Origin of the sequence: Micromonospora sp. WMMD1102, from assembly GCF_029626265.1 — a bacterium.
Lineage (GTDB): Bacteria > Actinomycetota > Actinomycetes > Mycobacteriales > Micromonosporaceae > Plantactinospora.
This window is the reverse complement of the sequence record NZ_JARUBN010000001.1, coordinates 2,699,809-2,755,687: the sequence shown is the minus strand read 5'-3', so window position 1 is coordinate 2,755,687 and position 55,879 is coordinate 2,699,809. Positions and strand designations below refer to the sequence as shown.

The following is a 55,879-nucleotide window of genomic DNA, read 5'->3' as shown; positions in this document are numbered from 1 at the left end:
GCCCGCCGAGGGCGCCAGCGACCGGGCCGAAGCGCTGTTCAGCTTCGAGAGCCTGGCGGCCTACGAGCGCTACCGGGCCCATTTCGGCGTCGACCCCGAGTTCGTCGCGGCCGACCGGATCCGCGAGGACTCCGGCTGTGTCATCCGGTACGAGCGGACCTTCATGCGTCCGCTCCTGCCGACGGACTGACGGGCACCTCCCGGGCGGCTCCCCCGCGTCGTGGAGCCGACCGGGTCGACGGGAAGTAGGGGGAACGGGGATGTCCGACGACAACGGCCTGCTGCGGCCACCGGAGGAGCAGGCGTACCGGATGCTGCTGCGGCTCTCCGCGGCCGGGCCCGCCGACCTCGCCGGGCAGGCCGGGATGCCGCTGGAGGAGGCCGCCGGGCTGCTGGACGGCCTGCGGGACAAGGGACTCGCGGTGGCCCGTCCCGGGCCGGAACGGATCTTCGAACCGTTGCCGCCGGACGTCGCCCTCGGCAACACCCTGCTGCGCCGGCAGGAGTCGCTGGAGACCGCCCGGCAGGCGGTCGCCGCGCTGACCGAGGAGTACCGGAGCAGCGTCCGGCGCCGCAACGCCGACCATCTGGTGGAGGTGGTGGTCGGTACGGCCGCGTTGCGGGACCGGCTGCGTGACCTCCAGGAGTCGGCCCGGGTGGAAATCCTCTGGTTCTGCCGGGCCAACCCGCTCGCCATGTCCGGCGCGGAGAACGCCGAGGAGTCCGGGGCGCTGGCCCGTGGGGTGCGGTACCGGGCGATCTACGAGCGGGCGCTGCTGGAGACGCCCGGCGAGCTGGAGAGCATCGCCGAGAGCGTACGCGCCGGGGAGGACGCCCGGTCCCTGCCGAGGTTGCCGGTCCGGATCGCCATCGCCGACCGGTCGACCGCGATCTGCCCGCTGGTGCCGGACGACGAGCGCGACGTCGGCGAGCCGACCGCCGCGCTGATCCGGCGCAGTGAATTGCTCGACGCCCTGCTGGCCCTCTTCGAGAGCCACTGGGACCGGGCCACCCCGATCCGCTGGGACGCCGAGCGGGGTGGTCTCGCCGGGGCGCCGCCCGACGACGCGCTGGACGACGGTGAGCGGTTCCTGCTCTCGCTCTTCGTGGCCGGCTTCCCCGACAAGTCGATCGCCTCGCAGCTCGGCGTCAGTCGCCGGACCGTCCAGCGCCGGCTGGAACGGCTGATGGCGCTGGCCGGGGTGGACACCCGTACCGGGCTGGCGTTCCAGGCCGCCCGCCGGGGCTGGCTCTGACCGGCGGGACGACAGACACCACCCGGCTCCGGGCGGGACGACCGGATCGCCGTCCCTCCCGGAGCCGATCAGCACAGACTGTGCCGCCCGGAACCCGGTCAGCGCAGGCCGTACGCCCGGATCACGGTCTGGGTGACCGCGTTGCCGGACCGGTCGGTGGCCCCGACCCGCAGCGACACCGTGCCCTCGCCGGCCGGAACGCTGGCCCGGTAGGCGTTGCCGTGCCCGGTGACCGGGACCCGCCGCCAGCTGGCACCCTCGTCGAAGGAGACCTCGACGGTCAGGCTGGTGCCCCGGGCAGCGGGGTGCCCGTCCTGGTGCCGGAGGGTCAGCCCCACGGTGTGCCGCCGACCGGCGGCCCGGCCGGTCAGGTCCACCGGCACCGCGTAGTCGAGCTGCAACAGCGGCAGCGGCCGCGCCCCGTCGCCGGCGGACCGACCGGAACGGAACTGCCACACCGTCTCGGTACGGGTGCCCCAGCTCCACTCCGCACCGTCGCGCTCGGTGGTCAGGGCCAGCCGGTAACCGGCCTCCGGCCCGGTGGTGGGTACGTCCCGCCGGGCGTCCGGCAGCTCGGCCAGCAGCTTCCCGTCCCGCCACAGCGTCCCGGACACCCGGGTCGCCTCGCCGATCGTGTGGTGGCCCTCGGCGTCGACGAACTCCGGCACCCGCAGCGCCAGGGTGTCACCGGTCCGGCTGGAGACCAGCTCGGGTACCCCGCGCGGCGAGTTGGGACGGACCACCGGGGCGATCCAGGTCTGCTCGGCCCTACCGGCGCGGTAGCTGGTGGGCGGTTCGGTCATCCCGGTTTGGAGGGCGCCGAAATCGTTCCAGGGCCACTCGTGGCTGACCCGGTGCTGCCAGAGCGCGTCGCCGGTGGTCACCCACTCCTCGCGCTCCTTGGGAGTGGCCACGAACCGGGACGTGTCGTTCCATGCATAGGTCTGCCAGGGGCGCCATCCGAACCTCTGCTCCTTTGCCCAGGGGAATCCGCCGTTGTCGGCGTACCGAGTGGTGATCCTTGTCGAGTTGTTCGCGGTAACCCGGTAGACGATCCGGTCCGGGATCCGGTTCCGTTCGACGTGCTGCACGTCGTAGAGGTAGGGGCTGGAGGTGGTGAGGGTCAGCTCGACCGTCGCCGCCTTCCGGTGGGCCCGGGCGATCAGCCGCTGGCCGTCGTCGTGTGCCACGGCCAGCATCGGGATCGGTTCCCGGTCCCCGGTGGGCCGCCAGACCGTCCAGGCCGACCAGTCCGCCGGGCGCACCATCAGGGTCACCGCCGCGCCCGCCTCGGCCGCCGCCGCGGTCACCTCGCTCTCGCTCGGCGCGTCCTCCCCGGCCGGTTCGTCTGAGGACTCGACCAGCACCGCCGCGCCGCGCACCTTCGCCGCCGCCAGCTCCTCCGGGCTGCCCCGGCCGGCGTGCACGAGCCGGAACCGGCGGGTCCCGTCGTACGCCGGGGACTGGCCGGTCAGGTTGACGTCGAGCGGGCCGGGAACCCCGGGTACCTCGGTGCGCACCATCGGCGCGACGAGCTGCCACCGGGAGGAGAACTCGTACGCCCCGGCGCTCGGCTTGCGGGTCGGGGTGACGTTCACCTGCTGCACCGTACTGAAGTGCATGGTGCCGTGGCTGATCTGCCGGCCGGTGCCGGTGACCCGGTGCACGTAGTAGCTCAGTACCGCCTGCTGCTCGGCCGGGCGCGGCGTCTCGATCCGGATCGGGGTGCCCCGGCGGGCGTCGAGGAGTACCTCGATGTCCCGGTCGACCCGCAGTTCGGGATCGGTGATCAGGGTGGCCTGCTCGTCGAGTACGCCGCCGTCCTCGATCAGGGCGTGCAGCAGGTAGGGCCCCTCGGCCACCTCGATGGTCCGGGTCAGGCCCGGCCAGAGGAAGTTGAGGTTGTCCCAGCGGTAGCTGTCGCCCATCACCGCGAGCACCGGCACCGCAACCGGCTGGCCGGCCCGGCCGACCGCGCGGAAGCTGACCGTGTGCCGGGGCCCGTCCAGGCTGACGCCGACCGCCGTACTGGCGTGCACCCCGTCCGGGCCGGTCGCGACGATCTGTCCGCCGAAGAGCCCCCGGTCGAGTTTGGCCAGGTCGAGGGTGACGGGGACCTGCACCGAACCTCCGGCGGGCACGGTGACGGTTCCGGAGCCGGTGGTGACGGCGTCCGTCTCCGGCATCCCGCTGGCTACGTTGACCAGTTCGACGGCGAGGGTGAGGGTGACCGGGGTCGGCCCGTCGTTCGTGTAGCTGACACTCCTGCCGACCGGCACCGCCGCCGCACCGGCGCGGGCGGTCGCGGTGCCGTCCGGGTCGGTGTGCAGGCCGAAGTCGACCTGGCCGGTGGCGTGCAGCCGCTGGCCGACGGCGCGCGCCACGTCCACCCGGCCGGTGCCCTGCTCGAACACCGACAGTTCCGGGTTGCTCCGGGCGGTGCTGACCAGTGCGTCCTTCAGCCGGGCCGCCGACCAGTCCGGGTGGGCCTGGGCCAGCAGTGCCGCCGCGCCGGCCACGTGCGGCGTCGCCATCGAGGTGCCGGAGGCGGCGGTGTAGTGGTCGTCGACCGGCCGGCCCATGCCGGTACCGGCGGCGCGGGCGGCGACGATGTCCACCCCAGGGGCGGTGATGTCCGGCTTGAGTCCCTCGTCACCGAGTCGGGGACCCCGGCTGGAGAAGTCGGCCAGCGACTCGTCCCGGTCGACCGCACCGACGGTCAGCGCGGACCGGGCCGCACCGGGGGTACCGACGCTGTAGTTCGCGCCCTCGTTGCCGGCGGCGACCACGAAGAGGGTGCCGGTGTCGGCGGTGATCCGGTCCACCGCCTCGCTGAGCGGGTCGGTGCCGTCGGTCGGCCCGCCGCCGAGGCTCAGGTTGACCACTGCCGCGCCCTGCTCGGCGGCCCACTCCATTCCGGCGATGATCCAGGAGTCGTAGCCGCTGCCGTCGTCACCGAGCACCTTGCCGGCCAGCAGGCTCGCACCCGGGGCCACCCCCTTGCGAGTGCCGGCGGATCCGGCGCCGGTGCCGGCGACGGTCGCCGCGACGTGCGTACCGTGTCCGTGGTGGTCGGTGGCGTCCGGGCTGCCGCTGAAGTCCCGGGCCTGCGTCACCCTGCCGGCCAGGTCCGGATGGGTCTGGTCGACGCCGGTGTCCAGCACCGCCACCGTGACCCCGGCACCGTCCAGGCCGGCCTGCCAGGCGGCCGGGGCGCCGATCTGGGCGACGCTGAGGTCCAGCACCGGCCGGACCCGGCCGTCCAGCCAGATCTGCCGGAGCCCGCCGCCGAGGGTGGTGGCGGCGGAGCGCGCCGGGCCGGCCTTCCCGGTCTGCCCGACGGTTTGCCAGAATCCGGCCAGCGAGTCCTTCCCGGCGGCCAGGGCCGCGCCGCCGATGCTGGTCAGCGGCCGGGTGGCGGTGGTACCGGCCAGGGCGCGGGCGCCGGCGGCCGGGTCCTGGTAGCGGACGATCAGCGGCAGGCTGGCCGAGGCGTTGTCGGCGTACCCGTCGGCGATCAGCTCCTCGACGTCGAACAGGTCTGGGTCCAGGGCGCCGGCCGAGACGTACGGCACGACGTCGCTGGGCAGTACCCGCAGTCCGCCGTCGGACTCGACGGTGTGGAAGGTGATCCGCTCCCGTCCGGCGGCCGGGCGGACCGTGGCCGCGTACCGGCCGGCGCCGGCCGGCGATACCTCGACGACGTCACCGGTGATCAGGGTGACCCGCGCCCCGGCGGTGGCCGCGCCTGCCCGGTCCGGCGACCCGGCGCCGGGCGGTACGACGGGCCGGGGCGCGGCGGCGGCCGGTGGCCCCACGGCGGTGAGCGCGAGTACGGCGGCCAGCCCGGCAGCGGTACGGCGCAGCGGAGGTGACATGACGGTTGCTCCTCGACTTCGGCGTGGACGCCGGCAACGGCGCCAGTCGGAGTCTGTGGCCGGAGCATTTCGTCGGTCATCAACCTGTGCTGCCGCAGAGGCGACATGGCACCAAGTGGACACCGGGCCACGATGGCTCTCCCACACCGAGCAGGCCCGAACAGTACATCATCTGATGTACTGTGATCCGGTGCAGACGTTGACGCACGGACAGGTGCTGGCCCGGTTCGGTCACGCGCTGTCGGACCCGACCCGGGCGCGACTGCTGCTGGCCCTGCGCGACGGTCCGGGCTACCCGGCCGAACTGGCCGAACTGCTCGGCACCACCCGGCAGAACCTGTCGAACCATCTCGCCTGCCTGCGCGGCTGCGGCCTGGTGGTCGCCGCGCCCGAGGGTCGCCGGACCCGTTACGAGCTGGCCGACGCCCGGCTGGCGCACGCCCTGGGCGACCTGCTGGGCCTGGTGCTGGCGGTGGACCCGGCCGCCTGCCCGGACGCCGCCGCGAAGGGGTGCTGCTGATGACGGCGCCGATCGGGCTCCGGCCGCCCGGCCCGACACCGGACCGGCGCGCCGCGCTCGTCCGCCGGGTACGGCTGCTGGTCGCCGCCACGATCACCTACAACGTCGTGGAGGCGGCGGTGGCGATCACCGCCGGTACGCTCGCCTCGTCGACCGCGCTGAAGGCCGGCGCGACGACGCACTCACCGTCGCCCGGACGGATCCGAGTCCTCCCCGGATCCGTTCCCGGTTTCCAGGTTGTCCCCCGGCGTACCGCCGACCCGGCGTACCTCCCGCTCCGCCTCGTCGTGCGGCAGTCCGGCCGTGCCGAGCAGGTCGGTGGCGATGGCGCGGATCTGCGCGACGACCACGTTGCCGGAAAAGCCCAGCCCCTGCCGGTAGGCGGCACTCGCCTGCTCCACGGCCCGGCACACCATCGCGGTGCACGTCTTGGGGATGACACCCCGGCGCAGGTCCCGCTGCACCACCTTCGCGGCCTCGGCCAGGCTGCAGATGGACTCGACGAGTTCCCTCGGCGCCGGTTCGTCGTCGCGCAGCAGGGTCACCGCCCGCCTGGTCAGCACCCGGGCGTTGCGCACGGCGCGTTCGATGTACTCGGCCGCCTTCATGTAGTGCTGTAGGGCGGCACGCGCCCGCCAACGCACCGGGGCGATGGTGGCGGCCTCCCGCCCCTCCGGCAGCACCTGGTAGAACTCCTCGAGCTTGTCCTCGCCCCGGGTCAGCGTGGCAAGCGCCTCCTGTAGCGGGTCCTGATCACGCTCGGCGAGGCCGCGCGCGGTCACCGTCAACCCCTCGACGAGTACGTCCAGGGCCGGGCGGGCCACCCGGGACACCACGGTCACCGGGTTCACCGGCAGCACCAGGGCCATCACCGCCAACGCCACCGCACCGCCGATCAGGGCGTCGATGATGCGGGTGAAGTAGATCCCCTCGCTCGGCGGGCGCAGGGTCGCCACCAGTACCGACGAGGTGGCGGCCTGGGAGACCACTCCGGCCGACCCGCCGGCCAGGATCGTCACGCTCATCGCCAGCGCGGCGCCGACCCCGATCTGCCAGGCGCCCGTCCCGATCACGTAGATCAGCCCGTCGCCGACGGCGATGCCGGCGATGACTCCGAGCACCAGTTCCACCGCCCGGCGCAGGCGCTGACCCGTCGATATCCCCAGTGTGATCATGGCCGCGATCGGAGCGAAGACCGGCTGCGGGTTGCCGAGTACCCCGGCGGCCAGGAACCAGGCCAGCGCCGCGGCCACAGCGCTCTGGGCCACCACCACCTCGACGGCTCGGAACTGACGCCACCGTTCGACCAGCAGTTCGCGGGCCTTCCCCAGACGCCGACGCGGACCGGTCACCGCCACCGCCTCGGGAATCTGCCGGACATCACGATGCCACGATAGGGAGGATCCCCGGATACAGGAGCCAATCCGACAATTGCGGCACGACTCGACCCCGCCGCCCGCCGAGGGCTTGAAGTGGTGTCCGGCGGGAATGCTGCCCGGGTAGGGCGGACGATCATGGGAGCGGCGGCTGGCGCGGTTACCGGACAGACCTCTCCGAACCCGACCAATCACGGCGCGACCAATCACGAGAGACGGATCATGGAACGGATCGTCACACCGTACGGGCGGCATTCGACCGCCGCCGAGGTCGTCGCCGGGACCGACCTGTCCGGGCGGCGGGCCGTCGTGACCGGAGGGGCCTCCGGGATCGGGCTGGAGACGGCCCGGGCGCTGGCCGGTGCGGGGGCGCAGGTGACCGTGACCGCCCAGGACGGCAACGCCGACGAGGCGGCGTACGACATCGCGACGTCCACCGGAAATCCCGAGGTACGGGGCGCCGCGCTCGAACTGACCGACGTCTCGTCCATCCGCGCCTTCGTCGACGCCTGGGCAGGACCGCTGCACATCCTGGTCAACAACGCCGGAGTGATGGCGGTGCCCGAACTGCGCCGGACCCCGGAAGGCTGGGAGGTGCAGTTCGCCGTCAACCACCTCGGCCACTACCTGCTCGCGGTCGGGCTGCGCGACGCACTGACCCGGGCCGGCGGCGCCCGGATCGTCTCGGTCAGTTCGAGCGCCCACCACCTCTCCCCCGTCGTCTTCGAGGACATCCACTATCTGCACCGCGAGTACCATCCCCGGCTGGCGTACGCCCAGGCGAAGACCGCGGTGGCGCTCTTCGCGGTCGGCGCCGCCAGCCGTTGGGCCGACCGGGCGATCACCGCCAACGCCGTCAACCCCGGCGCGATCGCCACCGGCCTCCAGCAGTACATCGGCGGTGATCTCGGCGTACCGGCCGATCTCCAGAAGAGCCCGCAGCAGGGTGCGGCCACCTCCGTGCTGGTGGCCACCTCGCCGTTGCTGGACGGTGTCACCGGCCGCTACTTCAACGACTGCGCGGAGGCGACTCCGGTCACCGTGCTGCCGACGGACGACGCCGACCTCGCCTCGTCGGTCTCGTACCACGCGGTCGACCCGGAGCAGGCCGACCGGCTGTGGCGGGCCTGCGCCGAGATGGTCGGCTGACGGTCCGTCGGCGCCAGGTCCTCCATCGGCCGGGTCACCGCACCGGCGTACCGGCGCGGTCAGCCGGACCGCCCGCCGGGCCGTCCGACACGCGTCACGGGCGGCTCCCGACGACGCCGCAAGGGGGTGGCACCGGCTGGCGCCACCCCCCGTCACGGAACCGCTGTCACCTGGCGGTACAGCTCAGCGTGGGTGCGGTGTTCGTGCCGTTCCAGGAACCGTTGAAGCCGAAACTGGTCGAGGCGTTCGCGCTCAACGAGCCGTTGTGCCCGACGTTCGTGGCGGTGACCGACGACCCGCTGGAGGTCACTGTCGCGTTCCACGAACTGGTGATGCTCTGGCCGTTGGGCCAGGTCCAGTTCACCGTCCATCCGGAGATGGCTGCGTTGCCGGCCCGGACCGTGACCTGGGCGCCGAAGCCCCCGGACCACTCGCTCGTCTTGGCGAACGTCGCGGTGCAGCCACCGTTGCCAGCCGGCGGGGTGGTCGGCGGGGTGGTCGGCGGCATCGTCGGCGGGTTGGTGGGCGGGTTCGTCGGCGGGTTCGTCGGCTCGCCGCCACCGCCGAAGATCACGTCGCTGCACAGGTAGTACGGCTGGTCGAGGTGGCTCGCCTGCCAGATCGTGTAGACGACGTGCCGCCCGGTCCGGTTGCCCGCGTTCACCTGGGCCTCGTACAGCCCGGTGGTCGGGTAGCTGCCGGTCCGCAGCACCAGGTCCAGGCTGCCCCAGGTGAGCGCCTGCCTGGTGGGGTCGAAGCCCTGCTTGGTGATGTAGATCAGCATGTAGTCGGCGCCGTGCCGGGCTCCGTCGGTGAGCGTCAGCGTGAAGTTGTTCGGCATCGGCTTCGCGACCCACGCACCGACCGTGTCCAGCGAGGCGTACAGCCCGTTCTGGGTACGTCCGCCGCTACACAGCTGCCCGTCCGGGACGGCGGCCTGGTGGTTGCCGCCGACGTTCTCCCGGTACAGGCCGTTCCAGTTCCACATGGTGTTCGGGTTGGCCTGCCAGGCCTGCGCACACATCGGGTCGGTCTGCGCCATGTCGGGGTTGAGGTGGTCGTCTCCCCAGCGCTCCCAGCAGCCGTAGTTCCGGGACGGCGGGTTGGTGACCGAACCGTGCGCCGCGGCCGGGCCGGGTTGGTGGATGACGAACATCGTGAACCCGCTGACGAGCAGGGCGACCACGCCGAGGATCAGGTGGCGGGCTCTTCGTGAGGCTTTCATCTGTGCTCCAGCATTCCGCCGACGCCTGTGCCGCTCGACGGGATGCCCTGGCCCGGCGAGGAACACGCGCCGACCAACAATGAAGAATCTTGAGAGCGCAGGCATGTCGACTGCGCTGCCCGCGATGGTGGGTGGCTCCCGGCGGTGATCCTACGGGATGCATCCAGGGATGTGAATCCGCTGCTGGTCCGGCGTCAGCGGTACCCAGGGCACGGGTCTCCGCTCGTCACCGGCCGCCGTCCGCCGATCGACCTGTGCGACGGGCCGCGCCGAAGGGAGGATCCCGGGCCGGCCCAGGAGTTGGTCTGATCAGCTGGACGGACAGGTCGGTGGTGCGGACGGCACCAGGGCTGCCAGGATCACCGGCATGCGCATCACCCGTCGTACCCTGGTCGGCGCCGGCCTCGCCGCCGCCACCGCGACCCTCACCGGCTGCGACGAGCCCGGCACCGCCAGTCGGGACGTGGCCTGGGGCGGTAACGGTGGTCAGCCACCCACGACGGGCACCGGCGGAGTCGCCGGCCCGGCACCCACCGGCACGGCGACCCCGGCCGACGTCCCGGGGGTCGCGTCCGAACCGGAACCGGTGCCCGGCAACCGACTCGGCCACGCGGCGGAGGTGACCGCCCTGCTCAAGCGCCACCTTCCCGCCACCGCGAGCACCTTCCAGCACAGTGGCTTCCCCGGCGCCGTCGCCATCGTCCGGTACAGGGGTGTCAGCACCGTGCAGACCGCGGTCGGCGAGGCACTGCGGTACGGTGCCGGGCCGAAACTCCTCCCGGCGGGTCAACGGGTTGCGATGCGCCCCGACTCGATCTTCGACCTGGCCTCGGTCACCAAGGTCTACACCGCGATCCTGCTGCTCCAGCAGGTCGAGAAGGGCCGGGTGGAGCTGGCCGCGCCGGTCCGCGACTATCTGCCCGCGTTCGGCGGCACCGGCAAGGGGCGGGTCACCGTCGAGATGCTGCTGACCCACACCAGCGGTCTGCCGGTCGGCGCCAAGGTCACCGGTCTGCCCGACAACACCGCCCGGTGGAACGCCGTACTGAGCACCCCGCTGGTCAGCGGCGCCACCCCTGGCGATACGTTCCGATACTCCAGCGTCGGCCTGATGGTCGCTGGCAAGATCGTGGAGAAGGTCACCGGTCAGCGTCTCGACCAGGCGCTCAAGACCAACCTGACCAGCCCACTCGGCCTGCGCTCCACCGGCTTCAACCCCAACACCTGGCTCTCGGCCAGCGCCAGGGCGACCCGACTGGTTGCCACCGACGCCCGATCCTCCCGGGGGCTGCTGCGCGGTGTCGTACACGACGACGTCGCCAACCACCTCGGCGGGATCGCCGGACACGCCGGGATCTTCGCCTCCGCCGCCGACCTCGCCGTCATCGGCCAACTCCTGCTGGACGGCGGCACCTACCGGGGCACCCGCATCCTCTCCGCCGAGACCGTGGCCCGGATGCGGACGAACCACAACGCCGGCAAACCCGCCGTCGACCCGGACCGGCCGAACCGCACCTCGGCGCACGGTCTCGGCGTCGTCCTCGACCAGCCCTGGTTCATGGGCAGGCTCTCCTCGCCCCGCGCCTTCGGACACACCGGCTTCGCCGGACCCTCCCTGCTGGTGGACCCGGGCCGCAGACTCGTGCTCGCCCTGCTCACCAACCGGGCCCATCCCAACTGGAGCTGGGCGAACCCCGACCCGGTACGGGCAGCCGTGGCAGACCTACTCACCTCCGTCAGGTGATCGACGCGTGCCGACTAGGCTCGCCCCATGTCACCCCCGCCGCCCCCTGACGACCGCCCGGTGCGCAAGCTGGTGTGGGCCTCGGACGAGCTGCTCGCCCGGATCGGACAACAGGTCCAGCCGCGGACCAGTCTGCCGAGGAGGGTTGCGCAGGCAGCGACAACCGCCGTCCTCTTCAGCTGGCCGCCGGCCTTCGTCGTCTTCGCGGTCAGCACGGTTGCCGCGCCGTCGCTGACAAACGGGGCCAGCGTCGGCAGGGCGGCCTTCTGGGCGCTCCAGTTCGCGATCCTGGTCGCGGTCACGGCGGCGGTCACAACCCTGGTCCGGCGCTCCGAGACAGCCGAGGCGGCCCCGCCCGGCCCTACGGCCTCGGAGACGCCGGAGACGCCGAATCGCGATGTCTCCAGAGTCTCGCCGCGCATCGCCCTGTACGTGCTGGTCACCGCTGTCTGCGCGTCGTCGGTGCTCGCCCTGCACGGCCTGTCCGTCAGCCAGACCGCCATCCTGACCATCGGGCTCGTCGTCGTGCTGCACCTGCTGCCCGCGGTCGTCGCCAGGTTGCTACGACGCTCCCGCAGCCGCCGTCGGGCGCAGTCGTCTCCTTAGGACCCTCGGCCCGGAGAGGTGACGGCAGTGGTGGCGGCGCCGACAGGCCCGCCCCCGGCCGGGTGCCGGAGGCGGGCTCGGGATCGCCGGCCGGTCGTTGCCGGTCGGAGAAAGAGTCAGCTGCCGTCCAGTGCGACGGCGATGTCACCGACCGGCAGCGGGAACTCGCCCACCGCGCTCGCCGCCCCGGTGAGCAGGTCGACGGTGTAGAACGTGGCCGAGCCGTCGGTGAGCATCAGGACGGCGAAGGCCGACAGTGCGGTCGTCTTGCCGTTGGTCAGCTTGCTGAAGATGTCGAAGCCCGCGTTGGAGCCGGCGTCCGGGCCGAGCCTGCCGGTCGGGACCAGCAGGCCGTCGTTGGCCGGCGACTGGATGACAACCTGGTCCGAGACCGTGTTGAGGTCGAACAGGGTGGTCCCGGTGTCCGAGTTCAGGTCGTTGTTCGTGTACGCGGCAGCGGTCACCCCGGTCGCCGCCGTGGTCGACGGCGAGTTGGTGAGCGGCTCGTCCACGATCGTGGTGCCCGCGCCCGAGCCGTTGTCGATGTTGTGCCGCAGGTTCTGTCCGGTGTCGCTGATCACCCGGAGCCGGTTCGCCGCCGGGTTGAAGTCGACCCCGAACACCGAACCCTGCAACGGAACGCTGAGCTGCGAGACCTTCTTGAGTACGGCGCCCGGGATCGAGATCGTGTACACGCCGCCGTGGTTGCCGACCCCGTAGAGCAGCCCGTCCTGCACCCGGAAGTCGATGCCGATCAGCGCGGTGTCGACGCTGAGTCCGGTGACGGCCCTGACCCAGTCGTTCACCGTCGGGTCGTCGGTGGTGAACGTGAGCAGAGAACGACCGTTGGCCGTGATCCCGTATGCCCGCAGCCCGTCAGCCGAATCGGCCGCCGAACTGCTGCCGCCGACCCCGACCAGCACGGCCGCCGTGGTGGCCGCCAGGGCCATCGCCGCCGCGATTCCTCTTCTGGTCCTCGTCTCCATCGCCTGTCCTCCCCAGTTCGCCTCGTCCGGCCGGACCGCCCGACCGGACGCAGGTGGCGGATCCCCCACCGAACCCCGCCACCGGAACCACCCGTCGCGCCGCGCTACCCCGCGGCCGGCGGGCCGGATGCCGCAGGCCCACCTGCCTGTGGCCGCCGGCCCCGACGAATCGAAGCTATTGAGGCGGACTGGGCGCAGACTGGACGCCAACTGGAGCGGAGCGTGCTCGCCGAGCGCGGATCCGAGCCGGGCGGGTCACTCCCAGCGGCTACCTAGATTGGGCTCAGACGATCCGAAGTTCCTGGCGTTGTTCGCCAGCAGGTCAGGGCCCGGTGGGATCGGCAAGGCGGCGCGCGGCGGCGACGACGTCGGCCCGGCGCTGTGCGATCTCGTCCGGGTGTTCGGCCGATGTGCCGGTGATCATGCGCGCGACCTGCGGCATCACCGTCCAGTAGGCGGCGATCGCGAGCAGGATGAAGTGGAGTACGTCCGGGGCGAATGTCGACGTCACGCGACCGGAGTCCTGTCCCGCTTCGATGACGGCTGACCTGCGCTGGTAGGTGTCCCGCCGCTGTGCCTCGTCGGGAACCTCGTCGGCGTGCGACAACGCTTCCCACATGAGGAGGCGGACGAACTGCGGGTGCTCGCGGCTGTAGTCGTAGAGCCGCCCGGCGAATTCACCGATGGCGTCGAGATCCGTCGCGTCGAGTGGCACGGCCCCCGCGGTCGTGGCGAACTGCTCCCGGAGCACCACGGCGAACAGTTGGGACTTGCTGCCGTAGTAGTTGTAGACGCGCTCCTTGTTGACGCCGGCGCGCTTGGCGATCCGCTCGATCGTGATGCCATCCGGGCCGTGGGCGACGAACTCCGCGGTGGCGGCCTCGAAGATCTTGCGCTTGGTTCCCTCGACGTCCTTGGCCACGGGCCGATCCTCGCTGTTGTCCAACGGAAACTCGAGGAAGAGATCGCCCGAGCCTTCGACAACGTCGAGCGCACCCTCGGCACGGCCGGGGCCACCTGGCGCGACGTCGTATCCGTGGACTCCTTCCACCTCCCGGACGCCCCCGACTCGATCGGCGAGGCCCACGGCCAGTTGATGGTGGAGCAGTTCCGTAAGCGGATGGGTGACCGGTCGCCCATCTGGACCATGATCGGCGTCGCGGCTCTCGCCGCACCGAAGATGCGCGTCGAGATCCGGGTGACCGCCGTCGTCGGTCGCGCCTGACCGGTCACGAACGATTCACGATGACGCGGTACGCGTGCGCCGGGCCGGCCTTCCCGCCGGCCCTGCACACCCAGTCGATCCCGGACAGGCACCGAGGTGTGAGATGCCAGATCTGAACCCGGTCGCAGCGCAGCGCATCGAGGCCGTTGTCGTTGCCGCCCTGGCCGTCGTCGTGACCGTCACCGCCGGGTATTCCTGGTGGTGGCTGCTTGCCCTCTTCCTCGTCTTCGACCTGTCCATGCTCGGCTACCTGCACGGGCCACGACTCGGAGCCACCTGTTACAACCTGGCGCACTCCTACACCCTGCCGGCGCTGCTCGGCGCGGTGGCCGTGATCGCGACCGCACTCGGCGACCCGATCGACTGGCTCGCAGTCCTGGCCATCGCGTGGGCATTCCACGTCGCGGTCGACCGCGCCCTCGGTTACGGGCTCAATACGGCCGAGGGGTTCGAAGACACCCACCTCGGTCGGATCGGGAAGGCCCGGCGCCTCGACAAGTGATCCGGCCGGGTCAGGTGAAAGGCTGGCGGGCCGGCGGCTACCTGAAGGCGGCGATGTTGCGCGCGGCCCAGTTTGCGAAGCTGCGCGCCGAGTTCAGCTACGGCGGCCAGGCCACTGACTACCACCCGGCCGAAACAAGGATCACCCCCGCACGGGCGTTCGAGGTGGTGCGCGAGATCGTCGGCACCGGCGAACGACCGACGACCGTGGACTGGGACGAGCAGGGTGCGGCTCCGGTGGATGGCGGCCCGGTCGTGGCTGACGACCCCTGGGCCTGACCGGCGGGATGGCGTCATGAGCGCCGCGCACCGGTGGTGACGCGTCACACGCCCTGTTGGAGGCACAAGAAGCCGTCCGAGTGCCACTTCCGGGCTAACTGTCGCGCCAGCGGACCCGGGTCGGGCGGGCGCCAGTCGCCGCGTACTCGAGGGCGGCATCACGGACCGCACCCGGGGTCACGCTGGCCAGGTCCGGACCGCAAGCGATGCGCTCGCCGCCGTAGTCGAACTCGATTCTCTCGACTTCGGCCGGCCACGGCGGCAACTCCGGCTCGTAGCCCGAACTGCCGACCGGCCCGGTCCAGTAAAGGAATCCCCGGACCGGATGCCCGAGCCCGAGCTGCAACGACGGCAACGCTGGCGGCATGCCCGGCCGGAAGCCCGGCTCCAGGAACCTGGGCGGATAAAGCCCGACCACCTGCGGTTCAGGGGCGAGCGCCGCCAGGCAACCCAGCAGGGCATCCAGTTCGGCGACGCTGCCCACCTCCTCCCACCTGCCCTGCCCCCACACCGCCGCCACCATCACCCGGCAGCTCCGGCATCTTCCGAGGACGGCCCACCCTCGCCCGGTCTGGCAGGTCTCGGCAGGTCGGTGAGCCGGCCTGCCAGGACCAGCCGCTCGTAGGCCCACCGCCACTCGTCGCACCGGCTCCGCCCACACCGCACGCACACCCCGAGGTCGGGATCGTTGGCGTGCGTCAGCATCGTGTCCCGGAAGTGCGCCGCCATCTCGTCGGAGACCTCGACGGCCGCGGACGGCCGCCCGACCGGTAGGTCCGTCACCGCCGATCACCCCGGCACCGGCCGTCGGTGAGCCGGGCGTTCCGGGTCTGCCAGCTTCGCAACGCCGCCTTGATCCGGTCCGCGTCGGCGCGGGCGACCCGGACGTCGCGCCGCAGCAGGTCCACCTCGTCGGCCAGCCGGGTGAGGAACCGGTACACCTCGTCCGGGTCCAACCCGCGCCGCCACGGCCCCCGCCCGAACCGGACCGACCGGATGTCCGTCGAGGTCAGCCTGGGATACACCGCGCTCACCGCCGACCACCACCAGCCTGATCGGGTACGCCCACCAGCGCCCCAACCGCAACACCACCCCACCCCACCCTCCGGGCGGCTCCCGCAAACCAGTACACCTGTGCCCTCCCGACGTCGTCCGCGCCTGTCGTGGATCGACACCGAGGCGGGCGGGGTCGGCAGTCCGCCACGCCGGCATGGCGGAAACCGTTGGCCACAGCACCCGCCCCGGGCCGTACGACCAGCCTTCTGGCCAGGGATCCGACGGCACAGTGTGCGACTTTCGTGGAATCGAGGCGGAAATGTTGCATCTCAGCCGGAGATCTGGATAACTGTCCAATGGCGCCCCTGCTGACAAGCCACGACGGAAGGCACCCGCAATGGCTTTGAGGAGACATCGTCTGGTCAGCCGACGAAAGTCGGTCGGGCACACCCAGGAAAGCCTCGCCGAGAGGCTTGGTGTCGATCGCACTACGGTCGTGCGCTGGGAACGTGCCGAGTCGGAGCCCCAGCCGTGAGTACGCCGAGGACTCGCCAATGCTCTTCAGGTGACCTTGGAGGAACTCGCCCAACTGCTTGAGGAGGTTGAGGAAGCGAGAACGCGGCAGGGTGGTCGTCTCGCGTACGTGTTGAAAAATCCACGGGCAGCCGATCTCGCGACCGTCTCCTACCTCCGCCGGGAACTTGACACCATCACCGACACGTACGACACCATGCCATCTACCTCGCTGTTACCGACTGCGGCACGCCTACACAGTGAGATCACGTTCCTACATTCCTACGCGTCGCTTGGCGGGGTCCGGCGAGCACTGGCCACCGTACAGGCCGCCTCGGCGATGCTAATGGGACAGCTCGTCTGGGATGCCTCGCAGCGTCGGGATTGCCGGACCGCCGTCGGGTACTACAACCAGGCAGTCGGCGTCGCCAAGCAGAACGGTGATGTTCTACCTGAGGCGCATGCGCGGCTGCGCGCCGGCTTCGTGGCCCTCTACGCCGACTGCGAGCCCAAGCGAGGGTTGGCCCGAGCAGCCCAAGCAGCCCGACTCGCGACCAGCGTTGGTAGCTATGCATTGGCCGGCCTGGCGATGCTGCACGTCGGAGAAGCAAACGCGATGATGGGAGAGCGCTCCTCATGTGAGGAGGCACTTCGTCAGGCAGAGGACTGGCTCCAGAGGGTAGACGCAGCCGACCCAGCGCACCGGCTCGTGGCAGCCGAGCAATTCAACCGGATGGCGGGGTCCTGTTACCTGGCGCTCGGGGAACCCCGGAAGGCCCAGGCCGTACTCGAAGCCACATCTCTCGCCATGCGTGGACGAGAAAAGTCTCGCTCTATCGTCCTCGGAAACCTTGCCCTGGCCCACATTCGGCAACATCACATCGACGAGTCGACTGCCGTACTGCACGAGGCGATCGACATTGTCGAACAGACCCGGGCTGGCGGCGGGGCAAACGTCCTATTCGGCGCATGCCGAGAGCTTCAGGCATGGCGCAACAACCTCAGCGTTGACGACGTGACCGACCGGGTACTTTCACTCATGGCGAAATGAGGGGTGCATGAATATCAACCAGGAGAAGCAGGAGGTACGTGAAGAAGTATGGCGCCGGCTGGAGAAGTTGGGTGCCACCCTGCCTCCTGGTGCACACGGTCGGATTCCAAACTTCCTTGGTGCCGACCGGGCGTCCGCTCGACTGGCCGACCTACCACAGTGGCAGCAAGCCCGGGTGGTCAAATCCAACCCGGACAAAAGCCAATTGCCGGTTAGGCTGCAAGCACTCAGGGACCACAAGCTGCTTTATATGGCCGTTCCCAGGCTCGCCGCTCCCCGGCCGTTCTACTTACTCGATCCAAGCAACCTCGGCGCTCCGCCCGACCTCATAGCCACTGGGGCGGGTGCAGCCGCCCACGCCCCCACCGTCGACGTTGCACAAATGCAGCCGATTGAGATGGTGATTTGCGGTAGCGTGGCCGTAAACCGCTACGGAGTGCGCGTCGGCAAGGGAGCCGGTTACTCCGACATCGAGGTCGCCCTCCTGACTGAGGCCGGTCTGATTACGGCTGCTACGTTACTTGTCACGACGGTCCACCAACTTCAAGTTCTTGACGCACCCCTACCCGAATCGCCACACGACTTCAGTGTCGACCTGGTCGTAACCCCCGACGAAGTTATTTGGTGCGGCCACCCTCGGCGGCCTCTCGGTATCTACTGGGACGCACTCAGCGACGACAAGATTGCCGAAATCCCAGCCCTCGCGAACAACGCCCGACGTCCGAGGTGAGGTCGGTGTGTCGGAGCTGAAGTCCCGGCGTATCCTCGTTCGATGTACGGTGCCGACGAGCTTCGCGCCGCCCTGCCCGGGACATGGCGGGTGCTCGCGACCACCTTCCCGATGTGGCTCTCCGGTCGGCGGCTGGCGCCCACCTTCAGCTACACCCTGCTGCCTGGCGAGCCGCTGGTGTTGCGGGACGAGGTCCGCTACCGGACCCGGTCGGGGAGGTCGCGGTCGATCGTCGGCACCGACCGCTTCGACCCGGCGTCCGGCGGTTTCGTCTGGCGCGGCCGACATCTCCTCGCCGCACTGACCAGCCGGTGGCGGGTGGCCCGGCTCAGCGACGACGGTAGTGTCGCCACCCTCACCTTCGGCCGGTCGATGCTGACGCCGGCCGGTGTCGACATCATCGGCAGAGGCCCCGGGGAGCGACCGGAGCTGCAAGCTTCCGCCTCTCCGGAGTCGTTGGGTCTGGACGCGGCCGAGTTCGCGGCCCTGCGCTGGCTGCCGCCCGTCGACGTGCTGGAGCCGGACGAGCGGTCGGGGCAACGCGACCGGCCACAGTGAACGGTTAGCATCGAGGGATGCAGCGTCGTCCGGTAGCGGTCTGGTGACCGTCGAGCGGCTTGCGCCGCCACCGATCGTTCCCGGGATGCCGATGCTCGGCAACGCCCTGAGCATGGTGGGAGACGTCCAGGGCTTTCTCGTCCGGGCGTACCAGCGGCACGGCGGGATCTTCCGGATCCGGGCCCTGCACCAGTCGTTCACCGTGCTGGCCGGCGCCGAGGCCAACCACCTGCTGCGCGACCGGGGCGACGAGCTGTTCTCCAGTGCAACGACGATGGGCGGGCTTGACCGGGAGTTCGACATGCGGGTGCACGTGCTGCGCGGCCGACCGCACCGGCACCTGCGGAAGTTGCTGGCCACCGGGATCTCGCGCGACCTGCTCGCGGCCCGCTGGGAGACGGTCACCGCCGAGACCGAGCGGATGCTGGCGGACTGGCGGACCGGCCCAGCCTCGCCGTGGTCGACCAGTTCCAGCGGCTGGCGGCGGCCCAGCTCTCCGTCACGCTCACCGGTGCTAGTTCGGTCGAGCGGTTCGACACCCTCCGGTACGCCTTCGAACTGATGCTCGACGTCACCCTCGCCGGGAAGTGGCCACCGGCGGTGCTCCGCTGGCCGGCGTACCGGAAGGCCCGGGCGGAGATCCTGGCCTTCGCCCGTACGTCGCTGGCGGAGCGGGCCGCCCGACCGGCCGGCGGCCCGGCGGACCTGCTCGACCAGGCGCTGCGGGCCGTGGACGAACACGGCAACCCGTATCCGGCCGAGATTCGGGCCGGGATGGCTCTCCAGGGTTACTTCGCCGGCATCAACACGGTGGCCTACCTCTACAGCTTCATGCTCTACGCGCTGCTGCGTCACCCCGAACTGCTGGCCCGGGTCACCGCCGAGGTCGACGCCGTCTACCGCCGCGACGGCCGGCTCCGCTTCGACGACCTGCGCAACCTCGGCACACTGCGGGATCTGGTGCTGGAGACGCTGCGGGTGTATCCGCCGGCGCCGGCCTCGGCCCGGACCGCCCGGACGACGTTCGGGTTCCAGGGGCACCGGGTCGAGGAGGGCAGCCGACTGCTGGTCGCGACAACGGTGCCGCACCGGTTGGCCGAGTACTATCCCGAGCCGCAGCGCTTCGACGTCGACCGGGACTTCGCGGCCAGCCGGCGGGCCGGCGTCTACGCCCCGTTCTCCGTCGGCAGCCACACCTGCCTCGGCGCCGGGATGACCGAGGTGCTCGCCGTCGCCACCATGGCGATGCTGGTACGCCGGCTCCGGCTGGCACTGCCCACCCCGGACCACGAACTCCGGATCCGGGCGACTCCGGGACCGAACCCGGGTCGACGGTTCCGGGTCGCGGTGCTGACCGACCGGTAGCGGGCCGCTCCGCACCTCGGATCACCGGCAGCCGCCGACCGCCGAGGCCGGTTACCTGGCGGCGCGCTGCATCAGGGCCACGTATCCGTCCTCAAGGGATGGTGCGGCCGGCCGCGCGTCCGGGGTCGGCGGTGTCGGGCTGACCACCCGGTAGTGGGTGCCGTCCGACCGGCTGACCGCCGAGACCACCACGCCGGTCGGCGGCGGCGCCCCGACACCGGACACCACCTCCCAGGTCGCGCCCTCGCCGACCCGGACCAGGTCGGTGACCAGCCCGGTGTAGACAACCCGGCCGCCCGCCATCACCGCCGCCTGCTGGCAGGTCTGCGCCACGTCCTCCACGATGTGGGTACTCAGCAGCACCGTCCGGTGCCCGGCCAGCCCGGAGAGCAGGGTCCGGAAGCGTACCCGCTCCTCCGGGTCCAGCCCGGCGGTCGGCTCGTCGACCACGATCAGGGCCGGGTCGCCGAGCAGCGCCTGCGCGATGCCGACCCGCCGGCGCATGCCACCGGAGAAGCCTTTCATCCGCCGGCCGGCCACCTCGGTCAACGCCACCAGTTCCAGCAGTTCGTCCACCTGCCGGCGACGCGCCTTCGTGTCGTCGAGTCCCTTGAGCAACCCGACGTAGTCCAGGAACTCCCGGGGCGACAGGTCGGGATAGAGCCCGAGATCCTGCGGCAGGTAACCGAGCCTGCGCTGCACGGCCAGCCGACCGGCCCCGGTTGCCAGGTCGTGCCCGCCGACCCGCACCTGCCCACCGCTGGGCGGCAGTACTCCGGCGAGGATCCGCATCAACGTGGTCTTGCCGGCGCCGTTCGCGCCGAGCAGCCCGTACATGCCGCCGGGGATGGCCAGGTCGACCGAGTGCAGCGCGGTGACCCTGCCGAACCGGCGGGTCAGACCGGTGGTCTGGATGTCCATGCGGGAAGAGCCTTTCGGAAAGGGGAGGCGGATCAGGGGGCGTGCCGGCGGCGGGACAGCACGACGTGCGTGACCAGCAGCGGCAGCAGGCCGAGCAGCACGAGCAGGACGATGCTGAGCAGCGCACTGCCGGCGCCCGGTGCGGGACGCAGGAAGGAGAGCCAGCCGGGTACCCCGGCGAAGAGCGCCAGCTCGCCCGCCAGCCAGCTCGCCGGGTAGTCGCCGATCGGGGTGAGCAGGGTGCCGGTCAGCGACGGCAGGAAGTCCGGGGCGAGCATGTTGCCCCAGAACCAGTACCCGACGAAGAGCACCCGGAACAGCGGCGCGGAGACGGCCAGCGGGCAGGTCACGGCGAACCCGGCGACGAAGGCCAGTCCGGGGAGCATGACGACGGCGAACACCGGCACCGCCCAGCCGAGCATCAGCGGGTCGCCCCGGTGCACGCTCTCGTAGCCGCCGGCGACGAGCATCACCAGCAGGACCGGCAGCGCGGTGGCGACGAGCCCGCCGAGGTACTTCCCGGCCAGCAGCAGACCCGGCCGGACCGGCAGGCTCTCCAGCAGCGGGGCGGTGCCGAGCCGGCGGTCCCGGATCAGCCGGTCCGCAAGCACCATGCCGAAGCCGAGCGGCACCAGGATGCCGAACAGCAGCGCCCAGCCGGTCATCACCTCCGGCGCGGACGCGTCCGCCGGCAGGTAGCGCGGCCCGCGCGGCCCCTGGAAGAGCGCGATGACCGCCGCCAGGACCAGTGTCGCCAGCCACAGCGACCGTTTGCGGGCCTGCATCCGGAACTCGTACCGGCCGACCGCGAGCAGTTCCGACATGCCGCTCACTCCTCCTCTTCGGACAACAGCAGATGGGGGCGGCGCAGCAGCAGTGCGACCGTCGCGGCGAGCAGCAGCCCGGTAAGCGTCAACACCAGCCGGTTCGTCAGCCAGCCCTCCCCGGTGCCGACCCGGCTGGTGGTGAACAGGAACAACGGGCGGGTCAGGTCGTGTCCGACCAGCGGAGCCGCGAAGATCTGCTCGCCGATCCAGAGCCCGGCGACGGCGCTGCTGGCCAGTACGACGCTGCGGCCGGCGAGGGCCAGCAGTACCGCGAGGGCGGCCAGCCAGAGCGTCGGCGGTGCCCAGACCAGTGCCGAGGCGAGCGGGTCGGGGCCGGTCCACCAGCCGGTGAGGCCGAGTCCTGCCGAGTAGGCCAGCGCGGCGAGCACGGCGGCCAGCCCAAGGATGCCGAGTCGGCGGCCGAGGGTGCGGGCGTACCGGGTGGGCAGCGCGAGTTGCAGTTCGCGGGCGTCGTCCCGGGCCACCAGGGTCACCGCGGTCATCGCCACCGCCAGCGGCAGCAGCGCCTCCAGGCCGGTGAGCAGCAGGTCGCCGATCTGCCGTCGGCCGGCTCCGCCGTTGCCGGAGAGCAGCGCCATGGCGACCGCCACCACCAGGCCGGCCGGAGGCGCGACGCCGGCCGCCCAGCCGGCCCGCCGGGCCTCGTGCCGCCAGAGCTGCGTGCTTCCGTGCCGCCGCAGCGGAATGTGCCAGGAACCTTGTGCCATCACGCAACTGGGTGCGTCGGCGGGCTGCCGGGGTTCACCGGCCCGCCCGGTGACCCGGGCCACACCGGCCCGCCCCGGTTGGCCCGGGTGCCGAACTTGAGGGCCGGTCAGCGTCCGTAGGCGCGGGTGCCGAACTCCAGGGCCGGTCAGCGGCCGTAGGCGCGGCGTCCGAGGCTGGCCGGCAGGTGCGGTAGGAGTACCAGTGTGCCGGCCATCAGCAGCGCCGCGCACAGCAGCAGCGGCCCGCTGGTCCGCCAGAGCGGTTCGACCAGCCGGTCCACCGTGCCGTCCAGCGCGTTGGAGCCGGCCAGCAGGCGGAGTACCCAGAGGCCCATCGCGACCCCGATGCCGACCGCCGGCCGCCAGAGCACCGACAGCGCGAAGCTGACCGCCGAGAGCAGGGCCATCGGTCCGAGCCAGGCGGCGAAGAGCCCCGGCGGCGCACCCGCGTCGAACCAGGCCAGCCCGAGGGAGGCGGCCGAGGCGGCGCCGAAGATCGCGCCGAGCACCAGGGTGAGCCGGGCCAGCAGCACCGCGCGTACCCCGGTGCGGCTCGCCGCGACGAGTTCGCCGGCCGGGTCGGTGCCGCTGCCGCAGGCCCCGGCCACTCCGAGCGCCGCGACCAGGGGTACCACGATGGCCAGGACCTGCTCGGAGCTGCCCGGCGGCGCCCAGCCGGCGACGGCGGTGCCGGCCGCCATCACCACGGCGGCGACCGGCCAGACCCGCCGGTCGACCAGCCGGCGCTGCGCGGCCAGGATCCGCACCGCCCGTCGCCCGGCGGCGCCGCCGAGCGGTGCCGCATACCGGGGTACGCCGGGCGCGGCGCCCCGGGCCGGCGCCAGCCGGGCAAGCACCGCGGCCAGCAATCCCGGCGACGGTACGCCGACCCCCGCGACCCGGTCACCGACGGCGTCGGCCACCCGTCGCCAGGCGGTCAGTTCGGCGGCACAGCCGGGACAGTCGGCGACGTGCCTGGCCACCGGGTCGGCCCGCTCCGCAGGCAGGGTTCCGGCGGCGAACGCCGACAGCAGCTCACTCGGATGGGTCATCGTCCCGCCTCCCGTCCGGAAACCCCGACCGGCGCACTGTCGGCGGGCAGTGCCCGGGCCAGGCCGGCCCGGGCGTGGAACAGTCGACTCTTCACGGTGCCGACCGGGATGCCGAGCACCTCGGCGATCTCGGCGTGCGCGAGCCCGGCGCCGAAGGCCAGCTCCAGCACCTCCCGGTGCGCCGGAGCCAGCTCGGCCAGGGCGGCGGCCACCGCCCGGGCGTCGGCCCGGGCCAGCGCCACCGCCTCCGGACCCGGCTCGCCGGCCGGCACCTCGGCGGCGGCCTCGACCGGCAGCGGAGCCGGCCGTTGCCCGGTCATCCGGCGCAGCGCCTGCCGGCGGCAGATGCTGAACAGCCAGGTACGCACCGCCGACCGCCCCTCGAACGAGCCGGCTCCCCGCCAGGTGGCCAGGAAGGTGTCCTGGAGCGCCTCCTCGGCCCGCCCACGGTCACCGAGCAGCCCCTCGGCGTACGCGAGCAGCGGCTGGCCGTGCCGGGCGTACAGCTCCTCGAAGGCGCGCTGGTCCCCGGCGGCCACCCGGTGCAGCAGCTCGCGGTCGACGTCATCCATCCCGTCCTGGGTAGCCCGCCGGCCCGCCCGGGTTCACGCTCCGGCGGCAATTGTGCCCGTCGTCACAGCCTCCGGCCGGGCTGGGCAGTGCCTCGGCCGGGCTGGGCGTCGGGTGGAGGGCTCCCCGGGTTTGCGCCGAACGTGACGCACAACGAGAAATGATCTTGTAACGCCGCGGAAAACCGCAGCTCGGACGATGCCATTACCCCCGTCCCCCCGCAACTTGGAGGTCGCATTGTCCAGCCTTCCGGGTCGGCTCCGGCCGACACCTCGGCGCCTGGCCGCCGTACTCGTCCCGGTCCTCACCGCGGCGCTCACCGCCACGGTCGTCTCCGTGCTCCACCGCTCCCCCGAACCGGCAGCCGTGGCGCTGCCCCCGATCAGCGGCACGGTCTCCGGGGTCACCGGGCCGACCGAGATCCGCAGCGTCGAATACGGCCGGGCGGTCGCGGCCGCGAAGGCGAAGAAGCCCAGGGTCACCGTGATCGGCACCGGCGGCACCATCTCCGGCGTCGCCACCTCCCGGAGCAGCTTCACCGACTACCAGTCCGGCCGGATCGCCATCGGTGACCTGGTCGCCCGGCTCCAGCCGGAGATCGGCCAGGTCGCCGACGTCTCCACCGTGCAGTTCGGCAACAAGGGCTCCGGCGGTTACACCATCGCCGAGTTCCACGCCCTCACCCTGGCCGTGGAGGCGGCGCTGAAGAAGTCCGACGCGGTGGTGGTGACCAGCGGCACCGACACGATGGAGGAGTTCGCGTACTGGTTGGACCTGACCGTGCGCAGCCGCAAGCCGGTGGTGCTGACCGGTGCGATGCGGCCGTGGGCGGCGGTGACCCCGGACGGGCCGCAGGTGATCGGCGCCGACGGACCGGCCAACCTGTACAACTCGATCGTGCTGGCCGCCAGCCAGTCCACCTACTGCTACGGCACTGTGTTGATGCTCGGCGACGAGTTCCACGCCGCCCGGGACGTCACCAAGACCAGCTCCTACCGGATGGACACCTTCCAGTCCCGCGAGCTGGGCGTACTCGGCTGGGTCGACGGGCCGAACATCAAGGTCGGCCGGGCACCGGCCCGGGTCGCCGACTGCGACGCCAAGCAGCGCTGGCTGACTCCGTTCGACCTGTCCACGATCGCCCCGACCGCGCTGCCCCGGGTCGAGGTGGTCTACGGCTACCAGCAGGCCGGCGGTGAGGCGATCACCGCGTTCGCGGACGCCGGGGTCAAGGGCATCGTCACCGCCGGCACCGGTGCCGGCGGCATCTCGTCGGCGCAGAGCAGCGCCCGGACCGCCGCCGCGGCCAAGGGGGTCGTCTTCGTCAGCACCACCCGGACCGGGTCCGGCTCGGTCTACGGCGGCAGCACCAGCGCGCCGATCATCGCCGGGGAGGACCTGCTGCCGCAGAAGGCGCGACTGCTGCTGATCCTCAGCCTCGCCTTCGCACCGACCGACCTGGCCAAGGTGCGCGGCTGGGTCGGCACGCTCGGCAATCCGGAGTGGCACACCGCCCCCAAGGGCAACCCGAAGGACTGACCGCGGCGCCGGGCGGCGGCGGGCCGGTGGCGCGACGACCATGGACAGCAGGCCGTCCGGTCGGTTCAATTCGTGACCATGGGTGAGCCGAGCAAGATTCTGCTGGACGAGTCGGAGATGCCGCGCCGCTGGTACAACGTCGTGGCCGACCTGCCCGCCGCGCCGCCGCCGGTGCTGCATCCCGGCACACTGGCCCCGGTCGGGCCGGACGACCTGGCACCGCTGTTCCCGACGAGCCTGATCGAGCAGGAGGTGACCGCCGAGCGCTACGTGGACATCCCGGAGGAGGTACTCGACGTCTACCGGCTCTGGCGACCGTCCCCGCTGTATCGGGCGCACCGGCTGGAACGGGCGCTCGGCACACCGGCCAAGATCTTCTACAAGTACGAGGGGGTGTCGCCGGCCGGGTCGCACAAGCCGAACACGGCGGTGCCGCAGGCGTACTACAACGCGGCGGCGGGAGTCCGGCGGCTGACCACCGAGACCGGGGCCGGCCAGTGGGGCACCGCGCTCGCCTTCGCCTGCTCGCAGTACGGCCTGGACTGCGAGGTGTGGCAGGTGCGCGCCTCGTACGACCAGAAGCCGTACCGGAAGATCATGATCGAGATGTTCGGTGGCGTGATCCACCCCTCGCCGTCCGAGCTGACCGCGGCCGGCCGGGCGGTGCTGGCGAGCCACCCGGACTCCCCCGGCTCGCTCGGCATCGCGATCTCCGAGGCGGTCGAGGTGGCCGCCGGCAGCCCGGACACCAACTACGCGCTGGGCAGCGTGCTCAACCACGTACTGCTGCACCAGACGGTGATCGGCGAGGAGGCGATCACCCAGTTCGGCAAGGTCGGGCTGACCCCGGACGTGATCGTCGGGTGCACCGGCGGCGGCTCCAACTTCGGCGGGCTGGCGTTCCCATTCCTCCGGGAGAAGCTGGCCGGCCGGATGGAGGTGACGATCCGGGCCGTCGAACCGGCGAGCTGCCCGTCGCTGACCCGGGGCGTCTACGCGTACGACTTCGGCGACACCGCCGGGATGACGCCGCTGATGAAGATGCACACCCTCGGACACGACTTCATTCCTGACCCGATCCATGCCGGCGGGCTGCGCTACCACGGGATGTCACCGCTGATCTCGCACGTCTACGAGCTGGGGCTGATCGAGGCGGTGGCGAAGAACCAGCGGGAGTGCTTCGAGGCGGGCGTGCGGTTTGCGCGTACCGAAGGAATCGTGCCGGCTCCCGAGCCCACCCACGCGCTGGCCGCCTGCATCGAGGAGGCGCTGCGGTGCAGGGAGACCGGCGAGGAAAAGGTGATCCTGACCGCACTGTGCGGACACGGGCACCTGGACCTCGCCGCCTACGGCGCATACCTCGCCGGTGACCTGGCCGACCACGAACTCTCCGAGGCGCAGCTGCACGCCGCCACCGCCGGACTGCCCGTCGTGGACGGACGGTAGCCCGTCGCCTCGCCCCGACGCGGCGTGGGCGGCTATCCCCGGGAGGAGATCTGCTGTACCGCCCAGCCGTTGCCGTCCGGATCGCTGAAGAAGACGAACCCGACGTTGTCCAGCGGGTCGTCGACCGGCCTCGGGTTCTCGCCGAGCACCTGGATCTCGCTCACCTGGACGCCCCGCTCGACGAGTTGGGCGCGCGCCTCGGCCAGGTCGGGGACGACCAGTTGCAAACCACGCAGCGAGCCGGGCGGCATCTCCGGTACGGCGCCGGTGCCGATCACGACCGAGCAGCCGGAGCCGGGCGGGGTGAGCTGGACGATGCGCACCCCGTCGCCGATCCGGGTGTCGTGGTCGACGTGGAAGCCGAGTTGGTCGGCGTAGAAGCTCTTGGCCCGGTCCACGTCGGAGACGGGAACAACCACCACTTCCAGGGTCCAGTTCACGATGACTTCCTCTCAGCGCGGGCGTTCGGCTGCGTGTCTGTGCGGGCGTTCGGCTGCGTGTCGTCGGGTGGTCGGCAGGTCTCCGGTCAGCTCCGCCAGCAGGTCGTCGAGCCGGCCGTAGCCCTCGGCGACACCTCGTCGCATCGGATAGCGGAGCACCCGGTCCCGGCCCTCCGGGGTGGCGTACCGGATCGTGGTGGTCAGGGTGGTCAGTCCGGCCCGTTCGACGAGCCGGTGGGCGATCAGGGTGTCGCCCGGGTACGACTGGTCGTCGTACCGCTCGGTGTAGACCAGCCGGCGGGAGGGCTCGATCAACTGGTAGAGCCCGCCGTGCGCCATCTCCGCGCCGCCGGGGCCCCGGGAGACGAACCGCCACGCGCCGCCGACCCGCAGGTCCAGCTGGCAGTCGACGAGCTGCCAACCGTGCGCGCCGAACCAGCGGCGGAGCAGGTCGGGGCGGGTCAGCGCGTCGAAGAGCAACGCGGCCGGCGCGTCGAAGGCCCGGGTCAGCACGATCTCCAGGTCGGTCGGCGTGGTCACGGTCAGCTCCCGACCGCCGCCGCTCACCGGGCCCGCCCCGGGCCGCTCTCGGAACCCTGCTCCGCAACGGATCCGGCGCTGTTGCCGGCGGCCTCGGCGGCCTGCGGCGTCGTCCCGGCGGCGTGTGCCGGCGTCCCGGCGGCGTGCGTCTCGGCGGCCTGGAGTTCGGCGAGCAGGCCGTCGAGTCGCTGATAGCTCTCCGCCCAGTAGTCGCGGTAGTTCTCCAGCCAGTCCACGGCCGCCTTGAGCGGCTGCGCCTCCAACCGGCAGGGCCGGCGTTGCGCGTCCCGCCCCCGGGAGATCAGCCCGGCCCGTTCCAGCACCTTGAGATGCTTGGAGACGGCGGGCTGGCTCATCGCGAACGGGGCGGCCAACTCGGCGACGCTCGCCTCTCCGGCGGCCAGCCGGGCGAGGATCGCCCGCCGGGTCGGGTCGGCCAACGCCGCGAAGGTCGCGTCGAGCAACCTCGGACTCATGTTCGTAACCTTTCGGTTCTATAACTACATGGTTTATATCCTCGCCCGGTCGGGGCCGTCAAGCCCTCTTCGTTGGGCACCGCCCGGGGCTGGACCGGCTCCGACCGGTGCGGACAGCGAGGTCGCTGGATACCATCGGCCATGGCCAGACCCAGGATCGACCCGGTCACCTGGCGACCGGAGCGGGCACCGGCCCGAGCCCGCCACGGTCGCGGGGCAAACCCGATGCCACCGGTACGCCTGCACGCGGTCCCCGGCCAGGGACCCGAGGACATCGCTGTCGACTCCGCCGGGCGGGTCTACACCGGACTCACCAACGGCCACCTGGTGCGACTCCCGGCAACCGCCGACGCCGGTCGGCAGGTCGGTCGGGTCGACGCCGATGGCGATGGCGACGCCGATCGCGATGCCGTCCTTCGACCGGTCGCCGAGACCGGGGGTCGGCCGCTCGGCATCGAGGTGGACCACGACGACCGGCTGGTGGTCTGCGACGCCGTGCGCGGACTTCTCCGGGTCGATCCGGCCACCTCCGGGGTGAGCACCCTGGTCGCCACCGGCACTCAGGTCGGATCGGCGCCACTGCGGCTGTGCAACAACGCGGCGGTCGCCGAGGACGGCTCGATCTGGTTCAGCGACTCGTCCCAGCGTTTCGAGCTGGTGCACTGGAAGGCGGACCTGCTCGAACACTCCGGCACGGGGCGACTGCTGCGGTGGCATCCGGACGGGCGTACCGAGGAGGTGCTGACCGGGCTCCAGTTCGCCAACGGAGTGGCCCTGGCGGCCGACGAGTCGTACGTGGTGGTGGCCGAGACCGGGGCGTACCGGCTGACTCGGGTGTGGCTGTCCGGGCCGCGTACCGGAGAGGTGGACCGGCTGGCCGACAACCTGCCGGCCTTTCCCGACAACCTCGCCCGGGACGGCGACGGGCTGCTCTGGATCGCGATGGGCTCGCCCCGCAACGCGCTGCTGGACCGGGTCGCGCCCTGGCACCCGGCGATCCGGCGGGCGGTCTGGGCGCTGCCGGAGGCGTTGCAACCGAAGCCGGCGAACACCGCCTGGGTGCAGGCGCTCGACACCGACGGCCGGGTCCGGTACGACTTCCAGGCGACCGTCCCCGGCTTCGCCACGGTGACCGGCGTACGCCGCCACGGCGACACCCTCTGGCTGGGCAGCCTGCACGGCGGTGTCGTCGCCGCCTTCGACCTGCCGGCCACGACCTCGGCGGCAGACCCGCCCGACCCGAGCTGACCGCCCGACCCGAGCTGACCGCCCGAGGGCGTGGTTACGCCGCCGAGCGCAGGCGTTCCACGGCCTTTGCCGTCAGGTTCCGGACGAAGGACTCGTCACCGCTGGCGTTCTCCCAGCCCAGATCGGCCACCACCGTGACGTGGTCACCGACCCGGGCGACCACGGCCGGAGTGGTGGTCACCGCTTCGTCGCCACCGTAGTCGAACCGGGCGGAGACCCGGAGCAGCAACGACTCGTCCCCGGCCGGACCGGTCCCGGCGGCTTCCCAGCGGTGCTTGCCCGGATCCAGGCTGCCCGGACAGCGCCGTACCGCGGCCACGATCTCGGCGAAGGCCGAATCCGCGTGCCCCGGGTGCAGCCCCACGTACTGCAGGACCACCCGTGGGGTCTCGTTCGCGGCCGGGCTGACGTACGCCCGCATGGCGACGGCCGCGACCCGGGTCGCGTCGCCCGGATACGGTGTACCGCACGGCCGCGCCGGTCGCAGGTGGGCGTTGTCGCCTGCCGGCAACGGTTCGAGCTTCGCCCCGCCGAGATCCTCCGGTCGCAGCAGCGCCGACGAGGGGATCACGTCCGACGCCCCGGGCGACGGCGAGCCGGACGCGGAGGGCGAGCCGGGTGGCGAGTTCGGCTCGGCCGTGGACGGGGCGGACGACGAGGTGCCGGTGGGAGAGGGCCCGGCGCCGCCGTCGGCGGAGCAGCCGACCATCAGGGCGAGCGCCACTGCGGTGGCGGACAGGGCGGTTGGACGCGAACGGCGCATTGGCACTCCCGGTGGTGGTCGGCTCCTCGGCACCGCACTGCCCACGCGGCAGTTCCGACAAACGTGATTTCCCCGGACGACTCACTCCGCACCTGCCGCAGGCAGTCCGCAAAATTCCCTATCACTACCTTTTAGTGTTAGGTTAGCTGCTGATGAGTAATGAAATGTACTCGGTCGAGCAGGTGGCCGACCGGCTCGGCCTGCACGTCCGGACCGTGCGCGGATACATCCGCTCCGGCCGGCTCCGGGCGGTCCGGATCGGCAAGCAGTACCGGATCGCCAGAGCCGATCTCGACGCCCTGACCGGCGGCCCGGACCCGGCCCCGCGCGGCGGACCGGCCGTCGTCGAGGTGTCGAGCATCGTGCAGATCGACGGCGTCGGCCGGGCGGCGGCCGACCGGCTCGGCACCTTCCTGCTGGCCGGGGCCAACACCAACCACGACCCCGCGCGTCCGCTGCGGGTGCAGACCGTGCACGACGAGGAACGAGGCCGCATGAAGATCGTGATACTCGGTGACGCGGAGTCCACCGCCGAACTGCTGCGCCTGCTCGACGCCGTGCTGCACGGCGACAACGGCCTGCTCGACGGGGAGGTGCGGGGTGCCTGACGAGATCCAGGACCGGGCCGGGATGCCGGTGCTGGTCTGCGACCCGGCCGGGCCGCCGATCACCACCGAACGCGACGCGCTGGACCTGATCGGCGCCGCATTCCTCGGCGCCGCGGTGGTCGCGGTGCCGGCGAGCCGGTTGGACCCGAGCTTCTTCTCCCTCGGTACCCGTTTCGCCGGCGAGGTGATGCAGAAGTTCGTCAACTACCGGCTGCGGCTGGTGGTGGTCGGCGACATCTCCGGACATCTGGCGACGAGTTCGGCGCTGCGCGCCCTGGTGGACGAGTCGAACCGGGCCGACCAGATCTGGTTCGTGCCGGATCTCGACGCCCTCGACGACCGACTCCGCGCTCTGGCCGACCGGCCGGGCGCCCGTCTGGCCTGACGGGTTCCGGTCCACCCGCCGCGCGTTCCTGCCGCAATTCTCGGCCACACGCCTGCCGCTCGACGCCCGTGCCGCTCGACGCCCGCAACACCTGAGCGTCCCAAGCCGGGGCACCGCCCGTCGTACCGGGCCGGTAGCCTGCCCGCCGTGAACAGCCCAGCGGGGGCCGGAGTCGGGCTGACCGACGAATTCGCGGCCCGGCGTGCCGTACTCGACCACGTGCTCGCGCTGGTCGGCACGGCACCCTGCGGCGACGCCCTGGTGCTGCGGGGCAGCATGACGATGCGGTCCTGGGTCGGTGACCGGGCACGGGAGCCGGGCGACCTCGACTGGGTGGTCCGGCCGCGCGTTCCGGTCCCCCTCGACGACCTGCATCCGCACCCCTATGTCGACTGTCTCGACCCGGTCCGGCTCTGGCCGGAGGCGGTGCACGGGGTGCCTCGGGACGAGCCCTGGATGTTCGAGGACTTCGACACCGGCGGGCTGCCGGCGCGGCTGCCTCCGGAGGGGCTGCACTGGGTCGAGGCCGCCGAGACCGCCGCGCTGCCCCGCCCGCACGAGGACGTCGCCGAGTTGCTGCGCCGGCACCCCTCGGCCGGTGCCGACGTGCGGGTCGAGCCGGACGGGATCGTCGAGGAGCACACCTGGGGCTACTCGTACGACTCCGGATATCGGGACGTCGACGGGTCGGGCGGCGGCGGAAGCCGGCTCGTCGTGCCGTGGCGGGCCGGCGACGCGCTGGCCGGCACGGTCCGGCTCGATTTCGCGTACGACGAGCGGCTGCCCGAGCCGCCCCGACTGCTCGCGGTGCCCCGGCGGGACGGTGCCGGCCCGCCGACGGTGGTGTGGGCGGCGACGCCGGAACTCTCACTCGGCTGGAAACTCCAGTGGCTCTGCGTCGACCAGGCCGTCGAGGGACTGTCGGCCGGAAAGGACCTCTACGACGCCGTACTCCTCGCCGAACTGCCCGGCGTACGGCTGTCGCCCCGGCTGCTCCGTACGCTGCTGCACCGGATCCCCGACCCGGATCTGCTGCGACCGTCGGCGGTCCGGGGCTGGACGGTCGACTGGTCGGCCCTGCCCAGCGGGCATCCGCCGGCCGGGACCGACCCGGCGCCCTGGCTCGACCGGCTGGCCGCCGCGCTGTCGGCGGGCCTGCTGGGCTAGTCGGGACATCCCGGCGTCACCGGGCCCGCTGGTCCTCCTCGTCCTGCTCGTAGACGTCCGGCACTCCGTCGGCGTCGGAGTCGCGCTCCTCCAACAGGCAGATCCGCTGGTAGTGCCGGTTGCGGGCGCGCAGTACGACCGCGGCCAGCAGCGCCGCGACCAGCGAGCCGAGCAGTACGCCGATCTTGGTGTGGTCGTCGCGGTCGCTGCCGGCGCCGAACGCCAGCTCGCCGATCAGCAGGGAGACGGTGAACCCGATGCCGGCCAGCAGGGCGAGGCCGAACACGTCCCACCAGCCGAGCCCTTCGGCGAGTCGGGCCCGGGTGAACCGCTGCACCAGCCAGGTCGCGCCGAAGACCCCGACGACCTTGCCCACGACCAGCCCGATCACCACCCCGATGGCGACCGAGTCGCGCAGCGAGGCGCCGAGGCCGCCCGCGCCGACCACCGACACCCCGGCGGCGAAGAACGCGAAGATCGGCACCGCGACCCCGGCGGAGATCGGCCGGAACCGGTGTTCGAAGTGCTCGGCCAGACCCGGGCCGGGTCCCGGCTTCCGGCGCAGCACCGGCACGGTGAACGCGAGCGCGACCCCGGCGACGGTGGCGTGCACCCCGGAGGCGTGCACCAGCGTCCAGGTCACCGCGGCCAGCGGCAGCAGCAGCCACCAGGACCGGACCCGACGCTGGACCAGCAGGCCGAACAGGGCCAGCGGCAGCAGCGCCAGGAGCAGCCAGCCGAGGTGCAGTGCGCTGGTGTAGAAGATGGCGATGATCACGATGGCCAGCAGGTCGTCGACCACCGCCAGGGTGAGCAGGAAGGTGCGCATCGCCGCCGGCAGGTGCGTGTTGATCACCCCGAGTACGGCCAGCGCGAAGGCGATGTCGGTGGCGGTCGGGATCGCCCACCCGGCCAGCGCCCCGTTCCCGGCGTTCAGGTTGACCGCCGTGTAGATCAGGGCTGGTACCACCATCCCGCCGACGGCGGCCGCGACCGGCAGCATCGCCCGGCGGGGTTGCCGAAGGTCCCCGGCGACGAACTCGCGCTTGAGTTCCAACCCGGCGACGAAGAAGAAGATCGCCAGCAGGCCGTCGGCCGCCCAGCTGCCCAGCGACAGTTCGAGGTGCAGCGCGGCCGGCCCGATCGTGAGATCGCCGAGCGACCGGTATGCCTCCGACCACGGCGAATTCGCCCAGACCAGGGCGATCACCGCAGCGATCAGCAGCAGCACCCCACCGACGGTCTCGGCACGCAGGATGTCCGCGATCCGGCGGGCCTCGGGCCAGCTGCCCCGGGAGAACAGGCTCGGCGTGCGGCTGCCGGGAGTTGCCATCAGGGAGCCTCCGGTGGGGTCGACGAATGCAGCGCCGACCAGACTTCCCGGCACACCCGATCCCACCCTATCGAACCCACGATCACCACCCCAACAGGTAAGCCCGGCTGGCGGTGCCACCGGTTGCCGGAATCCCTCTACCGGAACCCCGGTCGGAAGCGCGGTCGAAGAGAATCCGGGTCGGATGTCGGATCCGGACCCGTGCCGATCGTCTACCAGGTGACGGGCCACCGCCCCGGAGGCGGGCCACTGCCCTACGACATGGAAGGGGACGGAAAGTGAAGTACGTGCTGATGTTCGTCGACACCGAGCAGTTCGCGGCTGAGCTGGCCGGGATGGACGAGGCCGAACGGGCGCGCGCGTTCGGGCGGGTCCAGCAGTGGTTCGAGGACCACAGCGACAAGATCCTCCACCACACTCACCTGATGCCGGCGGACACCGCGACCACCGTACGGCTGGAGGGCGGCGAACCGCTGGTCTCCGACGGCCCGTTCGTGGAGGGCAAGGAGATCATCAGCGGCTACGTCGAGATCGAGGTCGCGGATCTGGACGAGGCGGTGGGCATGGTCCGGAGCTGGCCGGCCTGTCCGGTGGTGGAGATCAGGCCGATCGCGGCATGACGGTTACCCACGGCGAGCTGGCCCGGGTGGTACGCGCCCACGCAGGCCAGCTCGCCGCGTCGCTGGTGCACCTGACCGGCGACTTCAGCACGGCCGAGGACCTGGTCCAGGACGCGGTCGAGGCGGCGCTGCGGCACTGGCCGGCCGAGGGGATCCCGGACCGGCCGGACGCCTGGCTCTACACCGTCGCCCGGCGCAGGGGCCTCGACGTACTGCGTCGGGACGCCCGGCACCGGGACAAACTCGCGCTGATCGTCTGGCCGACGCGGCCGGACCCCGGCGACCGGCTCCGGCTGATCTTCACCTGCTGCCATCCGGCCCTGCCCCGTACCGCACAGGTCGCGCTGACCCTGCGGGTGGTCTGCGGGCTGACCACCGCACAGATCGCCCGGGCCTTCCTCGTGCCGGAGAGCACGGTCGGCCAGCGGATCACCCGGGCGAAACGCAAGATCGCCGATGCCAGGATTCCGTACCGGATTCCCGCCGACGACGAACTCGGCGGCCGGCTCGCCGAGGTACTTGCCGTGATCTACCTGCTGTTCAACGAGGCGTACCTGCCGAGCACCGCCGGTCCGGCGCCGGACCGCGACCTGGCCGACGACGCCGAGTTCCTCGTCGCCACCCTGCACGCGCTGATGCCCGGCGAGCCGGAGGTGGCCGGGCTGCTCGCGCTGGTCCGACTGCACCGGGCCCGGACCGCCGCCCGGTTCGACGCGCACGGCGGCATCGTCCGGCTACCCGACCAGGACCGGAGCCGCTGGGACCGGGCGGCGATCGCGGACGCGACCCGGCTGCTCGCCGGCGCCGCCGCCCGGCGCCGGCCCGGGCCCTACCAGTTGCAGGCCGCGATCGTCGGCTGTCACGCCGAGGCCGCCTGCTGGGCGGAGACCGACTGGCCGCAGATCCTCGTCCTCTACGACATGCTGCTGCGGCTGGCCCCGTCACCGGTGATCCGCCTGCACCGGGCCGTCGCCAACCGCTACGTCGGCGGCGCCGCCGCCGCGCTCGCCGAGGTCGACGCCCTTGCGGGGGAACTGGACGGCTACCACCTGCTGCACGCCACCCGGGCCGAACTGCTGCGCGACCTGGGACGGCCGGACGAGGCGCACGCCGCCGACGGGCGTGCGCTGGCGCTGGCCGGCAATCCCGCCGAGCAGTCGTTGCTGCGCCAGCGCCTCAACTGGACCTGACCCGGTTACGGCCGGCCCGACCGGTGCCGGGTGCCGACCGGCCCGGTTCCACCCGCTCGCTTGCCGCCGTCGTCGTTCGACGGGTGGGGAACAATTGGCGCTGTTACGTTGAAAAGATGTTCACCCGGACCAGAGGTATCTTCCGGTCCCTGTTGCTCTACCACTGCCGACCGGCCACCCAGCGCCGGGCCGCACGGCTCTACGGACAGTTCCTGCACCCGGGAGACATCGGATTCGACATCGGCGCGCACGTGGGCGGCCGGGTACGCATCTGGCGCCGGCTCGGCGCCCGGGTCGTCGCCGTCGAACCGCAACCGGACTGCCTGCGCGTGCTGCGCTGGGCGTTCCGGCGGGACCGGAACGTCACGGTCGTGCCGGCGGCGCTCGGCGCCCGAGCTGGGCGGGCCACGATGGCGCTCTCCACCGCCACCCCGACGGTGTCCAGCATGTCGGCCGAGTGGATCCGCTCGGTGGCACAGGATCGCAGCTTCGCGCAGGTGAGGTGGGATCGTGCGGTCGAGGTGGAGGTGGCCACCCTCAACGACCTCATCGCGCTGCACGGCACGCCGGCGTTCTGCAAGATCGATGTCGAGGGCTTCGAGGTGGATGTCCTGGCCGGGCTCAGCCAGCCGGTGGCCGCGCTGTCGTTCGAGTACCTTCCGTCGGCACACGACGCCGCACTCACCGCACTCGACATCGTGGACCGCCTCGGCACGACGGCCGGCGGATACCGCTACAACTACTCGCCGATCGAGACCATGCGGTTCGCCAGCCCACGTTGGCTGGACGCCCCCGACCTGGTACGACTACTCGAACGGTTCCGCCCGCTGGGCCGCTCCGGTGACGTCTACGCCCGACTGCCCCGGACACCGGTCCAGCTGGCCCGGGTCGACCGGGACCGGCGCCCGCCGCACTGATCGGCGGTGGCACCGATCGCCGGTGGCACCACCGCAGCCGGAGCAGCAGACCCCGGCCCGTCGGCTCCGGCGGGTAGGCTACCGAGTCGTGGAAGCCTCGGACCGGGAGCGCCGGCACAGGGCGGCGGAGCTGTTCTGGACCGCCGGACGCCGGCCCGGCGCGGACGCCAGCCGCGAGGCGGTCGACGGTCGCGAGACGGACGGCAGCCGCGAGACGGTCGACGCGCCGGTCCGAGCCCACCGCCCGACCGCGTGACCCACGAGCGGTCCGGTGTACCCGTGCTGCGCCGATTGACCGGGACGGACGCGCTGGCGCTGCGCGACCGGCTGGTCGAGACGTACGCGGCGGTGTTCTGTGCGCCGCCGTGGAACGATCCGCCCGAGCGGGCCGCCCGGTTCGGTGAACTGCTGTCCGGCTGGGCCCGGATGCCCGGCTTCGTCGCCGTACTGGCCGAAGCCGACGGGACCGCCGAAGTCGGTGGAGCCTCGGAAGTCGGTGGGATGGCCGCAGTCGGTGGGATGGCCGAAGCCGGCGGGGCCACCGGATCCGGGGGTTACGGTGGGGCGGTTCGTGGATTCGCGCTCGGGTTGACCACGCCGGCCCCGTTCCCCACCGACCGCGCCTACGGGCAGGTGCGCCGCCTGCTCGGACCGGCGGCCGAGACGCTCCCCGGCTGGCTGGAGGTGGCCGAACTGGCGGTACGTCCGGCTGCCCGACGGTCGGGACTCGGTCGACGGCTGTTGGCCGCGCTGACCGGCGAGCGGCCGGCATGGCTGCTGACCGTCCCGCAGGTCGCCGGTACCACCGACTTCTACGACGCGGTGGGCTGGATCCGGCACGGCACCGGGTACGGCATCACGCTCTACACCAACCAGCCGCTGCCGCGCTGACACGTCGGCGTCACCGGACCGGCGTTCCCGAACCACCGGCGGCGCCGCCGCAGGCCATCCCACAGACCTCGCCCATGTCTAGAAAACTTGACATGATGTCTGGGCTTCTTTACTCTTCGAGATGTCAAAAATTCTTTACTCCTCGAAGGCGGCGACATGTCGTACGAAGAGAAGGGCACCTGGGTCGCCCTGGTGGTCGGCGTCACCGTCTACCTCGGCTATCTCGCGGTCGTCCTCGGTCGGCTGGCCGGCACACCCGCCGCCGCGGTGAGCTACGTGCCGGCGCTGCTGCTCGCCATCGGCGTCTCGATCGTCGCGTCGATCGTGGCCCGGATCGCGGTCGAGATCGCCCGCCCCAGCGACAGCCACTCCGGCGACGTGCGGGACAGGGAGATCCACTGGCTCGGTGACCGGATCGGGCAGCGAATGCTGATGACCGCCGCGCTCGCCGCGCTCGGCCTGGCGCTCTTCGAGGCCGCGTACTTCTGGATCGCGAACGTGCTCTATCTCGGATTCGTCGCCGCCTCGGTGCTCGGTTCCGTGGTCAAGCTCCGCGCCTATCGCAGGGGAATGTAGTCGTGGTCAAGCCGACCCGGGTGACGAACTCGATCCGCGCCCTCAGGTTCGCGGCCGGCGAGATGACGCAGGCCCAGCTCGCCGAGCGGATCGGGGTGACCCGCCAGACCATCATCGCGATCGAGCAGGGCCGCTACTCGCCGTCCCTGGAGATGGCGTTCCAGATCGCCCACGTCTTCGCCGTACCGATCGACGAAGTGTTCCACTATCCCGCCCCCGGAGGTGAGCAGTCGTGAGAGCAGCCGTCTACCGAAGCTACGGTCCACCCGACGTCGTCCGGATCGAGGAGGTTCCGACGCCGGTCCCCGGCGGCCAGGAGATCGTGGTCCGGGTGCACGCCGCGACCTTGGACGTCACCGACGCCACCGCCCGGTGCGGTTCACCGGGCTACTCGCGGCTCTTCTTCGGGCTGCGCCGGCCGAAGTGGACGGTGCTGGGCTCCGACTTCGCCGGAGTGGTCGAGGCGGTCGGCTCCGCCGTGACCCGGGTCCGGGTCGGCGACGAGGTCGTCGGGGTCACCGGGCCGGACTTCGGCGCGCACGCCGAGTACGTCCGGATCCACCAGGACGGCGCGCTCGCCCCCAAGCCGGCGAACCTCGACTTCGCCGAGGCGGTCGCCCTGGCCGACGCGACCGCGCTGGCGTTCCTGCGCGACCGGGCCCGGCTGCGTCCGGGCGAGTCGCTCCTGGTCAACGGCGCCTCCGGAGCCGTCGGAAGCGCCGCGGTGCAACTCGGCCGGCACTTCGGTGCCCGGGTCACCGGAGTGTGCAGCACCGCCCACCTCGAACTGGTACGCGAACTCGGCGCCGAGGAGGTGCTCGACTACACCACTGTGGACTTCACCCGTTCCGGCCGGCGCTACGACGTCGTCTTCGACGTGGCCGGCACGAGTTCGTTCGGGCGGTCCCGCCGGGTGCTCACCCCGACCGGCCGCTATCTCAGTCCGGTCCCGTCACCGGGCCTGCTGGTCCAGATGCCCTGGACGACGGCGTTCGGCCGGCGCAGGGCGATAGTGGCGTTCACCGGGCTGCGGAAGGCGGCGGAGAAGACCCGGGACCTGTTGTTCACCCGGGAGTTGGCGCAGGCCGGCACGCTCCGGCCGGTCATCGCCGCCCGCTATCCCCTGGAGCGGATCACCGAGGCGCACCAGCATCTCGACCGCGGCAAGTACGGCAACATCGTGGTCACCATGACCGGAGCCGGCACCGACACTACTCGTGCCGGCTGACTCCCTCGGAGTGCATGCCGGTCTCCTCCTGCAACGGGTTGTTGCGAAGGTCGTCGAGCGCGGTGTCGTCGGGGAAGTACCGGCGTCCCGACCCCGGATCGGGCGGTGCCCCCGGCCCCGCCTCCAGGGTCCGGGTCGGTTCGACCGACCCGAACCCGTGCTTGCCGCTGCCCTGCGCCCACGGCCCGGGCGGCTCGGCGTCGGCCCGGCGCTCGCCGCGCCGCGCGGGCGGCAGGCCAGCCTCCTCGCTTCCCTCGTCCAGCGGCGAGTCCCCGGCCGCGCCCCACGGCGCGTCCCGATCCTCGGTGCCGCCGGTGGTGCCCCACGGCTGGACCGACTGCGGACCACGGTCCGACCCGTCCGGTACCACCCGGTCGCCGCCCCCGTCGACCGCGCCGACCTGACCCTCCGGGTCCTGGTCCACCGGTCGCCTCTTCGCGCCCATAGCCACCGCCCTCGCTGACGAGTCCCCCCGACCGACCTTCCGGCCGGGCCCGATTCCGGCGCGGATGCGTTCCCCGCTCACCCGGAGACATGCGACCAGCCGGGCAAAGATCTCCGCCGACCGGGAGTGGATCTTCCAGCGTCCCGGCCAGGCGCGATGGCACGGTGTTCCGCGCCCGAGCGTCGCCGTGGGCGGCCCGACAGCGTCCGATCGCTTCGTAGCCGCCCGGCAGGGTCGGACGAAGGGTCTCCGGTCAGGCCCGCATGACGGTGGCGATCGGGATGCGGGCGGCCCGGACGGCCGGGATGAGTCCGCCGAGCAGCCCGGCCACCAGGCCGGCGACGACGCCCGCGACACCCGCCTGCCACGGGAACACCATGTCCGCCAGGAACGGCGCCCGGCCGGCGAGGAGTGTGCCGGCCGCGCTCAGGGCCAGCGCGGACGCCCCGATGGCGGCCGCGGCGGTGAGCAGACCGGTGAGCAGGGTCTCGGCCAGGACGATGCCGGCCAGCAGCAGTCGCGAGGTGCCGACCGCCCGGCGCAGCGCGAACTCCTCGACCCGCTCCCCCACGGTCGCCAGCCCGACGTTGAGGATGCCCGCCACCCCGATCAGCAGCACCAGGCTCGCCATGCCGAGGAAGATCCAGCGGATCAGCGCGAGGTCGCGGGCGATCTCCTTGCGGGCCTGGATCGTCTCGAAGTGGATCTGGTCGGCCGGTACCCCGGTCGCGGTGAGCCGGAGCACCAGCAGCCGTTCCAGCTCGCCGCTGCCCGGAGCCATCATCACCTGGAGTCCCGGACCGAACTCGCCGGTGCCGGTGGCCGGTGGCAGCCAGGTGGCCAGTTCGTCGGCGCGGGCGTAGGCGACCGGCTGCGGGTTGCCGTCGTCGACCACGCCGATGATCCGGGGCGTCGGGTTGGCGGTCGCGCCGTCGATGCGCATCTCGGCCGGTACCTGGTGCCGGCTGAAGCCCTTCGCCGCCTCCTCGTTGAGCACCAGCCCGGGTGCCAGGGACGGCGCCGAGGCGAAGTCCAGCCACCGCCCGGAGACCGGCCGGAACGGCTTGAACTGGCGGATGTCGCCGGTCAACGTGTTCAGGATCAGCTCGATCGCCTGGCCGGAAACCGGGGCGGCCGTGTCGCCGCCGGGTGACGTGGGCCGGCAGCCGTACTGGTCGCAGTACATCGGGCCGCCGGGACCGCCGTAGCCGCCAGGCTGGTCGAACGGTGCTCCGCCGGGGTTGACCGGGGCGACTCCCGGCTCGCCGACGATCGCCTGCCGGGTGGCGATCGCGACCGCGTCCGGCCGGTTGGCCAGGGTGTCGATGCTGGTCTGGACGCTCTGCGCGGTTCCCGGCAGGTACGCCTGGCGGGTGCCGTCCTTGCCCACCTGTAGCGCGAGGTTCTCCAACTGGGCCCGTTCGAGGGTCTCGGCGCCGGCCTGCACCACCACCACGGCCAGTACGCCGAGGAAGAGGCTCACCATCGACAGGAAGGTACGCATCTTCCGGGCCCGGATGCCCTGCAGGCCGATGATCGTCGCGGACCGGAACCTGCCGGAGAGCCGGATCACCGGACCTTCCCTTCCTGGCCGGCGTACGGCGCACTGACCGACCCGCTCCCGGCCGGCACGTCCACCGGCCCGGCAGCCCCGGCCGGCACCGGTGCGGAGGAGCCGGTCGGGGCGGCCTCCGGCGTCCACGCCTCGTCCGGATCGGTCGTGGCGGCGGGCCGCAGCAATCCGTCGCTGAGCCGCAGCACCCGGCTCATCTTGTTGGCATGGTCCCAGTCGTGGGTGACCAGGATCAGCCCACAGCCCCGGTCGGTGGCCGAGCGCATCACCTCGATCACCAGGTTGCCGGTCTCGGTGTCCAGCGCGCCGGTCGGCTCGTCGGCGAGCAGCAGGCGGGGTTCCCGGACCAGGGCGCGGGCGACGGCCACCCGCTGCTGTTCACCGCCGGAGAGCCGGGCCGGACGGTGCTTCGCCAGGTGCGCGATGCCGACCTGGTCGAGGGCGGCCATGGTGCGGGCCCGGCGCTTGCGGCGCGGCAGCCAGCCCTGCCCGTTGACCAGCGCCATCGCCACGTTCTGCGCGGCCGTGAGATGCCCCAGCAGGAAGAACCGCTGGAACACGAAGCCGAACTCGGCGCTGCGCAGGGCCGCCGCCCGGCGCTCGGGCAGCCGGCTGATGTCCCGGCCGCCGAGCAGATAGCGACCGCCGTCCGGCCGGTCGAAGAGGCCGATCAGGCTGAGCAGGGTGCTCTTGCCCGAGCCGGACCGACCGACGATCGCCACACTCTCTCCACCGTCGACGGTCAGGTCGACGCCGTCGAGGATCGTCCGTGGCGCGCGCTGGCCCTTCAGCGTCTTGGTGATGCCGTCCAGTTCCAGCAGCGCCGTCATTTCCCGCCCATCGGGTCGGCGGGGCCGCCGGGCTGTGCCGGCTTGGCCGGCGGCAGGTTGGGGCCGGGGACGGCGACCGTCTCGTCCCCGGTCAGTCCTGACTTGATCTGCACGACCTTGCCGTCGCTGAGCCCGAGCACCACGTCCCGGGTCTCCCGGGTGCCGTCCGGGCCGACCACGTCCACCTTGCCGCTGCCCTGCCCGCCGGCGACGGCCTCGACCGGGAGCACCAGCGCGTTCTTCGCCCGGGCGGTCACCACCTCCAGGGTGGCGACGGCACCGTTGATCAGTTTGACGTTCGACGGCGCCGCGCAGACCAGTCGCATGCCGGTCGGCTCGGACGGTTCGACCGGCCGCCCCGGGTCCGGTCGCGGTGGGGCAGGTGGTGCCCCCGGGCCGGCGGACGGGTCGGTCGACGGCTCCGGGGCCGGCGGGTCCGGGATCGTGCCGGCCGGCAGCGCGGCGATGGTGCCGAGAACCTTGCAGGCGAACGGACCGGGCCCGTTCTTGATCTGGGCCTGCACGGTGGCCACCGAGTCGGAGATCTGGTACGCCTGAGCGCCGTCGATCTCCGCGACCAGTCCGTAGCCGATTCGTTTCGCCGACACCACCGGCATCCCCACCGCGACGTTGGACCGGTCGTCCAGGAGTCGACCGGCGAAGACGGCTCCGGCCGGGACGTCGACCCGGTGCGACCTGCCCTTGGCCCAGATGCTCGCCACCCGGGTCGGCTTGGTCGGCGTGCTCCTCGGCTGCTCGACGTCGCGATAACGGATCTGGCCGGTGACCGGGGCGACCACTCCGAAGACGGGATTGATGGTGACCTTGCCGGAGAGGCTGACCCGATTGTCGAGGTTCTGCCGAGCCGGCTTGGCGGTGGTCAGGGTGGTGCCCCGGGCCGCGAGGCCGGGAGTCTCGGCCTCCGGCTCGGACGCCGTGCACGCGGTGGCCGCACCGACGAGCAACACGAGCACACCCGAACGCAGCAGTAATCGCCTTCGCACCGGCACCCCTCACGCAGATCTGGACGACATCTGACAAGACGCGGTTTGCCGGTCGTCGGTTGCGTACGAACGGGAAGTTGTCGCGACGAGCGCCGGCAGCGGGCGGCGGTACGGTCGTCCTGCGCACCGCTACCGCCGTATCAAACCAGAACGAACTCACCGGCATTGTCCCGTCCCGACCGGGAACGGCCCCACAACCGGGGAGTCGGTGCACCGGGATCGGAGGCCGGTCGGCAAACCCGCGCTGCCGGCCCGAACCGGTCCGACCCGCCGGCAAGCTCCGCGCTGCCGGTCCGGGCGGATTCGGCGCCGGGCGGACGTTCAGTCGAAGTGCCGGACCTTCGGCCACAGCTCGGCCCAGGTCAGCCGGCGGTCACGGCAGACCACGATCGGCACGCCCTGTTCCTCGTTGTCGACCCCGACCCCGTTGTCCAGCCGTCCGGCGAGCCGGCAGGTGCCGAAGTACCGCCGGAGTTCACCCTCCTCGCCCACCCCGACTCCGACCAGCACGGTCGCCGACTCCGGTGGCGGGCCGTAGTAGCCGAGCTCGTTGTGTCCACTGTAGATGGCGGGGAGCCGGTCGGCGCCGAGCCGGGTGAGCGCACCCGCCTCGCCGTAGTTGGCGGTCAACACGACCGCCACGGCCCGGTCGGCGGGCGGCAGGGCGTCGTACGCCCGGACCACCTGGTCGACGTAGCGGGGCCAGCCGACCGAGTCGGCGGCGGTGATGTTGATCCCAGGCACCGGGGTGGCACCGAGCGCCCCCACCGGCAGCAGCGGCAGCGCGATCACCGCGCTCGACACCGCGTTGAGCAGGTACGCCGTACCGACCACGAGCTTGCGGGTCCGCTGCCGTCCCCGGCCCAGCCAGTCGGCCAGCACCACACACCCGGCGGCGAAGAGCGCGCCGAGCAGCCCGTACGGGTAGTACGGCTGGCCGCCCGACACCAGCACCAGTACGCAGACCACCAGGTAGGCCACGGCGACTGCGCGTACCGGTCGCCACGGTGGGCGGCGCAGCAGTCCGACCAGCCCGGCCAGCCAGACAGCCGCCAGCGGGGGGCCGATCAGCAGGAACTGGAACGGCACGAAGGTGCTCCGCGATTCGGCGCCCTTGTCCTCGGCAATCGCCGCCGCCATATCCGCCTGCGGCAGTTCGTGGCTGAGCTGGTAGACGAGGTTCGGTGCACCGACCAGCAGGGCCAGCCCGACGCCCGCCCAGAGCCAGCGGTCGAGCAGTACCCGGCGCGGGCCGACAGCCAGCAACCCGGCGCCGAGCCCGACCAGCAGCAGCACCACGAGCAGTTTGTTGTAGAGGCCGATCCCGAGCACCGCCCCGGCCAGCAGCCACCAGCGCGGCTGGTGCCGCAGCAGCGCCCGGCTGACACAGAGGACGATGCCGAGCCAGACCACCATGTCGAAACCGGCGGTCAGCAGTACGTGTCCGAAGATCAGCGTGGCCCCGCCGGTGCCCAGACCGGCCGCGGCCAGGGTCTGCGCGAGCGCGCCGCCGCCGAGTTCCCGGGCGAGCAGGGCCGCCAGCAGCAGCGCGGCCAGTACCCCGAGGGTGGCCGGCACCCGCAGCCCCCAGAGCGAGCCGCCGGAGAGAGTGTCGGCCAGCCGGGCGATCGCCGGGGTCAGCGGCGGCTGGTCCCGGTAGCCCCAGTCGGGTTGGAGCATCAGGAAGTACAGCTCGTCGCGGTGGTAGCCGTAACCGCCGTTGGTGGCCAGCAGCACGGCGGCGACCAGGCCGGCGACGACGCCGAGCGGACGCCACGCGACCGGGGCGAGGGCGACCCGCCCACCGCCGCCGGTCCCGCCCGCCCCCGTCGCACTCGTGCCAGCCGAGTCCGTGCCGGGCGAGTCCGTGCCACCCGAGTCCGTGCCACCCGAGTCCGGGCCGGGCGCGTTCGCTCCGTGCGGAGCCGCTCCGGGTACGTCCGTGGCGTTCGGGTCCGGCGACCCGACGGTCGCGGCGGGTCCGACGGCGTGCTCGGTCATGGAATGGCCCTCCCCCTGACGGCGACGGCACCGGCCGTCCGTAACCCGGGGCCTCTCGCCGATGCCTAACGGTTAGAGCTTAACCGTTAGGCATCGGCTGTCAACGCTCTCCGCGAGCAGTCCCGCGAGCAGTGGCCGGGCCGGCACCGTCCGAACTGCACGGCGCGAGTCCCGCGACGATCCCGCCGACACCTGGCGGGCCGGGTCGCGCGGCTATCCCGCCGGCACCTGGCGGGCCGGGTTGCCCCGCCAGACGGTGCCGGACGGCAGGCTGCTGCCCTTCATCACGAACGAGTCCGGCGCCACCAGCACCCCGTCGGCCAGCTCCACGCCGTAGTGCACCAGGGCACCCGTGCCGACCGAGCAGCCGCTACCGAGCCGGATCCGATCCGTCTTGAACGACCCGTCCTCCAGCGAGTGGGAGTGCAGCGTCGACCCCTCGCTCAGGGTGCAGTGGTCGCCGATCTCCACCAGGGTCCGCTCCGGCATCCCGCAGCCGTCGTCGAAGACCCGCCGGCCGACCCGTACACCGTGCAGGCGCAGCAACATCGGCTTGAGCGGGGTGCCGTTGAACAGGCCGAGATGCCCGACCCCGGTGAGCTTCCAGTACCGCTCGTGCCGCCAGTACCGGGGGTCGTAGATCGAGCAGTGCAGCGGGCGCAGCCGGCGGAAACCGAGGCAGAGCCAGTCCACCAGCACCGAGTAGCCGACGATCGTCAGCACGGCGAGGACGATTCCGGCACTGAACGTCCAGAGGTTCGGCCGGGCACCGTCGTGGATGCCCTCCACCCGTACCACGATCTGGATGGCGAGGTGGAAGAGCAGCCAGCCGCTGAGCAGGTACCAGCCCATGGTGCAGACGTTCGATCGGTTCTTCCGGGCCAGCCGGCGGCGGAACTCGTCCCCGCTCCGGTACGCGTCGAAGGCGGTGTCCCGGCGTACCGAGCGGGGGATCTCGAACGGCGGCGACCCCAGCAACCCGACGCCGGAGCGGACCGGGCCGTCGATCGGCACCATCACCTTCGTCGCCAGCAGGCAGTCGTCGCCCACCCGGGCGCCGGCCGGGAAGATGATCCGGTTGCCGAGGAAGTTCTCCGCGTTGATGGTGACCTGGGACAGCGCAAACGAGCTGGGCGAGTAGCGGGCGTTGCCCATCGACAGCCCGTCGGAGACCAGCACCCCGCCGCGTACCTCGCAGAGAAAGGGCGTGTCGTGCTTCTGCCCGCAGCCGAAGTTCGAGCCGGTCTGCCGTACCTGCCGGAATCGCCAGCCGACCGCCCGGAGATAGCCGACCACGTACGAGCTGTCTCCGAAGAGGAGGTTGAAGAACGGCACGTTACTGAACCGGGAGACGGTCTGGTAGCAGATCCACCGCCAGCCGTAGAGCGGGTAGACCCGGTCGGCGGTGAGGAAGAGGTTCGCCAGCCGGGGCACCGCCAGCACCAACAGGGCAGCGAGCAGGAATCCGCCGAGATACATCAGCGTCGACCCGGGGACCGTGCTGACGTCCAGCGCGAAGGCGAGCGCGGCGAGTACGACGAGTAGCTGGGTGTCCAGCACGACCCGGCCGGCGAGCTGGACGACGCCGTAGGCACCCCGGCGGGCTGCCGAGCAGCGTCGGGGCTCCGGGGCCGGATTGCCGCTGCCGCCGGGTACCGCCGGTGAGCCGTGGAAGCGCGCTCCGGCCGGTACGACCTGCCCGGCGCGCGGCGACGAGGCGTGCCCGAGGTGCGCGCCGTCGCCGAGTACGGTGTCGAGGTCGAGCACGCAGCCCTCGCCCACGTTCGCGTTCCGGCCCAGCCGGACCGGGCCGGTGGTGATCCAGCCGGCCTCGGCCCGGTAACCGGAGAAGCTCACCCCCTTGCCGACGACGGTCCCGGCACCGATCTCGACCAGGTCGGTGCAGACCGGCACCGAGCGGGACAGCACCAGCGCACCCGGGCCGACCTTCGCGCCCAGCGCCCGCAGGTAGAGGTTGTAGACCGGCGATCCGGCGAAGAGGACCAGCGGATTGGCCCGGATCATCCGCTTCACCACCCAGAACCGGAGGTAGCGCAACCCCCAGATCGGAAAGGTGCCGGCCCGCCACCGCCCGACGAGCAGCCACTTCAGCGCCACCGGCAGCACCGCCAGGGCCACGAACCAGGCCACCCCGAAGCCCAGCGAGCGCAGCGCGAATCCGGCCGCACCGCTGCCGTCGGTGATCCAGTTGTAGCCGGTGAGTACCACCGCGGCGAGCAGCACGACGTACCCCAGGCCGAAGAGGGTCTGGAACACCGCGCAGCCGTACCATTCGAGATCGCTCGGGACGCGGTGGGCCGGACGCGCCGGTTCGGGCGGTGCCGGCGGGACTTCCGCCGCGACGACGACCGCGAGGGCACGCACGGTCGGATGCAGGTACACGTCCTTTATCGACACGTCGACGCGCAGCCGTTCGCGCAGCCGGGCGCAGTACCGGGACATCACCAGCGAGTCGGCGCCGAGGTCGGTGAAGAAGTCGTCCCGGACCGAAACCCGGTCCACCCGCAGCAGGTCGGCGAGGAGGTCCGCCAGCGCCGACTCGGTCTTGCCGACCGGTGCGACCAGCGGCGTGGTCGGCAGCGTGCGTGGCCCGGACGGCGCCGGCAGCCGCTTGCGGTCCACCTTGTCGCTGGGCAGCGTCGGCAGCTCCGGCAACTCCTCCAGGTATGCCGGCACCATGTAGCCGGGCAGCCGGCCGCGCAGCGCGGCCAGTGCCGCCGCCGGATCCAGCGCGTCCGCGCCACCCCGGCGGGTGTAGAAGGCGGCGAGCTCGACCACACCGGGCTCCGGCTGGTACGTCGTCACCGCCGCCTGGGCCACCTCCGGCAGCCGCAGCAGCACCGACTCGATCTCGGTCAGCTCGATCCGGTAGCCCCGCACCTTCACCTGGCTGTCGATCCGGCCCAGGTATTCGAGCTGTCCGTCCGGGGTGATCCGGCCCAGGTCCCCGGTCCGGTAGATCCGTCCCGACGGGTTGTCCGGGATGCCGACGGTGTCCGGGACGAACGCCCGGGCGGTCAGGTCGGGCCGGTTGACGTACCCCGGGGAGAGGCCGATCCCGGCGACCCCGATCTCGCCGGTCGCGCCGACCGGCAGCAGCCGCTGCGCGGAATCCAGGATCACCACCGAGTACGTCGGCAGCGGCACCCCGATCGTCACCGGCCGGCCCGGCTCCAGCCGGCTCCAGGTGGCGGTGACCGAGGTCTCGGTCGGTCCGTAGACGTTCAGCAGCGTACGTCCCGGCCGGTGCCACCGGTCCACCAACCGTGCCGGGCACGCCTCGCCGGAGACCAGCACGAACCGCAGCTGCGGCAGCTCCTCCTCGATCGTGGCCAGCAGCGTCGGCACGCAACAGAGCGCGGTGACCCGGTTGCGGGCGAGGAAGTCGGCCAGGTCGCTGCCGACCAGCGCCCCGGGGGCGGTGCTGGGCACCAGCGTCGCGCCGGCGACCAGCGGCACCCAGATCTCCTCGACCGAGAAGTCGAAGGCGATCGTCATCCCCTGGTAGACGCGGTCCTCCGGACGCAGCCCGTAACACTCCACGGCCACCCGGACGAAGTTGCAGATGTTCGCCTGGTCGATGGCGACGCCCTTGGGCCGGCCGGTACTGCCGGAGGTGTAGATCAGGTAGGCCAGGTCGCGCCCGCCGGGCCCCGGATCGTCCGGATCGAGTTCGTCCCGCCCGACCTCGCCCCGCCGGAGTTCGTGCGGCCCGATGCGGTGGCACGGGTAGTGGTCGAGGTCCGGGGAGGTGTCGAGCAGGATCACCGTGCCGGGGAGGCCGTCGAGCCGGTCGGCCAGGCTGCCGAGCGTGACGACGGTTTCGACACCTGCGTCGGAGAGTACGAAGCCGATCCGATCCGCCGGGAAACCGGCGTCCACGGGGACGTACACGGCATGGATCTTGGAAACCGCGAGCATGGCCAGATAGGCGGAGGCCGACCGGTCGAGCAGCAGCCCGACCCGGTCCCCCGGGCGTACGCCACGGGCCCGGAGCAGCCGGGCGAACTGGTTGGCCCGGGCGTCCAGTTCGGCGAAGGTCAGCCTGCGCTCGCCGTCGTCCACGGCCAGGTGCCCCGGGTCGCCCTCGGCGGCGAACCGGTCGCACCGCTGCTCGAAGAGATGGTGCAGGCGCTCACCCGGCCGCCAGCGAACCCGGTTGTCCGCGCCCTGTGCCGTCAGCACCGGACCGGGGCGGTCGGGGCGGATGTCCGGGGTCGGGGTACGGGGCGCGACCGTGGCCGCCTCCCGGGGTGTCACCGGGGCCGGCCCCGTCACGCGGGCACCAGGCCGGAAGAGCCGCGCAGGTCCCGCTCCGGTCCGACGTCCGGCCGCCGGTCGACACCCCGGGCCGCCGCCAGCAGGATGTCGAGACCGTGCCGGAGCTGCTCGTCCTCGGTGGTCAACGGCGCCAGCACCTTCACCACCTGGTCGTACGGACCGGCGGTCTCCAGCATCAGACCCTCGGCGAAACAGCGCCGGGTGATGGTGGCGGCCAGCTCCCCGGAGCCGACGTCGACGCCGCGCATCATCCCGCGTCCCTTCGGCACCGCGCCCGGCACCGAGTCGGCCACCTCGGCCAGCCCGCGTGCGAGCAGGTCGGCCCGGCGGGCTACGTCGGCGGTGAAGTCGGCGTCGGCCCAGAACTTCGTCAGCGCCACCCCGGCGGTGACGAAGGCGTGCACGTTGCCCCGGAACGTGCCGTTGTGCTCGCCTGGCTGCCAGACGTCGTACTCGGGGCGGATCAGCAGCAGCGCCATCGGCAGGCCGTACCCGGAGATCGACTTCGAGAGTACGACCAGGTCCGGAACGATCCCGTACGGCTCGAAGCTGAAGAACGTGCCGGTACGCCCGCAGCCCGCCTGCACGTCGTCGACGATCAGCAGTGCGCCGCTGTCCCGGGCCAGCTCGGCGATCCGCCGCAGCCAGGCGGCCGAGGCGACGTTGAGGCCGCCCTCGCCCTGCACGGTCTCCAGCATGATCGCGGCGGGCGCGTCCAGTCCGCTGGACGGATCCCGCAGCATCCGCTCCAGCAGGTCGGCGGTGTCGACACCGGCTCCCTGGTATCCGTCGTACGGCATCCGGGTCACCCCGGACAGCGGCAGCTGCGGACCGACCCGGTGGTGCCGGTTCCCGGTCGCCGCGAGCGCGCCCAGCGAGACGCCGTGGAAGCCGTTGGTGAAGGCGACGACGTTGCTCCGACCGGTCACCTTGCGGGCCAGCTTGAGGGCCGCCTCGACGGCGTTCGCCCCGGTCGGCCCGGTGAACTGCACCCGGTAGTCGAGCCGGCGGGGCAGCAGCACCAGCGACTCGAACGCGGCGAGGAACTCGCTCTTGGCCGAGCTGGACAGGTCGAGGCTGTGCGCGAGTCCGCACTGTTCCAGATGGGCGATCAGCGCCGCCCGCATGTCGGGGTCGTTGTGCCCGTAGTTCAGCGATCCCGCACCGGCGACGAAATCGAGGTACTCGCGACCGGTGACGTCCCGGACCACGCTTCCTTCCGCCGTTTCGAATACACAGTCGAATCGACGGCAGTAGCTCCGTACCGCCGATTCCCTACGTTCGAAAATACGACTCTCGTCCGCGCCCGCCGCTCCGCGCACCTGTCATCGCTCCTTCCGGGGCTCTGCCCGTTCCACCTGGTCGACCGCAGCCGTCGACCAGGTCCTGGAGTGTGGGATGTCAGTAGGTCCAACCGGTGAATGCGGTCCGGGTTGCGGCAGCACAAGACGGCGAAGTCAATCGGTAGGATTACCGACTGAACGCTTGCATTCCGGTCGGGTCAGCGCCCTGTTATGTGAATTCCGCTCCGCGGACACAATCGCGTGCCGGTCACCCGGCACGGCCGGTCGGACGGCGGCGGACCGCGGTCGGCGCAGGCCGCCGCGTCGTCGGCGAGCGGCAGCCGCGGGTCAGCGGTAGTCGCAGACCCCGGTGGGGAAGATCTGTTCGAGGCGGCGCCGCTCGGCGTCGGTCGGGCGCCACGAGCCGTAGAGCCCCCGGGCGATCGCCGACCGGACCGGCTGCCGGGCACAGGCGTAGACGCCGCCCTCGATCGGTCCGCCGGCGACGGTCCGGGAGGTGCCGTAGAGCGGGAACTGCCGGGTGCAGGCGCCGGCCGGCCGGTTGTCGAGGATGCCGTCCCAGACGTGCTCACCCCGAGCGATCTCGGTGCCGGCGGTGCTGAAGCAGCGGTCCACGGCCAGTGCCGGCTTGTTGCCCGGCACGCCCTTCCACGGGCGGGCCCGGAGGTTGGCCATCCAGTCGTCGATCACCGCCAGCGCCTCGGGTGTCTGGTCGAACGCCTCCGCCGGCCGCGCGTCGGTGAACCAGATGACCTGGTTGCCGGCGTCCCGGTCGTGGTCGCGCATCCGCTGCCGGGACGCGAACGACTGGTGCGCGTTGTGCATGTCCAGTTGCTCTTCGAGGTAGTGCCGCCAGTCGACGATCGGGATGTCGATGTCGCCGGTGAAGACGATTCCGGCGGCGTACGCGGCCCGGATCGCCTGCCGGTCACCCGTGGTACGCGGCGCGGGTGTCCGCCCGCCGTCCGGGGAGAGTCGCATGTTCCGGGACGACCAGGGGTCGAACTGCGCCGGGTCGGCACAGGCCGCCTGGGTGAACGGGCAGCCCTCCTGCACCATCTCCGGCTGCGGCTTCCACGAGCCGACCCGGGCGTTCAGGTCGAGGAACTCGGCCGGGGTGATCCGACCCGAGGTCACCGCCGAGAGCCCGTACTGCACGCCGACGTTGTCCCAGGTGGACCGGGCGTACCCGTCCGGACCGGTGCCGTAGACGTTTACCAGGTCACCCCAGTGCGACCACTGCACCGTCTCCGTCACGCCCGGCGGGTCCATCTGCGCCCAGAGCGGGTCGCCGGGGAACCAGCGCGGGTTGAGCGCCAGCGGGGTCAGACCGCGCCAGCCCTCGACGCACTCGGTGGAGCCGGGCGCACCGCCGAGGTACGGGTTCGGCACCGTCGCGCTGGCGTTCATGCCGATCAGCCAGGTCCGGTTCTCCCAGTCGCGCCACTTCGGGTTCGCCCGGTCGGTGACGTCCATGTAGTACTCCAGCAACTCGCAGTCGCCGACGTGGATCGTCTGGGTGGCCATGTCCGGGTAGGAGTACTGCGGGATGGCGGCGTCGATCACCCGGTTGCCGTGGTTCTGGCCGTAGACGTACTGCTGGATGCCGCCGCCGGAGCCGCCGACCCCGACGGTGTAGAGCGGGACGCCGTACTCCTCGACGAAGTGTTCCCTGAGCATCAGCGCGGTCTCGCCGCCGAGGACCAGGTTGTAGTGGGTGGCGGTCCGGGTGCCGGTGGAGTAGAGCACGGCGTAGCCGAGCGAGAGCGCCTCGTGGTAGAGGTGCCCGCCGGGCAGCCGCCCCTGGTCGTGGCCGATCGCCACCCCGCCGTCGAAGCGGTAGACGGCCCGCCGGTTCCAGTGCCCGTCCAGGACGGCGACGGAGTAGACGAAGCGGTTGATGGTGCCGCGTTCCCGGCGTACCACGTAGTCGACGGTCCGGCCGTCCAGGGTGCGGGTGGTGGTCAGGTCGGCCGGTCGGGTGCCGTCGGCGGGCATCGGCTTGAAGGTCCCGTCGGCGGCCCGGTAGAGCCGGTCGGTGACGGTCGGGGCGGCACAGTCCCGGCTCCAGCCGACGACCGCGCCGTCCGGGCCGGGCACCCGCATCCCCTGCCCGTCCCGGTTGTCCACCAGCGGGACGCCGAGGCCGTTCTGCTGGGTACGGCAGAGGAACGGGTACTGTCGCGGCCCGGAGAAGATCGGGCCCGAGCCGTGGTCGCGGACGACGAGGGTCGCGGTACGGGCCCGCCGGGCACTCGCCCGGAGCAGGTTGTCCCCGACCTGGAGCCCGTCGACCACGCCCCGCAGCGACCGGCCGTCGACCCGGAACGCCCGGGTGACGTCGGTGCCGTCGCGGGTGACCCGGACCGAGCGCGGGTCGATCCGGCCGGTGAGTGCCACCCGGACCAGCGCGTCCCCGCCGCTGACCTGGTCGGCCCGGCTGGAGAGCACCTCGATGCCGAGCCGCTGCCCGGTCGCGCCGGTCCCGGCCGTCGCCGGTGTCGCCGGACCGAGGACGAGCACGACGCCCAGGGCGAGACCGGTGGTACGCGTACGGCGGGCGAGGAACCTGCGCAGAGACATCGGTCGCTCCGTCTTCTCCCGCACCAGCCCCGGCCGGTGCCGAGCATCGACGATGTCACGAGGGTCGCTCACTTGTCGAGATCAGGTCGCGGTACGGCTCCAGGTCAGGCCGCGGTGCGACCCAGTTGTTAGACATTCCATTGACGGTCGTCACGAATCCTTCTACATTTGCAGTGACTACCATCGATCTATTGAGGTGCTTGTGATGAGGAGAGCAGGTCACAGACGTCGCCCGACGATCCTGGTGCTGACCGGCGCCGCGACCGCCATGGGCGCGATGCTGGTGGCGACCGCGCTGCCGTCCGGCGCGGCCCCGTCGCCAGCCGCGGGGACAGCCGCCTCGGGGGCCGGCGTCGGCGTGCTGGCCGCGAGCGCGGGATGCGGTAAGGCGCCGACGCTGGCCAACGGCACACACTCGATCCAGAGTGGCGGGAGGACCCGCACCTTCGTGCTGAGGCGTCCCGACAACTACGACAACAACCGCCCCTACCGGCTGGTCTTCGGGTTCCACTGGCTCAACGGCAACGCCCACTCGGTGGTCAGCGGGAACTACTACGGGCTGCTGCCGCTGTCGAACAACAGCACGATCTTCGTCGCGCCCGAGGGCCTCAACGCCGGCTGGGCCAACTCCGGCGGCGAGGACGTCACCTTCACCGACAACATGATCCAGACGATCACCAACGCCCTCTGCGTCGACACCCAGCAGCTGTACTCGCTGGGGTTCAGCTACGGCGGCGGCATGAGCTACGCGCTGGCCTGTGCCCGCTCGACCGTCTTCCGGGCGGTCGCCATCTACTCCGGTGGCGTGATCAGCGGCTGCAACGGCGGCACCCAGCCCATCGCGTACCTCCAGGCGCACGGCCTCGGTGACAACGTACTCGGCATCTCCGGTGCGCGGTCGATGCGCGACAGGTTCGTCGCGAACAACCGCTGCAACTCGGCGAGCCCGCCCGAGCCGGCCCAGGGCAGCGGCAGGCACACCGAGTTCCACTACTCGGGCTGCGCGGCGGGATACCCGGTCGCCTGGTACGCCTTCGACGGCGGCCACACCCCCACCCCGCAGGACTCCGGCACCAACGCGTACTGGCTCCCGCAGGAGACCTGGGAGTTCTTCACGCAGTTCCAGAGCAACCCGACACCCGGCCCGACCAACCCGACGCCGGGCCCCACCACCCCGACGCCGGGACCGACCACGCCGGGACCGACCACGCCGCCGCCGTCCTCCGGCGCGTGCCGGGTCACCAGCACCGTGAACGCGTGGAACACCGGCCTGACCGAGAGCATCACCATCACCAACACCGGTACGAGCGCGGTCAACGGCTGGTCCCTGGTCTTCACCCTGCCGGGCGGCCAGACCATCACCTCGGGCTGGAACGCCAGCTACTCGCCGGCCTCCGGGCAGGTGACGGCGAGGAACGCCTCCTACAACGCCGCCATCGCGCCGAACGCCTCGGTGAGCATCGGATTCCAGGCCACCCACACCGGTAACACCGCCAGGCCGAGTTCGTTCACCCTGAACGGCGCAGCCTGCACCCTCGCCTGATTCCGGCGAGCGGCTGGGGTGGAGTCGAGCCGGGCTCCACCCCAGCCGGCTGTTCCCGGCTGTTCCCGGCTGCCGGCTCGCGCCGGTCAGCTCATCTCCACCCCGTACGCCTCCTCGCGCACGTCCACGTCCGGGTGCCGGCGCAGGCCGACCAGCAGATCCCGCCACGGCGCCGACCAGCCGAAGCCGGCACCGTGCCGGACCAGCGCCACCGCGAACAGCCCGCCAGCGAGGTCGCCCCGCTCCGTCAGTCGCGCGATCGTGCCGGTGAGGGTCGTCGGGTCGGGCAGCTCGCGGAGGTTCCGCAGACGCGCGCCGACACGTTCGGCGGTGCGGATCGCCAGCACCGGCCGGCCGGTGCACAGGTCGGCGACCTCGTCCAGGTTGTCCAGCCGGCCGAGGTCGACCAGCAACCTGCCGGCCGTACCGGTGAACGACGGTCGACCGGCGAGCCACCTCGCGGATTCGACGAGCGCGGTCCGATCCGCACCGGCCGGTCGGCTCCCGGACCGCACGGCGGCGCCGCGGGCGAGCAGCTCGATGCGGCGTCGGGCCGGCCGGTCCGCGCCCGGGTCGCCCGGACGGTCGTCGCCGGTGTCGCGGTCCACGAGCCGGGCCAGCGCGGGGCCGAACACGTCGTCGCCGCCGGCCCTGAGCAGGTTGGCGACCTCGATGTGCACAATCGTCTCGCCGGGGTCGGTGAGCCGGTCCACCACCAGGTCGGCCACCCCGGACAGCCAGGGCGCCCACTCGCCGAGCTGGCCGAAGGCGGCCCGTCGGACCTCCCGGTCGGCGGCCCGGCAGGCGTCGACGACCAGCGCGGCGTAGCGCGGCCGGTGCCGCTCCGACATCGTGTACGGGTACCCGCCCA

The 55,879-nt window shown here is 72.1% G+C and carries 55 protein-coding genes and 2 pseudogenes (2 of these 57 running past the window's edge); 30 read left to right on the top strand and 27 right to left on the bottom strand.

What is annotated here, in order from left to right:
* Both O7626_RS12175 and O7626_RS12170 read left to right on the top strand, forming a co-directional pair.
* A protein-coding gene (locus O7626_RS12175) for an NIPSNAP family protein (RefSeq protein ID WP_278061275.1) crosses the window boundary here: on the top strand, positions 1-190 show its 3' portion. 122 nt of this gene lie to the left of the window's left edge; only the last 190 of its 312 coding nucleotides appear in the window; its start codon lies beyond the left edge, outside the window; the stop codon is at positions 188-190.
* A 70-nt stretch (positions 191-260) separates the two neighbouring features.
* Positions 261-1,256 carry a helix-turn-helix domain-containing protein gene (locus O7626_RS12170; protein WP_278061274.1) on the top strand — a complete coding sequence of 332 codons (996 nt, stop codon included), beginning with the start codon at positions 261-263 and terminating at the stop codon, positions 1,254-1,256.
* A gap of 98 nt (positions 1,257-1,354) precedes the next feature.
* On the opposite strand, the gene O7626_RS12165 is transcribed toward O7626_RS12170, so the two are convergent.
* The gene (locus O7626_RS12165) at positions 1,355-5,134 is read right to left on the bottom strand and encodes a S8 family serine peptidase (RefSeq protein WP_278061273.1); all 3,780 of its coding nucleotides are present in this window, start codon (positions 5,132-5,134) and stop codon (positions 1,355-1,357) included.
* Between the two features lie 190 nt (positions 5,135-5,324).
* Between O7626_RS12165 and O7626_RS12160 the strand changes: the two genes are divergently transcribed.
* Together O7626_RS12160 and O7626_RS12155 are read left to right on the top strand one after the other, a co-directional pair.
* Entirely contained in the window at positions 5,325-5,654 is a 330-nt protein-coding gene (locus O7626_RS12160; RefSeq protein WP_278061272.1) for a metalloregulator ArsR/SmtB family transcription factor, read from the top strand.
* Positions 5,654-5,815 (top strand): annotated as a pseudogene (locus O7626_RS12155) (cation transporter); the annotation flags it as partial. The gene O7626_RS12160 and the pseudogene O7626_RS12155, both read left to right, overlap by 1 nt.
* A gap of 21 nt (positions 5,816-5,836) precedes the next feature.
* Here the strand turns inward: O7626_RS12155 and O7626_RS12150 are convergent.
* The gene (locus O7626_RS12150) at positions 5,837-7,006 is read right to left on the bottom strand and encodes an FUSC family protein (protein WP_278061271.1); all 1,170 of its coding nucleotides are present in this window, start codon (positions 7,004-7,006) and stop codon (positions 5,837-5,839) included.
* 246 nt (positions 7,007-7,252) lie between these two features.
* On the opposite strand from O7626_RS12150, the gene O7626_RS12145 reads away from it, so the two are divergent.
* Complete coding sequence (locus O7626_RS12145; RefSeq protein ID WP_278061270.1) at positions 7,253-8,179, top strand: SDR family NAD(P)-dependent oxidoreductase; 927 nt, start codon at positions 7,253-7,255, stop codon at positions 8,177-8,179.
* Positions 8,180-8,345: 166 nt separating this feature from the next.
* On the opposite strand, the gene O7626_RS12140 is transcribed toward O7626_RS12145, so the two are convergent.
* Entirely contained in the window at positions 8,346-9,404 is a 1,059-nt protein-coding gene (locus O7626_RS12140) for a lytic polysaccharide monooxygenase (protein WP_278061269.1), read from the bottom strand.
* A 367-nt stretch (positions 9,405-9,771) separates the two neighbouring features.
* Between O7626_RS12140 and O7626_RS12135 the strand changes: the two genes are divergently transcribed.
* Both O7626_RS12135 and O7626_RS12130 read left to right on the top strand, forming a co-directional pair.
* Positions 9,772-11,148 carry a serine hydrolase gene (locus O7626_RS12135; RefSeq protein WP_278061268.1) on the top strand — a complete coding sequence of 459 codons (1,377 nt, stop codon included), beginning with the start codon at positions 9,772-9,774 and terminating at the stop codon, positions 11,146-11,148.
* A gap of 27 nt (positions 11,149-11,175) precedes the next feature.
* Positions 11,176-11,754 (top strand): hypothetical protein, encoded by a 579-nt coding sequence (locus O7626_RS12130; protein WP_278061267.1) that lies wholly within the window; start codon positions 11,176-11,178, stop codon positions 11,752-11,754.
* A gap of 116 nt (positions 11,755-11,870) precedes the next feature.
* Here the strand turns inward: O7626_RS12130 and O7626_RS12125 are convergent, their stop codons facing one another.
* Entirely contained in the window at positions 11,871-12,740 is an 870-nt protein-coding gene (locus O7626_RS12125) for a DUF4394 domain-containing protein (protein ID WP_278061266.1), read from the bottom strand.
* A gap of 322 nt (positions 12,741-13,062) precedes the next feature.
* Positions 13,063-13,662, bottom strand: coding sequence for a TetR family transcriptional regulator (locus O7626_RS12120; RefSeq protein ID WP_278061265.1), 600 nt, complete (start codon positions 13,660-13,662; stop codon positions 13,063-13,065).
* Here O7626_RS12120 and O7626_RS12115 point away from each other — a divergent pair.
* From O7626_RS12115 to O7626_RS12105, 3 genes are all read left to right on the top strand, one after another.
* Positions 13,594-13,965 (top strand): Rid family hydrolase, encoded by a 372-nt coding sequence (locus tag O7626_RS12115; protein ID WP_278061264.1) that lies wholly within the window; start codon positions 13,594-13,596, stop codon positions 13,963-13,965. The two genes, O7626_RS12120 and O7626_RS12115, sit on opposite strands and share 69 nt — an antisense overlap.
* 103 nt (positions 13,966-14,068) lie before the next feature.
* The gene (locus O7626_RS12110; protein WP_278061263.1) at positions 14,069-14,467 is read left to right on the top strand and encodes a DUF4260 domain-containing protein; all 399 of its coding nucleotides are present in this window, start codon (positions 14,069-14,071) and stop codon (positions 14,465-14,467) included.
* Positions 14,464-14,745, top strand: a complete 282-nt coding sequence (locus O7626_RS12105) for an Imm1 family immunity protein (RefSeq protein WP_278061262.1) — start codon at positions 14,464-14,466, stop codon at positions 14,743-14,745. The genes O7626_RS12110 and O7626_RS12105 overlap by 4 nt, the downstream gene beginning before the upstream one ends.
* Positions 14,746-14,839: 94 nt before the next feature.
* Here O7626_RS12105 and O7626_RS12100 read toward each other — a convergent pair whose 3' ends face one another.
* Genes O7626_RS12100 through O7626_RS12090 form a run of 3 tightly spaced genes read right to left on the bottom strand, consistent with a single transcriptional unit; the run spans position 14,840 to position 15,779 of the window.
* Complete coding sequence (locus tag O7626_RS12100) at positions 14,840-15,229, bottom strand: Imm1 family immunity protein (RefSeq protein WP_278061261.1); 390 nt, start codon at positions 15,227-15,229, stop codon at positions 14,840-14,842.
* 38 nt (positions 15,230-15,267) lie between these two features.
* Positions 15,268-15,528: a hypothetical protein gene (locus O7626_RS12095; RefSeq protein ID WP_278061260.1), complete on the bottom strand. Its 261-nt coding sequence runs from the start codon at positions 15,526-15,528 to the stop codon at positions 15,268-15,270.
* Complete coding sequence (locus tag O7626_RS12090; protein ID WP_278061259.1) at positions 15,525-15,779, bottom strand: DivIVA domain-containing protein; 255 nt, start codon at positions 15,777-15,779, stop codon at positions 15,525-15,527. The genes O7626_RS12095 and O7626_RS12090 overlap by 4 nt, the downstream gene beginning before the upstream one ends.
* A 527-nt stretch (positions 15,780-16,306) precedes the next feature.
* Between O7626_RS12090 and O7626_RS12085 the strand changes: the two genes are divergently transcribed.
* The 5 genes from O7626_RS12085 (at position 16,307) to O7626_RS12065 (ending at position 19,958) form a co-directional block, all read left to right on the top strand.
* Positions 16,307-17,305, top strand: coding sequence for a transcriptional regulator (locus tag O7626_RS12085; RefSeq protein WP_278061258.1), 999 nt, complete (start codon positions 16,307-16,309; stop codon positions 17,303-17,305).
* A 7-nt stretch (positions 17,306-17,312) separates the two neighbouring features.
* Positions 17,313-18,035 carry a 5-formyltetrahydrofolate cyclo-ligase gene (locus O7626_RS12080; protein WP_278061257.1) on the top strand — a complete coding sequence of 241 codons (723 nt, stop codon included), beginning with the start codon at positions 17,313-17,315 and terminating at the stop codon, positions 18,033-18,035.
* A 42-nt stretch (positions 18,036-18,077) separates the two neighbouring features.
* Positions 18,078-18,593 carry a hypothetical protein gene (locus O7626_RS12075; protein WP_278061256.1) on the top strand — a complete coding sequence of 172 codons (516 nt, stop codon included), beginning with the start codon at positions 18,078-18,080 and terminating at the stop codon, positions 18,591-18,593.
* Between the two features lie 85 nt (positions 18,594-18,678).
* The gene (locus tag O7626_RS12070) at positions 18,679-19,155 is read left to right on the top strand and encodes a hypothetical protein (protein WP_278061255.1); all 477 of its coding nucleotides are present in this window, start codon (positions 18,679-18,681) and stop codon (positions 19,153-19,155) included.
* On the top strand, positions 19,050-19,958 hold the full coding sequence (locus O7626_RS12065; RefSeq protein ID WP_278061254.1) for a cytochrome P450: 909 nt from the start codon (positions 19,050-19,052) through the stop codon (positions 19,956-19,958). Before O7626_RS12070 ends, O7626_RS12065 begins: the two co-directional genes overlap by 106 nt.
* Positions 19,959-20,009: 51 nt before the next feature.
* On the opposite strand, the gene O7626_RS12060 is transcribed toward O7626_RS12065, so the two are convergent.
* From O7626_RS12060 to O7626_RS12040, 5 genes are all read right to left on the bottom strand, one after another.
* On the bottom strand, positions 20,010-20,879 hold the full coding sequence (locus O7626_RS12060; RefSeq protein ID WP_278061253.1) for an ABC transporter ATP-binding protein: 870 nt from the start codon (positions 20,877-20,879) through the stop codon (positions 20,010-20,012).
* Positions 20,880-20,911: 32 nt separating this feature from the next.
* Complete coding sequence (locus O7626_RS12055; RefSeq protein WP_278061252.1) at positions 20,912-21,703, bottom strand: hypothetical protein; 792 nt, start codon at positions 21,701-21,703, stop codon at positions 20,912-20,914.
* 5 nt (positions 21,704-21,708) lie between these two features.
* Positions 21,709-22,434 carry a hypothetical protein gene (locus O7626_RS12050; protein ID WP_278061251.1) on the bottom strand — a complete coding sequence of 242 codons (726 nt, stop codon included), beginning with the start codon at positions 22,432-22,434 and terminating at the stop codon, positions 21,709-21,711.
* A 146-nt stretch (positions 22,435-22,580) separates the two neighbouring features.
* Positions 22,581-23,486: a zf-HC2 domain-containing protein gene (locus tag O7626_RS12045; RefSeq protein WP_278061250.1), complete on the bottom strand. Its 906-nt coding sequence runs from the start codon at positions 23,484-23,486 to the stop codon at positions 22,581-22,583.
* Positions 23,483-24,058 carry a sigma-70 family RNA polymerase sigma factor gene (locus O7626_RS12040; protein WP_278061249.1) on the bottom strand — a complete coding sequence of 192 codons (576 nt, stop codon included), beginning with the start codon at positions 24,056-24,058 and terminating at the stop codon, positions 23,483-23,485. Before O7626_RS12040 ends, O7626_RS12045 begins: the two co-directional genes overlap by 4 nt.
* A gap of 235 nt (positions 24,059-24,293) precedes the next feature.
* Here O7626_RS12040 and O7626_RS12035 point away from each other — a divergent pair, with 235 nt between their 5' ends.
* On the top strand, positions 24,294-25,595 hold the full coding sequence (locus O7626_RS12035; protein ID WP_278061248.1) for an asparaginase: 1,302 nt from the start codon (positions 24,294-24,296) through the stop codon (positions 25,593-25,595).
* A gap of 78 nt (positions 25,596-25,673) precedes the next feature.
* On the top strand, positions 25,674-27,041 hold the full coding sequence (locus O7626_RS12030; RefSeq protein ID WP_278061247.1) for a TrpB-like pyridoxal phosphate-dependent enzyme: 1,368 nt from the start codon (positions 25,674-25,676) through the stop codon (positions 27,039-27,041).
* 32 nt (positions 27,042-27,073) lie between these two features.
* Here the strand turns inward: O7626_RS12030 and O7626_RS12025 are convergent, their stop codons facing one another.
* From O7626_RS12025 to O7626_RS12015, 3 genes and pseudogenes are all read right to left on the bottom strand, one after another.
* Positions 27,074-27,481, bottom strand: coding sequence for a VOC family protein (locus O7626_RS12025; RefSeq protein ID WP_278061246.1), 408 nt, complete (start codon positions 27,479-27,481; stop codon positions 27,074-27,076).
* 12 nt (positions 27,482-27,493) lie between these two features.
* Positions 27,494-28,048, bottom strand: a complete 555-nt coding sequence (locus tag O7626_RS12020; RefSeq protein WP_278061245.1) for an SRPBCC family protein — start codon at positions 28,046-28,048, stop codon at positions 27,494-27,496.
* A gap of 128 nt (positions 28,049-28,176) precedes the next feature.
* Positions 28,177-28,497, bottom strand: a pseudogene (locus tag O7626_RS12015) (metalloregulator ArsR/SmtB family transcription factor); the annotation flags it as partial.
* 141 nt (positions 28,498-28,638) lie between these two features.
* Here O7626_RS12015 and O7626_RS12010 point away from each other — a divergent pair.
* Positions 28,639-29,745: an SMP-30/gluconolactonase/LRE family protein gene (locus O7626_RS12010; RefSeq protein WP_278061243.1), complete on the top strand. Its 1,107-nt coding sequence runs from the start codon at positions 28,639-28,641 to the stop codon at positions 29,743-29,745.
* A gap of 34 nt (positions 29,746-29,779) precedes the next feature.
* Here the strand turns inward: O7626_RS12010 and O7626_RS12005 are convergent, their stop codons facing one another.
* Entirely contained in the window at positions 29,780-30,508 is a 729-nt protein-coding gene (locus O7626_RS12005) for a hypothetical protein (protein ID WP_278061242.1), read from the bottom strand.
* Between the two features lie 152 nt (positions 30,509-30,660).
* On the opposite strand from O7626_RS12005, the gene O7626_RS12000 reads away from it, so the two are divergent.
* The 3 genes from O7626_RS12000 to O7626_RS11990 all read left to right on the top strand — a co-directional run bounded on the left by O7626_RS12000 (position 30,661) and on the right by O7626_RS11990 (position 32,668).
* The gene (locus O7626_RS12000; protein WP_278061241.1) at positions 30,661-31,116 is read left to right on the top strand and encodes a helix-turn-helix domain-containing protein; all 456 of its coding nucleotides are present in this window, start codon (positions 30,661-30,663) and stop codon (positions 31,114-31,116) included.
* Positions 31,109-31,501 carry a DUF4180 domain-containing protein gene (locus O7626_RS11995; protein WP_278061240.1) on the top strand — a complete coding sequence of 131 codons (393 nt, stop codon included), beginning with the start codon at positions 31,109-31,111 and terminating at the stop codon, positions 31,499-31,501. Before O7626_RS12000 ends, O7626_RS11995 begins: the two co-directional genes overlap by 8 nt.
* 147 nt (positions 31,502-31,648) lie before the next feature.
* Positions 31,649-32,668 carry a nucleotidyl transferase AbiEii/AbiGii toxin family protein gene (locus O7626_RS11990; RefSeq protein WP_278061239.1) on the top strand — a complete coding sequence of 340 codons (1,020 nt, stop codon included), beginning with the start codon at positions 31,649-31,651 and terminating at the stop codon, positions 32,666-32,668.
* Between the two features lie 16 nt (positions 32,669-32,684).
* Here the strand turns inward: O7626_RS11990 and nhaA are convergent, their stop codons facing one another.
* Positions 32,685-34,001 carry a Na+/H+ antiporter NhaA gene (gene nhaA / locus O7626_RS11985; RefSeq protein WP_278061238.1) on the bottom strand — a complete coding sequence of 439 codons (1,317 nt, stop codon included), beginning with the start codon at positions 33,999-34,001 and terminating at the stop codon, positions 32,685-32,687.
* 278 nt (positions 34,002-34,279) lie between these two features.
* On the opposite strand from nhaA, the gene O7626_RS11980 reads away from it, so the two are divergent.
* The 8 genes from O7626_RS11980 (at position 34,280) to O7626_RS11945 (ending at position 39,423) form a co-directional block, all read left to right on the top strand.
* A complete protein-coding gene (locus tag O7626_RS11980) occupies positions 34,280-34,621 on the top strand; it encodes a YciI family protein (protein ID WP_278061237.1) in 342 nt (113 codons plus the stop codon).
* Positions 34,618-35,811, top strand: coding sequence for a DUF6596 domain-containing protein (locus O7626_RS11975; protein WP_278061236.1), 1,194 nt, complete (start codon positions 34,618-34,620; stop codon positions 35,809-35,811). Before O7626_RS11980 ends, O7626_RS11975 begins: the two co-directional genes overlap by 4 nt.
* 116 nt (positions 35,812-35,927) lie before the next feature.
* Positions 35,928-36,728: an FkbM family methyltransferase gene (locus tag O7626_RS11970; RefSeq protein WP_278061235.1), complete on the top strand. Its 801-nt coding sequence runs from the start codon at positions 35,928-35,930 to the stop codon at positions 36,726-36,728.
* A gap of 88 nt (positions 36,729-36,816) precedes the next feature.
* Complete coding sequence (locus O7626_RS11965) at positions 36,817-36,984, top strand: hypothetical protein (protein ID WP_278061234.1); 168 nt, start codon at positions 36,817-36,819, stop codon at positions 36,982-36,984.
* Positions 36,981-37,619 carry a GNAT family N-acetyltransferase gene (locus O7626_RS11960; RefSeq protein ID WP_278061233.1) on the top strand — a complete coding sequence of 213 codons (639 nt, stop codon included), beginning with the start codon at positions 36,981-36,983 and terminating at the stop codon, positions 37,617-37,619. Before O7626_RS11965 ends, O7626_RS11960 begins: the two co-directional genes overlap by 4 nt.
* A gap of 156 nt (positions 37,620-37,775) precedes the next feature.
* Entirely contained in the window at positions 37,776-38,195 is a 420-nt protein-coding gene (locus O7626_RS11955) for a hypothetical protein (protein WP_278061232.1), read from the top strand.
* 2 nt (positions 38,196-38,197) lie between these two features.
* A complete protein-coding gene (locus O7626_RS11950; protein WP_347404777.1) occupies positions 38,198-38,431 on the top strand; it encodes a helix-turn-helix transcriptional regulator in 234 nt (77 codons plus the stop codon).
* Positions 38,428-39,423: an NAD(P)-dependent alcohol dehydrogenase gene (locus O7626_RS11945; RefSeq protein WP_278061231.1), complete on the top strand. Its 996-nt coding sequence runs from the start codon at positions 38,428-38,430 to the stop codon at positions 39,421-39,423. Before O7626_RS11950 ends, O7626_RS11945 begins: the two co-directional genes overlap by 4 nt.
* On the opposite strand, the gene O7626_RS11940 is transcribed toward O7626_RS11945, so the two are convergent.
* The 8 genes from O7626_RS11940 to O7626_RS11905 all read right to left on the bottom strand — a co-directional run bounded on the left by O7626_RS11940 (position 39,407) and on the right by O7626_RS11905 (position 53,465).
* Positions 39,407-39,847 carry a hypothetical protein gene (locus tag O7626_RS11940; protein ID WP_278061230.1) on the bottom strand — a complete coding sequence of 147 codons (441 nt, stop codon included), beginning with the start codon at positions 39,845-39,847 and terminating at the stop codon, positions 39,407-39,409. The genes O7626_RS11945 and O7626_RS11940 overlap by 17 nt on opposite strands.
* 274 nt (positions 39,848-40,121) lie before the next feature.
* Positions 40,122-41,441 carry an ABC transporter permease gene (locus O7626_RS11935; protein ID WP_278061229.1) on the bottom strand — a complete coding sequence of 440 codons (1,320 nt, stop codon included), beginning with the start codon at positions 41,439-41,441 and terminating at the stop codon, positions 40,122-40,124.
* Entirely contained in the window at positions 41,438-42,271 is an 834-nt protein-coding gene (locus tag O7626_RS11930; RefSeq protein WP_278061228.1) for an ABC transporter ATP-binding protein, read from the bottom strand. The genes O7626_RS11935 and O7626_RS11930 overlap by 4 nt, the downstream gene beginning before the upstream one ends.
* A complete protein-coding gene (locus O7626_RS11925) occupies positions 42,268-43,275 on the bottom strand; it encodes an efflux RND transporter periplasmic adaptor subunit (RefSeq protein WP_278061227.1) in 1,008 nt (335 codons plus the stop codon). Before O7626_RS11925 ends, O7626_RS11930 begins: the two co-directional genes overlap by 4 nt.
* A gap of 321 nt (positions 43,276-43,596) precedes the next feature.
* The gene (locus tag O7626_RS11920; protein WP_278061226.1) at positions 43,597-45,276 is read right to left on the bottom strand and encodes a glycosyltransferase family 39 protein; all 1,680 of its coding nucleotides are present in this window, start codon (positions 45,274-45,276) and stop codon (positions 43,597-43,599) included.
* A 213-nt stretch (positions 45,277-45,489) separates the two neighbouring features.
* Positions 45,490-49,575: a Pls/PosA family non-ribosomal peptide synthetase gene (locus O7626_RS11915; RefSeq protein ID WP_278061225.1), complete on the bottom strand. Its 4,086-nt coding sequence runs from the start codon at positions 49,573-49,575 to the stop codon at positions 45,490-45,492.
* Positions 49,572-50,900, bottom strand: coding sequence for a diaminobutyrate--2-oxoglutarate transaminase (gene ectB / locus O7626_RS11910; protein WP_278061224.1), 1,329 nt, complete (start codon positions 50,898-50,900; stop codon positions 49,572-49,574). Before ectB ends, O7626_RS11915 begins: the two co-directional genes overlap by 4 nt.
* A 309-nt stretch (positions 50,901-51,209) precedes the next feature.
* Positions 51,210-53,465: a DUF6351 family protein gene (locus O7626_RS11905; protein ID WP_278061223.1), complete on the bottom strand. Its 2,256-nt coding sequence runs from the start codon at positions 53,463-53,465 to the stop codon at positions 51,210-51,212.
* Between the two features lie 205 nt (positions 53,466-53,670).
* Here O7626_RS11905 and O7626_RS11900 point away from each other — a divergent pair, with 205 nt between their 5' ends.
* Positions 53,671-55,008 (top strand): cellulose binding domain-containing protein, encoded by a 1,338-nt coding sequence (locus O7626_RS11900; protein ID WP_278061222.1) that lies wholly within the window; start codon positions 53,671-53,673, stop codon positions 55,006-55,008.
* A gap of 86 nt (positions 55,009-55,094) precedes the next feature.
* Here O7626_RS11900 and O7626_RS11895 read toward each other — a convergent pair whose 3' ends face one another.
* Positions 55,095-55,879, bottom strand: partial view of a hypothetical protein gene (locus tag O7626_RS11895; protein ID WP_278061221.1) — the end only. Its footprint extends 2,488 nt past the window's final position; only the last 785 of its 3,273 coding nucleotides appear in the window; the start codon falls outside the window, past its right edge; it ends in the stop codon at positions 55,095-55,097.

Bases quoted from the DNA above. Each gene is read 5' to 3' on its own strand.
- O7626_RS12170 (WP_278061274.1), top strand. From the start codon at position 261: ATGTCCGACGACAACGGCCTGCTGCGGCCACCGGAGGAGCAGGCGTAC.
- O7626_RS12165 (WP_278061273.1), bottom strand. From the start codon at position 5,134: ATGTCACCTCCGCTGCGCCGTACCGCTGCCGGGCTGGCCGCCGTACTC.
- O7626_RS12145 (WP_278061270.1), top strand. From the start codon at position 7,253: ATGGAACGGATCGTCACACCGTACGGGCGGCATTCGACCGCCGCCGAG.
- O7626_RS12140 (WP_278061269.1), bottom strand. From the start codon at position 9,404: ATGAAAGCCTCACGAAGAGCCCGCCACCTGATCCTCGGCGTGGTCGCC.
- O7626_RS12135 (WP_278061268.1), top strand. From the start codon at position 9,772: ATGCGCATCACCCGTCGTACCCTGGTCGGCGCCGGCCTCGCCGCCGCC.
- O7626_RS12130 (WP_278061267.1), top strand. From the start codon at position 11,176: ATGTCACCCCCGCCGCCCCCTGACGACCGCCCGGTGCGCAAGCTGGTG.
- O7626_RS12125 (WP_278061266.1), bottom strand. From the start codon at position 12,740: ATGGAGACGAGGACCAGAAGAGGAATCGCGGCGGCGATGGCCCTGGCG.
- O7626_RS12110 (WP_278061263.1), top strand. From the start codon at position 14,069: ATGCCAGATCTGAACCCGGTCGCAGCGCAGCGCATCGAGGCCGTTGTC.
- O7626_RS12080 (WP_278061257.1), top strand. From the start codon at position 17,313: ATGAATATCAACCAGGAGAAGCAGGAGGTACGTGAAGAAGTATGGCGC.
- O7626_RS12075 (WP_278061256.1), top strand. From the start codon at position 18,078: ATGTACGGTGCCGACGAGCTTCGCGCCGCCCTGCCCGGGACATGGCGG.
- O7626_RS12070 (WP_278061255.1), top strand. From the start codon at position 18,679: ATGCCGATGCTCGGCAACGCCCTGAGCATGGTGGGAGACGTCCAGGGC.
- O7626_RS12060 (WP_278061253.1), bottom strand. From the start codon at position 20,879: ATGGACATCCAGACCACCGGTCTGACCCGCCGGTTCGGCAGGGTCACC.
- O7626_RS12055 (WP_278061252.1), bottom strand. From the start codon at position 21,703: ATGTCGGAACTGCTCGCGGTCGGCCGGTACGAGTTCCGGATGCAGGCC.
- O7626_RS12050 (WP_278061251.1), bottom strand. From the start codon at position 22,434: ATGGCACAAGGTTCCTGGCACATTCCGCTGCGGCGGCACGGAAGCACG.
- O7626_RS12045 (WP_278061250.1), bottom strand. From the start codon at position 23,486: ATGACCCATCCGAGTGAGCTGCTGTCGGCGTTCGCCGCCGGAACCCTG.
- O7626_RS12040 (WP_278061249.1), bottom strand. From the start codon at position 24,058: ATGGATGACGTCGACCGCGAGCTGCTGCACCGGGTGGCCGCCGGGGAC.
- O7626_RS12030 (WP_278061247.1), top strand. From the start codon at position 25,674: ATGGGTGAGCCGAGCAAGATTCTGCTGGACGAGTCGGAGATGCCGCGC.
- O7626_RS12010 (WP_278061243.1), top strand. From the start codon at position 28,639: ATGGCCAGACCCAGGATCGACCCGGTCACCTGGCGACCGGAGCGGGCA.
- O7626_RS12005 (WP_278061242.1), bottom strand. From the start codon at position 30,508: ATGCGCCGTTCGCGTCCAACCGCCCTGTCCGCCACCGCAGTGGCGCTC.
- O7626_RS12000 (WP_278061241.1), top strand. From the start codon at position 30,661: ATGAGTAATGAAATGTACTCGGTCGAGCAGGTGGCCGACCGGCTCGGC.
- nhaA (WP_278061238.1), bottom strand. From the start codon at position 34,001: ATGGCAACTCCCGGCAGCCGCACGCCGAGCCTGTTCTCCCGGGGCAGC.
- O7626_RS11975 (WP_278061236.1), top strand. From the start codon at position 34,618: ATGACGGTTACCCACGGCGAGCTGGCCCGGGTGGTACGCGCCCACGCA.
- O7626_RS11970 (WP_278061235.1), top strand. From the start codon at position 35,928: ATGTTCACCCGGACCAGAGGTATCTTCCGGTCCCTGTTGCTCTACCAC.
- O7626_RS11955 (WP_278061232.1), top strand. From the start codon at position 37,776: ATGTCGTACGAAGAGAAGGGCACCTGGGTCGCCCTGGTGGTCGGCGTC.
- O7626_RS11930 (WP_278061228.1), bottom strand. From the start codon at position 42,271: ATGACGGCGCTGCTGGAACTGGACGGCATCACCAAGACGCTGAAGGGC.
- O7626_RS11920 (WP_278061226.1), bottom strand. From the start codon at position 45,276: ATGACCGAGCACGCCGTCGGACCCGCCGCGACCGTCGGGTCGCCGGAC.
- O7626_RS11905 (WP_278061223.1), bottom strand. From the start codon at position 53,465: ATGTCTCTGCGCAGGTTCCTCGCCCGCCGTACGCGTACCACCGGTCTC.
- O7626_RS11900 (WP_278061222.1), top strand. From the start codon at position 53,671: ATGAGGAGAGCAGGTCACAGACGTCGCCCGACGATCCTGGTGCTGACC.